Raw genomic sequence first — 57,671 nt, forward strand, 5'->3', positions numbered from 1 at the left:
GGCATCAGATGACAAGACAGCGCGGTTGTGGACGCTCAACGGGCAACTGCTACAAGAATTCAAAGGGTATCAAGGCACAGTCTATAGTGTGAGTTTCAGCCCGGACGGCAAAACCATCGCCACGGTATCTGACAACACTATTAAACTCTGGGATCATCTAGATTTAGACTCTTTAATGAGGCGCAGTTGTGATTCGGTACGCGATTATTTAACCTATAACCCTTTAAAAAATAATCCTGATGTCAGCGAGAATGACAGGCACTTGTGCGACGGTATTGGCACGCAAAAATGAAATCAATTCGCAATGACGCTCGTTCCTCTCTACGAGACGCTGCGCGTAGCTTGCTTCCCTGTAAGGGTACGCTACCGCAACGCTTTCGCAATTCGCAATTAAATTTTTAACGTGCGCCTCTGTTGGAAACTGATATTAACTTAAAGCCAAGTCGTCTGGTGTATTACAGTTAAACAGCATTTCGGGTTCTGCTAAGGGCAAAACTTCTACCGGATATTGCCGAAGCCACTGTTGAAACGATCGCCCACCTTGGTTGATAAACTCTAGGAGTTGTGGCAAACAGCGACGGCGATAGAAACCACACAGAGGTTCCCAGCCTTTAGGATGATCGGCTAAAGCTGCGACCTTATCATCCCCCACGCTATCAAGTCTAGTTACCCAATCTTGCAACACCTCAACCCGCAACCTGGGCAAATCGCAAGCTAGCAACAGCACCCAATCTGTTTGCACTTCGGCTAGCCCTTGGGCAAACCCAACTAAAGGCCCGTGGGCTAGAGATTCTCCAGATAAAGGTACTTCTCGGATAAATTGGCAGCTAGGCAAAAGCAAATCTTGATAGCGTTCTGGCCAGGGAGTGACTACATAAATAACATCAGCACAGCTTTGAGCAATGCTACAAACTCGCTGCAACAAAGGTATCCCTTGAATGGGAATCAAGGCTTTATCTTGACCCATCCGAGAACTCTTACCGCCTGCTAATACAATGGCGGTTAATTTGCGACATGAGTTAATAGTCATTCGTCAAAAAAATAGAGAGTAGAAATATATCTTGCATTTATGCAATCGCTCGCCAACGATTCAAATCGCTGGCTAATAGCTAAAGTGCATTGAAACTGACATCTTGCATCAATCCCAACGACCGCCTCAGAATGAATTCTAAGGCTAATAGCGAAAGTCTTCTAAAGAAGACTAACAAAGAGTTACAGTCCACTTGAATTGAAATGGACTGAAATTCTTGTTTAGTCCTCTTTTAGAGGACTTAAGCTATTAGCCAGGGGTTTATAACCCCTGGCGGTTGAGGATCTCAATGAGAATATTGAGAGTATTTAATCCCTTTAATCCCTTCTTGAGAGCGATTTCACGCCCTCACCTGACTTTTCTCCACTTGCTGCAATAAATGCTCTACACTTTCTGCTGGTGCAAGGCACTTCAAACCTTGGCAAACTAACCCAACGCTTCCCTCTGGTAAATCAGATGTGATGGCAAACGCAGCCACCGGCAAATACTTGGGGATCAAAGCGTTGATTTGCTCGGTTGTACTGCGAATCAAGGTAGAATTACGATACCAATCCAAAGCTGTAAACAAGCTGGGACAAGCTTGAGGAGCGCGATGCATTACACTCTTAAAAGCTTTCAAACCAAGTTCCGCTAAATCTAAATAATCTAGATTATCAGTGAGTAGGGCGAGACGGACAAGATTAGCGATCGCAATTCCATTAGCTGATGGTGTCGCATTATCCGCGTAACTGCGCTCTCTGACAATTAAATATTGACTAGAATCGCTTGACGTGTTATAATAACCACCTAACTCTACGCTCCAAAGAAATTCGTTAAATTCATCTTGGATAGCGATCGCATTTTCTAACCATTGCTTCTGCTCAGGGTTGGAAGCTTGTAAATCCAAAAGAGCTTTAATAAACAAAGCGTAATCTTCAGACTGAGCTAAAACGGTCGCTTCTCCTTGATAGTTAAGTCTCTGGAAACGCCCATCTACAAACTGATTTTCCAAGATAAAATTCGCCGCTCGTGCTGCTAATTCTAGATATAACGGTTGTCGGAACACTCCAGCAGCCCTAGCCAGCCCAGAAATCATCAAGCTATTCCAGGCGACAATCATTTTTGTATCTGTCACTGAGGGAATGCGACCTGGCCAGTTAGTGGTTTTTGCTTCCTGGTTGTTACGAGCTGGGGGAAAGGTTTCTAGAGACTCAGAACTAACGCCATAACGAGCTGTAAACAGCTTGCTCAGTGCCGTTTCCAGCGTTGCACTCAGTTGACCTGCATGGCGTCTTTGTAAAACATTACGTCCTTCAAAGTTGCCGTTAGGGGTCACGGTAAACTGCTGTTGTAATTCCGTTAATTCTTCAGGCGTTAACAGTTGTTCTAAATCACTGTAACTCCAGACATAAAAAGTTCCTTCTTCTGGTTCTACCGCCGTGGGATCAGTGAAGCTGTCGGCATCTTGAGCAGCATAGAAGTAACCTTCAGGCGCGGTCATTTCCCGCTTCAGCCATTGTACAGTACCAGCAACCGCCCTCTCAAACGCTGGCTCTTGTACTCCCGTACTCCACAAAGAAGCTATATACTCGACAATCTGTCCATTGTCGTAGAGCATCTTTTCAAAGTGGGGAACTGTCCAAGTCGGGTCAACAGTATAGCGATGAAAACCACCGGCCACATGGTCATAAATGCCTCCCAGCGCTAAGTCTAGTCCCCGTTGGGTACAAACTTGCTTGCCATCATAGCGAGATTCAAAATTAAATCGAGTTCCCCGCAGTGCTAATTCTGTATAGGGAATCATCGGAAAACTATTACCGGATTGACTAGGGGCAATTACACCCGTACTAGTTTCCCAACCTTGGCGGAGTAATTCATGGTCTTCAACCTCGGTTGTTGTACCATCTTGCAACACCGCAGACGTGAGCAGAGACTCAATAATTAGGGCTTTGCGTTGTTGTAAGTCCGCTTTTTCTGTATCGTAATAACGGCGAAGGGCTTGCAACACCTGTAAAAATCCTGGACGACCATAGCGCGGGTCTACAGGAAAATAAGTACCAGCGTAAAACGGTACTAAATCTTCTGGGGAAAGAAAAATATTTAAAGGCCAACCCCCTTGACCGCTCATCATCTGCAAAGCTTGCATATAGATGCTATCGAGGTCAGGTCTTTCTTCCCTGTCTACTTTGATGGGAAGATAATTGGTATTCATGTAGTTAGCGATCGCAATATCAGAAAAAGCCTCGCCTTCCATAACAGTACACCAGTGGCAACTAGAGTAGCCAATGGAGAGAAAAATCGGTTTATTTTGCGCCCTTGCAGTTGCAAGCGCTTCGTCACACCAAGGCCACCAATCAATGGGGTTTTCGGCGTGTTTGCGGAGATAGAGGCTCTTAGCTTCAGCAAGGCGATTAGTCATGTTCAAATGCAAGTAGTTGCCTTCTTTGCTCAGTCTACCCTGTTCCCAGGAGTGTTAGCCGAGACGGCTCTCTACATAAGCAAGAAACCCTACGCGCAAATTACCTCTTGGGTAGGAAGTAATAGTTCATGTCTTTGATATCGCCTAAGTAAGTTGGTGTAAAAAAATTCCGGGTTTGTAGTCAGCGCTTTAGCGCTAAAGCGCTGATTACAAGGAAATCATCTTCATATAGTTGTTGATGTAGTTGGATTGATTTGCACCGACTTACTTACAACTGTGCAACTTATGAAACATTTTTACTGAAAAGTTCGCAATAGCAAGCTAACAATATTTGGTGGCGTTTCTCGCACAGGTGATGCTGTTTTTGTCTGAATTAAAGTATTTGGGCTAAGTCCTGCTATCAAATGGAGCAAGAAGGTGATGATGGCGGCTTGTACAAGTTTTTCCAGCATGGCACGTCTCTCTCTTAGTGGATAGCATTTCAAGTAGGACTGGTTATTCTAAATACACCTCGTACTATCGATTTACCGAATCTAACAAAAATAACTTGATAATTGCTGAGGGAAATTATAAAAAAATGTTTAAAATGTTACTCGATATTTAATATAATTCCCTAAGCAAGTCGGATTTCGGTTATCGGTCTAATCACACACATCGCCAAGGTTGTGCAGCAAAGGCCGAAACATGAGATGGCGAGAGTTGGAGTTTTTTAATCAGTTCTTCCCTAAAGCGGGATATTCTCTTAGACAGCTTTTAACACTAAAAAGTGCCCTTAAAGGTTGAATCTATTGCAAAATGTGCTTTTGCTCCCTTGTTTGATAAAGCAGAATGGGAAAGATTTGCTTCTATCTAGCTGAGAACAGTAGAGATAAACCCCAGTTTTGTGCTGTCACCGATAAAATGTATTTAAAGTAGCCACAAACACGCTTCCATGATTCCTATCGTTATTGAACAATCGGGTCGAGGTGAACGCGCCTTTGACATCTACTCACGGCTGTTACGTGAGCGCATCATCTTTTTGGGACAACAGGTTGACAACAACATTGCTAACTTGATTGTTGCCCAACTGCTGTATTTGGATGCTGAAGACCCGGAGAAAGACATTTATATGTACATCAATTCTCCCGGTGGTTCGGTGACGGCTGGTATGGGCATTTTTGACACTATGAAACACATTCGCCCTGATGTCTGTACAATTTGTACCGGATTGGCGGCGAGTATGGGCGCTTTCCTCCTCAGTGCAGGTGCTAAGGGTAAACGAATGAGTCTACCCCATTCTCGGATTATGATTCATCAACCTTTAGGGGGTGCTCAAGGACAGGCGACTGATATTGAAATTCAGGCGCGGGAAATTTTGTACCACAAGAAGCGGCTAAACGACTATTTAGCTGAACATACAGGTCAACCAATTGAGCGAATTGCTGAAGATACTGAACGTGACTTTTTTATGTCGCCAGAAGAAGCCAGGGAATATGGCTTAATTGACCAAGTGATTGACCGTCACGCCGCTGGTAGCCGTCCAGCCGTTGCTGCTGTTAATTAATAATCACGATTAAATGGTGATTTACCACTTTTAATTCCCTTAAACCCCAAAAATAACCCCTCTTTATTTATGAAGAGGGGTTATTTTTGAAATGGGTAGTCTACTCAAGTACTTAATACCGATTTGAACAAATGACAAATGACCAATGACAAATGACAAATCAAAATCCCGCTATTGGGTCTGGCTCAGATTGAAGGAATTTGAGGAATCCGTGCAATTCTTCTTCAGTTAGCAAAGTTCGCCCCCGCTTACCGTAAGTTTTAATCAGATGCTCTCGTCCCTGTTCTGGTGTCCAGCCTAAACGCTGAAGTTCAACATCTGTTTTAGCAATTACATCCGATAAATCCACGGGTTCAGCTTTCTTCTTTCTCTTTCCTGTTCCTGAAGGGGTAGGGACATCCTCTTGAGGGCTGTAACTCCGGGGTGTAAATGGTGTGACATTATTAGCAGAAATTGCTGGAAAGGTTTGATTTTCCACCTGGTTATCAAAGGTTATTTCCAATTTTTCAACTGGAGGATCAAATTCTAGCTCCCGATTGGGAGTAACAGGAAAGTTTTGATTTAAATCCTGGCTATAGGTATCGCTTGTTAGGGGTGCAGTATTGCTGTACTCGTACTGTTCGTTACTGCTTGTTACTACTTCTGGTTTAATGTTCCGTCCTTTGGAAGGCGGTATAGATATTTCTTTGTCGCTAACCGGTGGCCACTGACTACTAACAAAATCTCCATCTTTTGCAGGAGAATAGGCAGCAGACTCATTCAATCCACCTTTGGGGTTCAAGGGAGGGTTTTGTTGTACCGGGGAAATTGGATTTGAGGTAAATGCCACTGATTCTGGTGACGCATTTGTAATACCCAAAACTATCAGCGCCCTAGTTCTGGCTTGGTCTTCTGCTGCTTCTACTGTTTCTGCCGCTGCCATACCCGTAGCACGGGTTACGCCTTCAATTTGTACGCTTGCCCTGACAATATATTTTCCTTGAAAAATCTGTACTAATTCAGAAATCAAACTGCCCTTGGGATACAAGCTCTGGAATTGAGCCAACATAATACTGCTACCAATCTAAATCTGTTGGGGACTGGGGACTGGGAATTTGGGAATTGGGGACTAGGGATTGGGGATTGGGAAAGAATTATTTTAATCCTAATCCCTAATACCTCATCCCTAATCACCAATCCCTAATCCCCAGTCCCTTTTAAAGTAATATTTTTGCTTTGCCTTGTGTCCCAATTGTAGCAGTAGCTCTTTTTTGACGAAAATTTTGGCTAGTGCTAACTTACCTGGGTAGTCTTGCCTGCAATGCTATACTGATGACCCAACTCATTATCTAGAACTATTTTCTGGAAGTGCGCTCTAAATCTACAATAATGAAGATAAGGTTCGCCCTCACTGCTTATTAAGCTGCTCACCTAATTGTTACCGATTCTACATGTGGGACAATTGGGTTCACCAGCAGTTCCTCCTAGTTAAAAATCAGAGTCTAATGGCGTAAAATTACCTTCACTCTAGACAATCAAACACCTGTAGTTTCCACGCCACTTGACGGCAGTTGCTCCATTTGGGGAGACCCCAAGACCGCACTGCCTCCTCCACTTGGGGAGACCCCAAGACCCTTCGGGTTCGGCAAGTCCCCCAGACGCTCGTTCCGATGCTCGTTCCTCGCTATCGCTAGCGCTAACGACGGAAACCGCCAAAACGGGGGCTGCCTCACCGCAGTGGCTCCCCTGTATAGCGCTTTTGGGTAGTATGGATTCTCTAAACCCAGCTTCTCAAAAACCCGTCGCGTAATTACCTAGCGGGGCTAAATTTGAATCAGGCGTGCAATCTTAAGTTTGGTTAGGTGAAGGGACTTAAACGCAGGCGAATTCTGAGAGCATCGTGCAGTGAGAAGTTCGTAGACGCCCAGAGTTGTCCGTGGGTCGGCTTCCTTTGCTCGGAACTGCGGGAGTAGTTTCCCACTCTTGCTGGGTCGGGCTTCCTTCCCTTGGAACTTAGGAAGCCTTGCCTCTGGGCAATTCGTTTCCAACTTGTTTCTGTAAGCCGTGAGGGTATACAGAAAGGAACTAGATTAAACAAAAAATGATGTTTTGACCAAAGGTCGGTTCACTGCATGGAATTTTCAATCGCTACACTCCTTGCCAATTTCACCGATGATAAATTGGTAGCTCGGAAGGTTTTAGAAAAGAAACTTGGCTGTGAAGATGAAAAAAGCTTACACAAACTTCACATTGCCTTAGATGTTCTTGAAAAAATCGGTATTTTAGTGAAGGAACGGGGCAAGTACCGCCGTATATCAGAAGACGGAATCATTGAGGCAAAACTCCGTTGTTCTAGTAAAGGCTTTTGCTTTGCTATTCAAGATGTGGAAGGAGCTGAGGATATTTACATCCGCGAAAGTCATCTGAGTAATGCTTGGAATGGCGATCGCGTTTTGGTGAGAGTTCTCAAGGAAGGCAGTCGCCGTCGCTCTCCCGAAGGGGAGGTGAAGCTGATTCTCGAACGTTCTAATCACACTTTACTGGCACGAATTAAGCAGGTGGAAACTGGTTTCCGAGCTGTGCCTTTAGATGATCGATTGCTGTTTGAACTCAAGATTCAACCTAATGAGGCAAAGCTGGAAGAAGCGATCGATCACCTGGTTCATGTGGAAGTTTTGCGTTATCCGTTGGCACAATATCCTCCCCTTGGTCGAGTGGTGCAAATTCTCGGCAGCGATGCCGAAGCTGCTGCTGATATAGATTTAGTTACGTGCAAACACGACCTTTCCCGGACTTTTCCAGATAATGTCCTCGAAGCAGCTACCAGGTTACCCAAAAAGCTGCTCAAAGCAGACCTAAAAAATCGGCTAGATTTGCGTAATTTGTTTACTCTCACCATTGAAGGGGTAAATGGCGATACCAAAGTTATAGAAAACGCTTTTAGTTTAGAAAAAAACTTGGCCGGAAATTGGCTGTTGGGCGTTCATATCACTGATGTTTCCCACTATGTCCAACCTGACGAAGCCCTAGATCGAGAAGCTCTCAAACGGGGTAAATCAGTGTATCTGGGAGAATTAGTGCTGCCAATTTTGCCTCCACTGGTGGCAGAACGCTGTTCTTTAGTACCTGGGAGCGATCGCTTAACCATCTCTTTTTTAATTACCATTGATCCCCAATCGGGAGAAGTGCTGGAGTGGGAAATTCAACCCAGTGTGATCAACGTAGAGACTGCACTGACTACAGAACAAGCTCAAGCAATTCTCACAGGTGAAGCTCAAGATAAATCATCACAGGTTTCCCAAATCCTGCAAGACCTCCAAGCCTTGCAAACAGCCGTCAAACAGGTACGGTTGAATCGTGGTAGCCTCCAGTTGAATCTGCCGCCTAGCCAAAACGCCTATTATGATGAGGGGATTTTAGGCGCTGTGGTGGTGAATGATTTACCAGTGCGATCGCTACTCACGGAGTTAGTGCTGCTAGTTAACCAACTGTTCGCAACTCACTTAAATGCTCTTGGTGTTCCCGCTATCTGGCGAGTCCAAGGTACACCCGATGTTGAAGATGTTCAGGAAATGCTGAAATTGGCAGTCAATTTAGGCGTTGATCTCACATTAGATGCAGAAGTCGATATTCAACCCTTAGATTATCAACATTTGACTACAGCTTTTGCGGAATCTCCTTCTGAGCAAGTTCTTACTTACTTATTACAAGATACACTTAAGCCGTCTGCGTACAGTACCACCAAAGGATCTCACTTTGGTCTAGCACTACCGCAATATGTCCACTTTAGCGCTCCCTTACGGCGTTACCCAGATTTGCTGATGCAGAGAGTGTATTACACGCTACTCGAAAACGGACGCGATCGCCGCAATACCCGTGTCAGAGAGCGCGTTAACCTGCGTCACTCCTCCAGCCACGAGGAAATTAACTGGAACGTTTTACCCCCAGAATTGCAACAAGAACTGCAAAGCGATTTAACTAGGGTAATTGTCCAAATCAACGACCGAGAAAAAGAAGTCCAAGAAGCTGAAGCCGATTTAGCTGGACTGCAAAAAGCCCAACTGATGAAGCAGCGCATCGGCCAGGTATTTCAAGGCGTAATTACCGGGGTTCAATCCTACGGTTTCTTTGTAGAAATTGAAGTACCAGCCGCCGAGGTAGAATCCAGCAGTAATCCTGGTGTGCCTTTGCGGGTAGAAGGATTGGTACACGTCAGTTCTCTCAAAGATGATTGGTATGAATATCGCGCCAGACAACAGGCACTATTTGGGCGCAAAAATCGCGCTTCTTATCGATTAGGCGATCGCGTCGCTGTGCAAGTTAAGAGTGTCGATTACTACCGTCAGCAAATTGATTTGGTAACAGTCGGCAGTGATGGTGTAGCCAAAGGTTTAACTGGCAATGATTCTCGTGAGGAGCTTTCAGACCTCTACTTACCAAATGACATTGAGCCTGATGACCTAGATCCTTACTCTGAGGATGAGTAAAATCCACTAAAACTTACGTGTCAAATAACACCAAACCTTTAATTTTAGGCGTATCGGGCGCATCTGGTCTGATTTACGCTGTTCGCGCGATCAAATTTTTGCTAGAAGCGGAGTATAGCATTGAATTGGTTGCCTCTAAATCAACTTACATGGTTTGGCAGTCAGAACAGGAAATTCGGATGCCACCAGAGCCAACCGGGCAAGAACAATTTTGGCGAGAGCAAGCTGGAGTTGCACTTTCGGGTAAACTCCGCTGCCATCCTTGGAGTGATGTTGGAGCCGGAATTGCCAGTGGTTCCTTTGCCACTCTGGGGATGATGATCATTCCATGCAGCATGAGTACAGTGGCAAAGCTAGCAGTTGGCTTGAGTTCCGATTTACTAGAACGGGCAGCGGATGTCCAACTCAAAGAAGGGCGAAAGCTGGTCATTGTCCCGCGTGAAACGCCTTTTAGCCTCATCCACCTGCGTAACTTAACCTCTTTAGCAGAAGTTGGAGTTAGAGTTGTTCCCGCTATTCCCGCCTGGTATCACAATCCCCAAACCATCGAAGATTTAGTTGATTTTGTAGTTGCCCGTGCTTTAGATCAACTAGATATTGACTGCATCCCAATTCAGCGGTGGGAAGGTCGTCGCTAACGCCCTCAGTGGACTCATCGGAAATTTCACAATAGTCCTAAAAGGGTAATGATAGAGATGGCTGATAGTGTCAGTAGTCGGTGAACGGTAATTAGTGAAGAGTAATCAGACTGATAACTGACAACTGACCACTGACCACTGACAACTAACCACTGACAACCGACAAAATTACTATGGCTGTAATTCGCTTAATTCTATTGGTGGCAGTACTGGGAGGACTAACACTGTTGTTAGTCCAAAATTTCTCACCTGCCCTATCGCTAGTATTTTTGGGGGTGAAAACTCAACCATTACCACTAGCGATATGGATTTTTTTCAGTACTGCCACTGGTGCTTTCACATCTGTATTGATTGCTACCTTGTTTAAATTATCCAGTTATTTTGTAGGAGGACAACGCCAAACTCCTAACAGAGCAACTGCAACTTCAACGCGTGCAAAGGCAACTCGGAGAGAAGAACCGACATCTCGTCCTGCCAGTCCTCCACCACCAGCTAGTAAAAAAGAAGAGGCTAGCAGTGATGTATTTGATGATTGGGAGACAAATGGTAGAGATGATGATTGGAACTTTGATGAAAAGTCAGAGGAAGCGCCTACCCCCAATTCTCAAGCTCAACAGCCTAGAGATTCTAAAACTTACGAACGTCAATCAGAAGCCAAAAGCAGTTCTCAGTCTGGTTCAGTTTATTCTTACAGCTACCGTGAGCCAAAAAATACAGCTGCGGGAAAAAGTGAATCTGTTTATGATGCTGATTACCGAGTAATCATCCCCCCTTATCAGCCGCCGACTAGCAATCAAGCGAATCAAGCCGATGATGATGATTGGGAATTTTTTGAGGATGATGATGATTTTGAGGATGATGATAAACGCCCCCGTCGGTGAGATGTAGTAGGCTACGTCTCTACTTATTAATGCCACACTGCTCTCTAGACTCCTGCTTGACCTTACCAGTCATGGCAGCTTCCTGCAAAGTCATGAAAGCATTAAAATCTTCTAAGTCATATCGGGTAGTCAACAGTTGTCGTAGTTGATCTTCAGCTTCCACTGTCAAATAGCCAGTAGCTAAAGCTCTTTGTACAACGTCACGAATTCGAGTCATGGTTGACACCTCATTCATACTATATTTATTCATTCAGGCTTATTGGGGTGAAATATGCAGTAGTTTTTGCGTCGAAACTTCAACTTTGCAAGGTTTTTTTTAGCGATCGCAGCAAATAAGTCATCATTTACACCTTTACAAAAAACATTTAATGGAGTGGGGCTTGTTATAACTGAACTTTTAGAATAACGACCCTGTGCTGTTAGAAACACAGTATTGTGTATACTTAAAATTACCTATCAGGGTAAAAATCCTGATTATTTAAATAGACAGATATTGTTTGGATAAAGTTTCAAACAAGCTATATTAATTTTTTCGTTAAGCATAGCGATCGCTATGCAGCAATTACCAAGTTACTTCAGCGAATTTACTACATTCCTGACAAATTCGTAATTTATTACTTGTAGTAATTTCACAGAAGAATCTTTAATTTATTATCTAAGTTACTTTAAATACATTATCAATAATAGATTTGTAGGGGTTTAGCATTGCTAAACCCCTACCCTGACGTTGTGGGCATAGCAATAAGAGTGCAATCAGGTCTAAGGGTAGCGATCATAAAAATAATAGCGTGGGGTAGCATTACCAACCTGACAAGCGATCGCTCGTCTATCGTCAATAAATATAGGGGTTTAGCATTGCTAAACCCCTACGCCGTAATCCCTAGTAGGTCATGATATTACGGGATTACAATGTAATAATACCAACGATGTGACCATCACCAGAAATTCACTTTTATCAAGATAAGTCCTCAAAATAACAGTGTTTTATAATCCACAAATTCACCATCGCCGTTCTATTCGATTAAAAGATTATGATTACACCCAAGAAGGTGCATATTTCATTACCATTTGTACAAAAAACAGACAATGTATCTTTGGTGATATCAAACAAGGAGAAATGAAATTAAATTTGCTAGGGACGATTGCTTGTAACTGCTGGCAAGAAATTCCTCAACATTTTCCACACATACAATTAGATATATTTGTGATTATGCCCAATCATATTCATGGAATATTATGGATTCATAACACAATTACCAGCGAGAATGAGCTAAGGAAGTATGGCAAAATGGTATCTGGTTCAATTCCTTGTGTGATTAGGTCTTATAAAAGTGCCGTTACCAAAAAGATTAATCAAATTTGCAATCTAAAAGGTATATCTTCAGTATGGCAAAGAAATTTTTATGAACATATTAATAGCAATGAAGAATCTTTAGAATCAATTAGAAAATATATTATTAATAATCCTTTAGGATGGGAAAATGATCGTGAAAATCCTGGTGATATTTCCCAGCAGCACGGTTTGCTATTAGATGTACCTTTTTAGTCGTAGATGTGTTGGCGTGTAGGGGTTTAGCATTGCTAAACCCCTACGTTTTGGTTGGGATGGGTGCGTCGCCTTTGTGACTACCCATAGCGCGATCGCTCTTTTGTATATCTGGTTGCGAGATAGATGCAAAACTCCGTATTTTTAAATCTTAGATTGAGTCATTGAGTTTATAATTTTAAACTGTGACTCAGAACTAATAATTGGAGCGAAGCAACTGGTGAGCAGCTTATTACAAGGAGTCAACCTGTACTTAATTGGTATTATGGGCGTTGGTAAGACGACAGTAGGGCACTTACTAGCCAAGGAATTGGGTTATGGGTTTGTAGATACGGATGATGTTATTGCCCAAGCAACAGGTAAATCTATCAATCAGTTATTTGCCCAAGAAGGTGAAGCGGGATTTCGTCAGTTAGAAAGCGATGTACTTTCACAAGTCTGTGCTTTTACAAAGTTGACTATAGCAACTGGTGGGGGCATTGTACTGCGGCGAGAAAATTGGGGTTACTTGCACCACGGGTTGATAGTGTGGCTAGATGCGCCAGTGGAGATAATTTACAACCGTTTAGCTGAGGATACCACAAGACCACTACTGCAAGATGCCGATCCTAAAGCTAAGTTGCGATCGCTCCTCGAACAACGAACACCACTATACTCTCAAGCCGATTTGCACATCACCGAGCGAGAGGGGGATACACCTGAAGACATTGCCAAGCGAGTACTTGAGGGAATTCCCAACATTCTCAAAACACAAGTTTCACATTAGGCGTAAGTTACCAAATTTTGCCCATACGCAGGATAAATCCTGGTAATTCTGGATTGCCACTAACTACTTCGGGATTATCCAAAATTTCAACTTCTCGATTCGGACGGTAAATATAGACTTTTCGATTCTGCCGATCGATTAACCAGCCTAGTAACGCACCGTTATCGATGTACTCCTGCATTTTGTCTTGTAATTTTATTAGGCGATCGCTAGAGGAGCGTAACTCAATCACAAAGCTGGGACAAATTGGTGCAAATGAGGCTTTTTGTGCATCTGTTAAAGCATTCCAGCGCTCCAGTTCAATCCAAGAAGCATCAGGGGAACGCATTGCTCCATTGGGTAGTGTAAAACCTGCACTGGAGTCAAAGCCTATGCCAGTGCCATCTTGTTCAGTCCAATTCCCCAGCTGTGCAGCAATGTTAAAGTTACGGTTGCCCGTATCTGAAAAAGCTGGTGGCATAACGATAACTTCACCATTAGCAGTGCGCTCGATTCGTAAATCTCCATTGGCTTGGCAGAATTCATAGAACTGCTCATTTGTCATCTGCACCAGCGAAGGGAAATTTACCGTTAGGGGTGTGCTTTCAGTTTGAATTAGCAGCGTGGTCATTTTCATTCCCTAGCTTCAGCCGAATAATTCCAATTTTAGAGGTTTGAAGGAGCGATCGCTTGCTTGTTATGTCGGGTAATCTGGCAACAGTGATTTATTTGGTATCAGTTATTCCGAACACTACCATCAGGCATAATGTTGTACTGAAATATTGCTCCTTAAGCAGTTTATTTATAATGTTGGGTTCCGCTAACGCTGCACCTAATCTTGTATCTTAAAAATAAGTTTTTGTAAGTGATACTTATACAAAAAGCTTATTTTGCTCTTGGCAGCCACAAGACATTGTTACAGGTTACAAAGTCTTCTACACTTACTGAAATAGGTTTTAACTCTCAACGGCGGCTCCTCATGACGGACAACGATTCTGAATACATCAGGCAAGCTGAAGCCACTCGTGTACGTGTACTAAGCGAAGCACTACCTTATATTCAACAATTTGCCGGTCGCACTGTTGTTGTCAAATATGGTGGTGCAGCTATGAAAGATAGCGCACTCAAAGACAAAGTTATCCGCGACATTGTATTCTTATCCTGCGTGGGCTTGCGTCCGATTGTAGTACACGGTGGTGGCCCAGAAATTAACAGTTGGTTAGATAAGCTGGGCATCGAACCACAATTTAAGAATGGTTTGCGAGTCACTGATGCTGCCACAATGGATGTGGTGGAAATGGTTTTAGTTGGTCGAGTTAATAAAGAAATTGTCGCGCTGATTAACCAAGCTGGTGGATTGGCTGTAGGACTTTGCGGTAAAGACGGTAATCTATTTACAGCCCGTCCTCAAGGTCAAGAAGGCATCGGCTTTGTGGGGGAAGTTAGCAATGTCAACATCAAGATTTTGGACACCCTCGCTAGCAATGGCTATATTCCGGTAGTTTCCAGCGTCGCCGCAGACGAAACAGGGCAAGCTTATAACATTAACGCTGATACTGTAGCTGGAGAAATCGCTGCTGCACTGGGAGCAGAAAAGTTAATTTTACTGACCGATACCAGTGGAATTTTAAAAGATTACAAAGATCAATCTACTTTGATTCCGAAAGTAGATATCCGCGAAGCCCGCGAGTTGATTGCTAATGGCATAGTCAGCGGTGGGATGATTCCTAAAGTGAGTTGTTGTGTGCGATCGCTTGCTCAAGGAGTCCGTGCAGCACACATCATTGATGGCCGCATTCCCCACGCCCTATTACTGGAAATCTTTACTGATGTTGGGATTGGGACAATGATTCTCGGTTCGCAGTTTACCTCATAGGAGTGAGGAGTGAGGAGTTCTCCTACTGCTCCTCCACTTCCCTAGCGGGGATAGGTAATAATAACCCGCGATCGCCCGCCACTAAATGGTGTACGACGCCATGAATTATTGATAATCACCGGATTAACTATGGTTGAGTCTCGAATTGACGGATTAACCAGAGTTGGATTAATCAGGGTGGAATTTCTCACATTTTGCCTGAATTGAGGATAGGAATAATCGCGGAAATGATTGCGTTGTGGGATTAATCCTGTTGCTGGGTCTACAGGCATAGGTGTAGGAATCGGACTACCATAAATAAAGGAACCGACAGATGGCGATGTCTGACGACAAGCAGCTCCGCAGCTATGCCTAACTCCATAGCCACCATCAATCACGATCACACGCTGGGCGGAAGCTGGAGCAATGGTTACACCCATCACTGCTAAAGTCATACCTGCTAGGAGCCAATTCAGTTGTGAATGCTTGATTTTCAACATATTTTGCTCACCTGCATAAGATACCGGAATTTTTAATCAGAAAATAGTCACAGCTACTTAGTTAAAATTTTAGAAGTTTATCCACTTTCAGATTGCCAGCTTTTGAAAAGATTCCAAAAAGATTGCTGATATTGGCAAAATGAAAACAGTGCTGATTTTTATATAAGACGTGAGTGCAGAAAGTTTAGAAATTGCTAAAACCCACTACCAGACTGGAAAAATTGCCTTTGAAAATGGGCAATACCGCGAAGCTGTAGAAAATTTAGAAAAGGCCAGCGCCCTTTTAGCTCGTAATTCTCGGCTTGGGGGTGAAGTAGAAATTTATCTGGTGACAGCTTATGAAGCAGCTGGACGCACCGATGATGCGATCGCTCTTTGCGAAAGACTCAAACGCCATCCCTATTTTGAAACCAGCAAACAAGCGCGACGGATGCTTTACATTTTAAAAGCACCAAAGCTGAAAAGACCTAGCGAATGGATGACCGAAATCCCTGATTTGGCCGCACTACCCGATAATGAACTCAAAATTTCTGTAGCTGCTAAATCCACTAAATCTTCTGTTCAGCAAAAACCTAAACCTACGGAGCCAGAATTCGTTGATCTCAGTCAGGTCAATACCAGAGATAATCGCTTTATCTGGGTGGCGCTAATTGCCATTGGTTTAACCATCTCGTGTTTGCTTTGGTTGAATTTTTCAGGAACCCCTAGCTAATATCAATTTTGGATTTTGGATTTGAGATTTTAGATTCTTTTGGTTTATATCTCACTCACAAGGGATAAGGCATAAAGCAAAATCCAAAATTTAAAATCTTTGGGCTTCATCCGTTTATCGGTAGGGTCAATCCAAAATCCAAAATTTAAAATCCAAAATCTGTTGACTTTTGGGGAGATTTATAATTATGAATTTTTCAATTTTCGGAAAGATTTTTTTGTGGTTTATCAGACCATTTAGTTTGGTATTGAGAAATATAAAACTAAATGGTCGAAATCGAATGAACCGTGTCTTTCCCATGCGAAGCCCTATTCTGTGGCTAGTATTGTTAACATCCCTGCTACTTTCTGGCTGTGTAAAGTACGATGTGGGGGTTAATTTTGACAATTCAAATAGTGGTGAACTAGTACAGCATATTAAGTTGGGAGAACGATTAACTAGTTTTAGTGGTGATTCTGTATACGAATGGTTAAACAGCATAGAACGCCGCGCCCGTCAACTAGAAGGTAAAACGCAGCGAGTTTCCCAAGAAGAAATTATTGTCACCATTCCTTTTAGCAGTGGTACGGAATTGCAAGAAAAGTTCAACGAATTTTTTAACTCCCATGCAAATCAACCCTCTGAGCCTGTCCAGAGCGAATCTGACTCAGAACTGCCGAAAATTGAATCAAACGTCCTCTTAGAGGAGAACAATTTTTTGCTTTTAGTCAGAAATCGGTTGATTTATGATTTGGATTTGCGATCGCTATCTCTAATTGCCAGCAAAGGTAACGTCTTGACTAATGCTGGTTCAATTCTGGATTTGGAATTTAGCTTGAAGACTCCTTGGGGAGCCAAAAACATTCAACTAACTGAAACTGCCATAGAACCAGAAAAAAATGGCAATCAACTAGTGTGGAAACTCCAACCTGGTGAGCTAAACCACATAGAGGCTGTTTTCTGGCTTCCTAGTCCTCTTGGTATTGGTGCGTTGTTAATTGTCTTGTTTGTCTGGGGAGGATTGTACTTGAGATACAATTTCATGCCAGATCCCAGAATTCAGTTTCCTCCCAAAGCAGCAGCGATCCAGGAACAGTAGACTATATCATCTGTTGAATTTTGTTAGCGAAGCCGATGCATTCTCCATCGGCTTTTTTAATTCACATTCAGACTGTTGTTCGCTACCATACCAACGTTCAGCAAGTGAATTGAGTTGATGAAGCACATCAATTAATTCCTGTCCGCGTTCTGTAAGACCGTAAGTTACTTGGGGTGGGATAGTTGGTTCATACTGGCGATAAATAATTTCTGCTGCCTCAAGCATCCTCAGTCTTTCTGTCAGCATTTTGGTTGAGATACCCTCTACTTGTCGCTTCAATGCACCAAAGCGAGTAGGCCCACTATTACCCAACACCCAGAGTATATACATTGTCCAGGGCCCTGATAATAAAGTCATCAAAATACTTATTGGGCAAGCATCAGGATTTTTAGAAGCAGACATCGATAAATTAGCCAAAATTATCCGGTAGTTACTTTATAGTAACTACTTTACTTTAGTAACTAGTTACTTTTAGTATCTAATGTAATGCTTTGAAATAAAGACTCAAAAAAAGTAAAAGCAGTAAATCCTAGCTAATCAGGAGATATTTGGTGGTAAACATTCTACATATTGATTCCAGCCCCCGTGCTGAACGATCGCACTCAAGAGAACTATCTAAGGAATTTGTCAGTGCTTGGAAAGCCAAGCATCCTAAAGATGCGATCGTCTATCGAGATTTAGGGCATTACCCAGTTCCTCACGTTGATGAAGCTTGGATTGCGGCGGCATTTTCCCCACCAGAAACCCATACCCCAGAATTAACTGAGGCAATTAGGATTTCTGACGAACTGGTTGATGAGTTTTTGGCAGCAGATCGCTACGTCTTTGGAGTGCCAATGTACAACTTCAATATACCTTCCACTTTTAAGGCTTATATCGACCAAATCGTTCGCATTAACCGGACTGTTGCCCTAGATGCTCAAGGTTTTAAAGGGTTAGTCCAGGGTAAAAAGGCAGTTATCATCACAGCTCGCGGCGGTGACTTTAGCCCGACATCTCCTGCTTCTGCATACGACTTCCAAGAACCCTACCTGCGGACGATTTTCGGTTTTATTGGGATTACAGACATTCAATTTATTAACGCTAACAGTTTGAATGAGGGTGATGCCCGTACCCAATCTCTATCAGAAGCACGGGCAGCAATTCAAGATGCGATCGCCCAGTGGTAATGTGATGTGGGGCATTGGGCATTGGGCATTGGGCATGGTGCATGAGTTATTCATTCTTCCCCTCTCTCTGCCTCCCCTGCCTCCCCTGCTCCCCCTACTCCCTACTCCCTACTCCCCACTCCCTCATCCCCTCAAGGAGACAATCGCTCAATATTCCAAGTGCCATTATCTAAACGCCTGTAGAGTAAGCGATCGTGCAGACGGCTAGGGCGTCCTTGCCAAAACTCAATTTCTGTGGGGATCACTCGTAAGCCTCCCCAATGAGGTGGTCGGGGGATTTCCTCATTTTCATATTTGCTATTAAACTCTTGCAAGCGCCGCTCTAAGACTTCTCGGCTTTCTATCACCTCGCTTTGATTAGATACCCACGCACCCAAGCGACTCTTAGCAGGGCGACTTTCAAAATACTGGTCAGACTCGGTTTCGGAAACTTTCTCCACATACCCCACAATTCTGACTTGACGTTCCAGTTCTGCCCACCAGAAGACTAAAGCCGCCTGGGGATTTTCTGCCAGTTCTTGTCCTTTATGACTGTTGTAGTTGGTGAAGAAGGCAAAGCCCCGTTCATCAAAATCCTTAAGTAAAACCATTCTGGCAGAGGGCTTACCATCTGGTGTGGCAGTGGCAATGGTCATGGCATTGGGTTCCGGGAGTTGTGCTGCGATTGCCTGATCGAACCATTTTTTAAATTGGATAAAAGGATTGAGGTCTACTTCGAGTTCGCTCAAACCTTCCAAGGTGTAGTCCTTACGAAGATCAGCTACGGTTTTGTCCATTGTGATTTGTTTCCTTACTATCAGATACGCTTATATATATCTTTGTTAAAAATATCTATCATGATGATCAGTACCATCATGAATTTTACAGAATATCTAAAATAGGTTGCATCAGATGCGCCGTTCGGCCTCCCTTCAACGCCTGTTAATTTATGGTCTGAGTGGCCCAATTATCGCTCTTAATGTGTGGCTGCTATCTGTGCTTTTTCGCTATTTTCAGCATCCCATTACTGTCTTAAGCATTGCGACGATTCTGGCTTTTCTCCTAAATTACCCGGTTAAGTTCTTTGAACGTGCCCGGATCACTCGCACTCAGGCGGTGATCATAGTTTTACTTGCAACATTAACCCTGTTTGGGATTCTGGGCGTTACCCTAGTGCCGTTGATCATTGACCAAACAATCCAACTGTTAAATAAGATCCCTGATTGGTTAACCGCCAGTCAAGCAAATTTAGAGCAATTTGAGATGGTGGCAAAGCAACGACGCTTGCCAATTGATCTGAGAGTTATAAGCAGCCAAATCAATGCCAACATTCAGAATTTGGTACAACAGCTAGCTTCTGGTGCAGTGGGATTTGCTGGGACATTGCTTTCAGGATTACTTGACATAGTGTTAGTAATTGTGCTTGCCTTTTATATGCTTTTATATGGCGATCGCGTCTGGTATGGTCTGATCAATCTTTTGCCCTCTAATATTGGAGATCCCCTCACTACATCCTTGCGCCTAAATTTCCAGAACTTCTTCCTCAGCCAGTTGTTGCTAGGTCTATTCATGGTGGTAACTCTAACACCAATTTTCTTAGTGATGAAGGTACCCTTTGCCCTGTTGTTTGCCATATTAATCGGTATCTCAGAACTCATTCCCTTTATCGGGGCATTTCTCGGCATTGGTCTGGTGACGATTTTAGTACTGTTGCAAAATTGGTGGTTAGCAGTTGAAGTGGCTGTGGCAGCAATTCTCATGCAGCAGGTTAAAGATAACCTGTTAGCTCCCAGGTTACTCGGCAACTTTATTGGACTGAATCCCATTTGGATTTTTGTGGCTATTTTGATGGGATTTGAGATTGCTGGATTGTTGGGGACGCTTGTTGCTGTTCCCATTGCTGGTACTATTAAAGGCACTTTTGATGCGATCAAGAGCGGTAAGTCGGGTGACTTTGTATCAACTGTCACTATTCCCCATGACTCGCCTCCAGATTAATGTCAAAAGTTGCACATTCTGATCTCACAATTCACAATAGTGATTGATTACAAATTTCAGAAGATACTGACTGCCAGCAGGCAATTCTGATTAAAAGAAGTGCAAGCAAATGTTTGAAGAAGAAGTCAGAATTCAGGAGTCAGAATGAAGACGCTCTCTACGAGACGCTACGCGAACGCGGACTCGCTAACGCTGCGCTATCCACCAGTCGCACAAAATTCATTCTGAATTCTGGCTCCTGACTCCTGAATTCTGTTTCAATAAACTACACGCTTTGCCAATAGTCAATGAGTTTGCTGTTAAATTTAAAGTCTTTTGATTCTCATTAATTAATTTAGAACCTGTTGATGGAAGCTTCCGAGCTATTAAAAACAATCACACTCCTGATTTACCAAGCTGAACAGGGAGAAATTGACCCTTGGGATGTCCAAGTGATTGAGGTGATTGACCGTTACTTAGAACTTATGGCACCGGAGTCAATAGGAAGAGGCTATGAAGCGGACTTGTCTCAATCTGGACAAGCATTTTTGTCAGCATCAATGCTGGTATTATTCAAAGCCAATACCTTGATGCAATTGTCAACAGTAGGAGATATCCAAGATGGTGTAGAAGATGATGCCCTATTGGAAGGTGAGGATGGTTTATCACATCAGGGTCATCGTCTACCATTAGAACGGCAATTGCGTCGTCGTCCATCGGCAATGCCGCCACCAAAGCGCCGGGTGACTCTGCAAGAGCTAATCAAGCAATTGCAGATTATGGCGAACCAGCTAAAACTAGTAGAAAAAGTCCCTAAACCGATCCGTCCCAGACGGCAGCCTAGCGTCCAAAGTATGCGGGAGGCTTTGGAGTTAGCTCACCAGGAAAACCTGACAGAAGTAGCTGGGGAACTGGAGCAGGTGTTGAATTTATCGGCAAGGGAGCTTAATTCAGAACAAAATTGGTTGAATTTAGAACAACTTGTGGATTTGTGGACTAAAACAAAGCTTCTCAAGCAAAATGGGTCTGGACATGAGACTAAACATAGTAATTTAGTTAGCGTTTTTTGGGCGCTACTATTACTTTCGGCTCAATCCAAAGTAGAGCTATTTCAAGAGGAGTTTTACCATGAGATTAAAGTTCGCCTACTTACAGATTCAGCTAAGACCTTTCAGGAGGCAGGAGGCAGGAGGCAGGAGGCAGGAGGAACCCACCTTTAAAAAGTGGGATTTGAACAAGGACTTTTTATACTTTTCTGCAAGCAGTCTCAGTATAATTATTGGTTTGAACGTGGCTCTAGACCCAGCAACTTTAGCTTTAATTGATACTCACCTTTTGAGCAATCTATGAACTAAGAAAATCAAAAATCGCCCTACAGATAATTTACAGATTTTTGATTCAGTTCCAAAATCCGAGTAAATTGAAAAGATAAGCGATCGCTTGTCATCTAAGTATACCGATGGTTGTAATAACCACTAAATTCCTGTTATTCCTATTTTGAAGGATAACTTACAGCAGAAATAAAAACTGATGATTAAGTATCACTCGATGAAAGTAAACTGGCTTGTGGTTGAGGAATAAATTTTATGAAAGCGATGATTCTCGCGGCTGGTAAGGGTACTCGCGTGCGTCCGATTACCTATACAATTCCCAAACCGATGATTCCCATCCTGCAAAAGCCAGTGATGGAGTTCTTGCTGGAACTATTACGCCAACATGGATTTGACCAGATTATGGTCAACGTTAGTCATTTGGCTGAGGAAATAGAAAACTATTTCCGTGACGGCCAGCGGTTTGGGGTACAGATTGCCTATTCCTTTGAAGGGAAAATTGATGACGACGGTAAACTGGAGGGGGAAGCAATTGGTTCAGCGGGAGGGATGCGCCGCATCCAAGACTTCTCACCGTTTTTTGATGATACCTTTGTGGTTTTGTGCGGTGATGCTTTGATTGATTTGGATTTAACTGCGGCAGTTAAATGGCATAAAGAGAAAGGAGCGATCGCTACTATTATCACGAAATCTGTCCCCAAGGAAGAAGTTTCTAGCTACGGTGTGGTTGTGACTGACGAAGATGGTCGTGTTAAAGCTTTCCAAGAAAAACCTTCAACTGAAGAAGCTCTCAGCACCAACATCAACACAGGTATTTATATCTTTGAGCCAGAAGTTTTTAACTATATTCCCTCTGATGTGGAATATGACATTGGTAGCCAATTGTTTCCCAAATTGGTAGAAATCAAAGCTCCCTTCTACGCTATTCCTATGGACTTTGAATGGGTAGATATTGGTAAAGTCCCAGACTATTGGCGGGCGATTCGTGGTGTACTGCTGGGTGAAATCAAAAATGTGCAAATTCCTGGTCATGAAGTCGCCCCCGGCATCTACACTGGCTTAAATGTCGCCGTAAATTGGGACAAAGTGGATATTACAGGCCCCGTTTACATTGGCGGGATGACGAGAATCGAAGACGGAGCTAAAATTGTCGGGCCAGCAATGATTGGCCCCAATTGTTGGATATGTAGTGGCGCAACAGTAGATAACAGCGTGATTTTTGAATGGTCGCGCCTGGGGCCCGGAGTTCGGTTAGTCGATAAGCTGGTATTTGGACGTTATTGCGTGGATAAAACTGGTGCTGCGATTGATGTTCAAGCCGCTGCTTTAGACTGGCTAATTACCGATGCTCGTCAAACACCACCATCACATACCCCTGTTGAACGACAAGCAATAGAGGAATTGTTGGGGACAAATGTAAATTAGGGAACAGGGTATAGGGAATAGGGAACAGTGAATAAAAGGGAAAAGGTTAAAGGGGAAAGGGGAAAGGGATGATGATTGTCGCGCCACTTGCGGGCGTTAGCGCAGCGGGACGAAGTACGGTTTTTACCTTTCCCCCTTCCCCCTTCCCCTTCTTCATAAATCTGTAACCTATACCCTGTAACCTATCCCCTAACTATTTAAGTACGTATATCTTCTGAGACTCTGCTCGTAGGTTTGCAGTAGTCGCTGAGATTCCGCTAGGGTGATGCGTTTTTCTTCTAATGCTTTCTCACAACGCTGGCGAATGTTTTCCACCATATCTTCGGAATCATACTGGACGTAACTTACCACTTCGCTCATGGTGTCACCTTTGACTATGTGTTCAATCTGGTAGCCTTTGGGCGTCAATTGGATGTGAACGGCGTTGGTGTCGCCAAATAGGTTGTGCAAATTGCCCATGATTTCTTGGTAAGCTCCATTCAAGAACATTCCCAAATAATAGGGTTCTCCGGGCTTGTGGGTGTGCAATTCTAAAACCGATTTGACATCGCGCAGGTCAATAAAACGGTCGATTTTACCATCACTGTCGCAGGTTAAGTCTGCTAAAATTCCCCGTCGCGTTGGTTCTTCATCTAAACGGTGGATTGGCATGATCGGGAATAGCTGATCGATCGCCCAGCAATCTGGTGCCGATTGAAACACTGACATATTAACGTAGTAGATGGAAGCCATGATTTTTTCTAGGTCTTCCAGTTCATCGGGTACGTATTCTTGCTGCCTAGTGATGTTAAGAATTTTTTGGCAACACGCCCAGTAAAGGCGTTCGGCTTTGGCTCGTTCTCTGAGGCGCAAAATTCCTAAGTTGAAGCGGCTGATGGCTTCTTCTTTGAATTGTGCGGCGTCATGGTAGAACTCTTGGTAGTTCTCTTTATTGATGGATTGGTAAGTTTCCCACAGGTAATTGATAATCGGGGATTCTCCCTCTTGTGGAGGTTCTGGTGCATCGAGGGGGACATCGCTGGTACTAAGTACATCAAAAATCAATACCGACTGATGGGAAGCGATCGCTCGTCCACTTTCACTAATCAGTGTTGGTACGGGAATTTCCCGTTCAGCACAAGTATCTTTTAACTCTGCCACGATGTCGTTGGCATAGTTCTGCATGTTGTAATTTTTCGATGCATAGAAGTTGGTTTGGGAGCCATCATAATCTACGCCCAAGCCACCACCGACATCAAGGTATTTCATATCTGCTCCCAACATTGCCAATTCCACATAAATGCGGCTGGCTTCTTGGATGGCATCTTTAATCACATTAATGGCAGAGATTTGTGAGCCGATGTGGAAGTGCATCAACTGCAAAGAATCGAGCAGGTTCGCTTCCCGTAACTTGTCAACAGCCTCAATGACTTCAGGCATTGTCAAACCAAATTTAGCGCGATCGCCACTAGAGGTTCCCCAACGTCCCATACCTTGGGTACTGAGTTTAGCGCGAACCCCTAATATTGGCTTAATACCTAACTGGCGATTGGCATCAATCACCAAATCAACCTCTTCAATTTGTTCTAAAACGATGATTGGTGTTTGCCCTAGTCTTTGGGCTAACATTGCCGTTTCGATGTATTCTCGGTCTTTGTAGCCGTTGCAAACTAACAATGCTCCTGGTGTATCCAACACAGCCAGAGCAATCATTAATTCTGGCTTGGAACCAGCTTCTAATCCAAATTGATGGGGTTTGCCAAATTTCACCAAATCCTCAATCAAATGCCGCTCTTGATTGCATTTGACAGGAAACACGCCACGGTAGACGCCAGGGTAATTGTAGCGAGCGATCGCTTTACTAAAACAAGCGTTCAACCGCTCAATCCGGTCTTCCAAAATGTCGGAAAAGCGAATCAACATGGGAAGTCCCAAGTTGCGCTGTTTCATGGAGTTGACCAATTCAAACAAGTCAAGAGATCCCCCGCGATCGCCCTTGGGTGACACGGTAACGTGACCAGCAGCGCTAATGGAAAAATAAGGTTGCCCCCATCCTTCAATGCGGTACAAGGCTTCGCTATCCTCAATTTTCCAGGAGCGAGGTAAATCTCCTGTGGTAGGACTAGGTGGTAACAGTTTTTTGTGCTTATGATTTTTCACTTCTTTTTGTCCATTGGACGGTACTTGTACCACCTCGTCAGATGTAGCAGTTGACTCAACACCCATTTCTTCCTAACCTCTGTTTTTCACCCACGAGTTAACAATTTAGCGCATTCATCTGGGAACGTATATGCACCCAAAGATAATTTCTGAGATAAACTCTGATTGGTCAAGAGTCATTGGTCAAGAGTCATTGGTCATTGGTCATTAGTCATTAGTGCAAAACCTTTAGACAAAGGACAAAGAACAAAGGACAATTGACTAGATAAAAACTTTATTAAGCTTTGGGAGATAGCAATGGAGCGCACATTTTTAGCAATTAAGCCTGATGGAGTCCAACGGGGATTAGTAGGTGAGATTATCCGTCGCTTTGAAACCAAAGGTTTTACCCTGGTTGGTTTAAAGTTACTGAAAGTCAGTCGGGAGTTGGCTGAACAACACTATGGTGTTCATCGAGAACGTCCCTTTTTTGGTGGTCTAGTGGAATTTATCACTTCTAGCCCAGTAGTAGCAATGGTATGGGAAGGTGATGGCGTGATTGCATCTGCTAGAAAAATTATTGGTGCGACAAATCCGTTAACAGCAGAGCCGGGAACGATTCGCGGCGATTTTGGACTGAATATTGGTCGCAACTTAATTCACGGTTCTGATGCTCCAGAAACCGCGCAACAGGAAGTAGCGTTATGGTTTAAGGATGAAGAATTAGTCAGTTGGCAACCACACTTAACGCCTTGGTTGCACGAGTAAGACATTAGGTTACAGGTTACAGGTTACAGGTGACAGGGAATAGGAAATAGGGAATAGGGAATAGGGAATAGGGAATAATCTGTACCTGTACCCTGTACCCTATTCCCTCTCCCCTCTTCTTACTTAGAGACTTCGCTCTTTTCCGGTTCTACTTGGGGTAATTCAGTGCCAACACGCTTGGAAAATCCCCAGCCTAAAATTAGGAAGATGGCAGTAATCATGATCCATTCTGGGGGAACTAAACTATCGTTCACCACTTTCAACAACAGGCGTAAGCCCACGAACGCTACAGTTATATAGCCGGCATCTTCTAGATTTTCATATTCATCTAGCCAACGGATAAACAATCCTGCCATGAATCGCAGCGTAATAATACCAATTGTTGCACCCGTTAGCACTAGCCATTTTTCTTGAGAAACTGCGATCGCAGTTGTCACGCTATCCAAAGAAAATGCCAAATCTGTAAATGCAATCACAGGTATCGCTTGCAACAATGAATTAAACCGCGGCCCGTGATGGTGATCGTCCTTGGATTCTTCCGAGGTAAAGTGTTGGAATACCAACCACAGCAGATAAGCAGCGCCCAATAATTCAAATTGCCAGAATTGTTGTACCCAAGTGGCAGTGAGAATCAGGGTGATCCGCAGCACATAGGCAGCGACTAAACCAAAGTTCAAAGCTCTACGCTCAAGTTCTTTGTCTTCCAGTCCCCTAGCGATCGCAGCCAGAGCGATCGCATTGTCGGCAGATAACAGCGCCTCTAAAAGCACCAAGATCACCAGAACTATAAGGGCTTCAAGGCTGAAATGAAAGTCGAGGTAATCAAAAATTCGGTCTAGCATTCCGGGTTTCTCAAGCAGAAAAAATTAAAATTTGACAAGAACAGAGATTTGTGTATGTTAAAAAGCGCAATAAATTGTCTCTCTAATTCAGCTTAACGTGCTTATGGTGCATTTTGAAGAGGGTTGAATGTGTGCGATCGCAGTGCGAGTGGGGTAATTTACGTATCATTCAATACATTCAAAGTTTTAACATTTGACTTGGTGCGATCGCAATGGACTGCTGTCAGTTCGCATCTAGAATTAGAAGATGAGAACAAAAATATGGTAAGAATTTATGGATAACACGCTTCTACAACGCATCACTCATAATCCAAATATCTGCCACGGGAAACCCTGCATTCGAGGACTTCGTTATCCAGTTGAGTTTATTTTGGAACTGCTCAGTTCTGGCATGACTACTGAAGAAATATTGGCAGATTATGACGATTTAGAATCTAAAGATATTTTGGCTGTTTTGTTATTTGCCGCTCGACTTAGCCAAGTCAAAAGCATTCATCGAATTGCCTCATGAAATTTCTTGTCGATGCTCAGTTACCAGTTCGTCTTGCCCGTTTTCTCAAAACTTCAGGTTATGACACGATCCACACCAGAGACTTACTACGGGAAAATGCTACGCCAGATAATGAGATTAATACCATATCAATTCAACAAAATAGAATTTTAATTACCAAAGATGTGGATTTTGTCAACTCTTTTTTAACTGTTCAGCAACCTTATAAACTACTTTTAATCACGACAGGGAATATCAATAACTCAGAATTGGAATCCCTATTTATAGCTAACTTCCAATCTATAGTTGAATTGTTTAAGCAGCATTCCTATATTGAAATAAATCGAGACACCATGATTGTGCATCAGTAGTCTCTATAAAATTTCTAATATCACACATAGACTCGATGTTGCCGTTCCAGATATTCAATTTCTCTTTTCCACCGCTCAAGCCTGTTTTCTCGCTGTTGTAATTGATCTGCTGTCGGGTTTCTGTAAGGTTTAGTACCTGGATTTGGGTTAATTCCCTTATGTGCAAGCCATTGGCGGCAAAAGAATTGCCAAAGAAATTCATGATCGTGCTTATCGCCACCCAGACAACGAATCCGCTTGACTGAAAGCGTGGATTCACCAAAAAGGATTTGCTCATTTCTGGAATTTTTCGGAAACAGGCGCGTCTCACTACCTCTTCCACGAAAGAATTCGACTACAAACCACTCACCAAAATCGAATATACAAACCTCTGTTGGATCGCTACCATCATCCTCTAATAGATCAACATCACCTTGGATTTGATACCCTATGGCAATTTGTGATGTCTTGGGTAATAAGATACGAAGCCGTTCAAAGCGGTTACTGTAATTAGCCCAAAAATCCCTGCGACTACATAGCCGATTTGACTCGAAGTTTTCTAAATCCAGCTTGTTCAATATGAGATTTACTAACTTTTGGAAATCACCATAATTGATACCTCCAATCCACTCTCGAAGTCTTTGCCTTGCTGGATCTGAAAGTTTATACCAATTTTCACCATTTCTATAGTTATGTCTCAACCAATCAACCAGTAAAGAATGATTGCTTGCTATATCATTGGAAACATTAGTTAGCAAATGATTAACAGCTTTTATTTGCTGACTATCTGACATTTCATCCAAGCAACTTAACAACCATCTTACTTGCTGCTGAGTTGGAGAGCGAATTGTAGTAAAATAGGGGGTTATATCTTCTATGAATCTGCTGAATAATGGAATCCAAATAGGTAAATATCCTTTGATTTTGTTTAGAAGTTCAGTTCGGTTAATACGCTGTTCACAAGCAATTTTTGCTAATTCTCTACCTGCTTGTTTACTGCAAAGCGCCCGAATAATTTGAACTGGTAGCAAGTGACTAACTAAGTCAGAATTAGCAAAGATATCAAAAGATTCAGCTAGAGACTTTGCTAACCCCTGTTCTTGATGACCACTATAATAAAGAGCTAAACGCCACAATAGCTGATGTTGCAACCATAAATTAGAAATTGCTACCTTCCAAATGGCTGCTGATGTTTTCCTGCATCTGTCAATATTTTGCTGATCCCACTGTGCTTTAGCATGGATGCAGTAAATCCAGTCTAACTTACTTACTCGATCAGCTTTACCCTGTTCAATAGCTTCCAATACTTTATCAACACTTGGTATTGATATTGTTGCATCTGGTAAGTTACTTGCAAGTTGAATAAGTTGATTAGGACTACACTGGGGAGTTTCAGGTAGGGAAGGAATGTAAAACTGAGAATTCAATGTTTTAGCTCCTTTAAAGAGAGGTTTTTACAATATCTTTCTTTAACTCATCACTGCGAAACTGAAAGCGGAAAAGTACCTTGCGATCGCCTGGATTATCACGTTTATTGTCAGATTCAATTTCTCCACGACCAGCAGCCAATATTTTCTGGCTTAAAGGTGCTTTGGTAGGGAAATTCATATCATAAAAAATGTAGTTGTAAACTGATGATGATCTCAACAAGCTTAGTTGTAGATTAGTTTTATCGTCTCCATCTGAGCTAGTGTGACCTTCTATAACTACGCGGCTAATTTCCTGCTCAAATTCTGGTTTTGAGAAAATAACCCCACTGTAAACAGGAATAAAGCGGCGTAGGAAGGCTTTACCTTCTGGTTTAAGTTCTGTACTTCCCTTGGCAAAAAGAATTGATTCTTGGATACTGACATCCCCAGTTTCCGGGTTGACTTTGACATTTATATTGTTGCTTTTCATCTGTCCCACAACATTACCAATTACTACCCGTTTTGGTACATCCTTTTCTGCAAGCTGGAGTAGTGCAGTGATAAATAGCAAAGCAAAAAACATTAGTAACCCAGACATCAGATCGCCAATAGACAGATAGATACTAGAGTCATCATCCTCTATAATCTCTGCATCAATTTCACCTCGGATAAAATCATCCATGATTGCTTCCACCATTACCAAATTGGCGGTTATCATGTGCAGCAACTAGAACTTTTGCTGTCTCTAGTAAACCTCCACAAACTCTAGCCATAGAAGTATCTGCTTGTTGGAAAAAGCTTAACTGTGAGTCAACAGTCCTTTGCATAGAAACTTCAAGATGACCCTGCCAAGCCTGAAGGCTATTGTCAAATTTTTCATTCAAATTTCTGTATGAATTGTCAACTATGTTCACTTGCTTGGCAATATCAGTAGTAAGATTTGCTAGTTGTATTAGTCGTTGTGAATCGTTTAATCCAGCCGCAATAACTAATTTGTTAATTTGTTCGACAGATACCTGAATTTTAGTCATACTTTCGTCTACTTCTTGAGTCAATTTACTACGTCTTTCAAATTCCTCTCTAAACACTTGATCAAGATTGTTCACAACCCCAGATAATCCTTCCTGTTGTTTGCCTAGTGTCCCCTCAAGTAAGTTGTTTTGTTCTTGAAAAAACTTCTTTAAATTCTCTTGATATTCTTGCCGGAATTTTGTCAAATCTTCCTCTACTGTTTGGCGGGTGGCTGTGAGTGTTGCGTCGATATTTCCTAAAGTAGCCAGAAGATTATCCTTCGCATCATTCATCAACCCAGAAGCTTGATTACCCACTGTTTGTAGAGTATTAGTTTGCTCATGAAAGGTTCTATTTGCTTGGGTGAGAATTTGGATAATTCCAGTCCGAGTAGCTTGAAGCATCTCCTTTTCCACAGATGCGCGTTCTTGTAGCGCTGTTTGAAGTTCCTCTCGAATTCCCCGGAAGGTAGCAGCAACTTGTACTGCACTGGCTTCAAAAGCACTTCGCTGGGCTGTCATTCCTTCGATACTCTGAAGTACCGCTCGATTAATTTCGTGAGATGTTTGTTGTATAACTCCCGTAGTTTCAGTTTGGAATTGACTCAAAGTTTGCCCCATATTGTTAGCAAATTCTTGAAGCATCTGCTGTTCTACTGTTGCGCGTTCTTGTAGCGCTGTCTGAAGTTCCTCTCGAATTCCTCGGAAGGTAGCAGCCGCTTGCACTGCACTTGCTTCAAAAGCACTTCGCTGGGCTGTCATTCCCTGGATACTTTGGTCTACGGCTTGGTTAATTTCCTGTGCTGTTTGTTGTAAAACATCTTTTGTATCTGTTTGGAATTGATTGAGAGTGTCTCCCAAATTCTTAGCAAATCCTTGAAGTTCTAGCAAAGTCTCTTTTTGAAAGTTCTGAATTGTCAAGATAGAACTTGCCAAACTTTGAGATATACCGCCCAATTCTCTATGCAGACTCAGCACAGCTTCAGAAGCTTGTTGGGTTAACTCTGCACTTTTATCTAGCCGATCTGCAATCGGTTCGAGTACCTGAACTCGCATATCCTTAATGAGTTCTTCTAAAACTCTCTGTCCCTGGTTTTCTTGAAGTTGTCGAAGTTGTTGCTGCTCTTTAAAAATTGCTCGTAGCGCTGGTAGGATAGCAGTCTGCACTTGCTCTCCTACAGCTTGACCTATAGCTTGGGCTGACAACTGATTTAAACCTGCGAATTGTTCTGCAATACTCCTACCTACAGCTTGGCCAATGCCTTCTGCATTTAGCTGCTTTAGTCCGGTCAAGTTTTTTGCTACAAGATTAAGTGCTTCAGCTACTTCACGGTTGTCGTTCTCTGCCGTTTTTAAAGTTGCGATCGCCTTCAATTTCTGACGCAAACTATCGCGCCGTTTCTGCCGTAGCGAATCACACCCAAACAAAACTAGAGTAAACAAGCTACCCGAACCAAGCCCCATTAGGGAAGTGGAAAAGGCTGTTTTCATTCCCACCAGCAACTCTTTACTGGCAGTCATCAGTTCTTTGGTATCTTCTGTAGATAAATTGATTCCTTGGAGTCCCTGTTGTATACCATAAAAGGTTCCTAAAACGCCGATGGCAGTACACAAGGTTGTCACGAAGCGTAGGGAACTACGAGGTATGGCGTGGGCTAAAACAGATGGATATTTTATCAGTATGAAGTTACCATCTTTTTGTCTGAATCTACTGGAGTCATCAGTTCCTAAATGATCTTTTAACCATTGTCGAACTTCGTTTGAAAGCTTTACATTTTTACCATTTTTCAAATTACTCAAAAATTTAATAGAGGCTCCAGTTGTGCCACACTCTGAGCGCCAATACTGAAATAGTGTGCAAAGCTCGACAATAATTGCGGCTATTAAGACAAAAGCAGTTGCCCAATGAAAAGGTTCGTTATCCCAAATAATGTCCCAAACTTTTGCTATTTCCACGCTGCACCTTTCTTGTTTATCTTGGTTATATCTTTTTGAATAGTTCTAATTCTTTATCCGCAAAAACTTCTTGAGCTATCCGCATTGGGAGATGCTCTGCATACAGGCGTTCTCCTATAGGTTCTCGGAGACGTAAGCTGTAAAGTGGTTCACCTTCTGATTCTTTATCCTCAATTAAATAAACCTGTTCTGGTGCATAGCTTCGCAACAAACGCACCTGCAAACAGGTTTTTAAATCCCGTGAAGAAATAGATAGGGGTGAATCTTCTCCAAATAATTCACTAGCAACTTTCCAAGCGTGGTTAACCGCCACAATTTCGTTAACCAATTTTTCCACCGATGGGTAAAGTAGTTTTGCGGTTTCACTAATCAATGCTTTTGACCTACTTGCCTGAGCTTTAATAGGTCTATAATTCCCAAAATAGGAACTTTTATTTAACTTTTATTGGTAAATCTATTTTGATAAAAGTACTTTTTGATACCAAGCCGCTTTTTGGGCGATTGCTTCAGCATTGATACGAAAGTATTTAATCTTTGTAAGAAATGCTTAAACCTTTCTTATAAATGCTTCAACCTGAGTAACAACTGCTTTAACATTTATAAGAAAATATTTAATCTTTGCAAGAAATACTTAAGCCTTTCTTATAAAGACTTTAACGTGAGTAACAATTGTTTGAACATTGGCAATAAAAAATTGAAATTTTGCAATAAATACTTAGGGTATGTGCAATTAAGATACCTCACCTTGATTTGATTATGTAAAATTTGTCTCTCTCCTTAGTAACGCTATGGTGTACATATAAGTCTGAAGTAGTTTACAAATTTGTTTTTTACCCCACCCTAACCCTCCCCTTGCAAAGGGGAGGGAACTGGATTTCCGGCTTCCCCCCTTTACAAGGGGGGATTGAGGGGGGTAGTTTGACTTATGTGTACACCGTAGGCTTAGTAAAGAGAGGGATGTCTGATAGGACAAGGTGAGGTTTTTTACTGTAAAATCAAACAGCGATCGCTAATATTCTGTTTTAGTAGCTCAACATTACCATTGCAAATTCAATACTTTAAGGGCAATTGAATTTACCACTACGTAACTAAAAATATCACAAAATCTCTGCTAACTTTACCACCAGAGTATTTGCTAAATCCAAGAACCTGATATCATTAGTATCAATACTATTTCCTTCACCAGCTAACAAGCTTCTCACAGCAGATAACTTCTCATCTACTTCAGAAATTCTCCAAGATTCTTCTAAGTTTACTGCTAAATCAAATAGCGATCGCTCTCCTAAATGCTCTCTTACCCTAACAGCTACAGCATCACTACTTACCAAAAATTCTTTAATAGTATCTAATTGAAAATTACCTAATATTTCGTCATGTCCCCACGTTTCTAGCCAGTCTCCATCCACATCCTCGACGTAAAAATTGACAAAATCAACCCCGTAAGTTAGCCAGTTCTGTTGCATTTGTCGCGCTGTTTCTAAAGCTTCAGCAAATGTATCTACTTGATTGTTGCAGTGAGTTTCTCTTTTGTTAGCCATAAAAGCCGTAATTAGCACGTAAGTATATAGGCTAGAACACAAACCTTGAGTATCGAATTCCAGAAGTTTCACGAAAATTTTAAATATTTGCCACCAGAAAGGTAATCACTGTTATACAGGGCCACGTTGACTAACTGGTTGACAAAATTAGCGTCCTTGGGATTGTAACTTAAGAACAGTCCTCTCTCTATTTCCCACGATCGCAGTGTATTTTGCCAAGCTTGGTACTTTTGGTAATTAAGTTCTTCAGATACACTAGTTACTTGAATGCACAGTGGTTGATTGTTACGACTACTTACAATTAGGTCTGTTGCCATCGATAGGTCGGCGATATAACGCTGCCAAAAACTACCTTCTCGACTTACAACATCTTGGGCTATTGATTTAATGATATCATCATCAACCTGATTAAATTCACCTGCCATCAATTTTTGTTTCCAAATATAAAACTTGGAGTCACTTGCATTAATCCATCTAGGAAAGAGATAACCATACCAATATCTCTCAATGGGTGTCATTTGCTCTAACTTTGCTTTTTGTTCTTCCAAAGGTAAGGATTTGATGATCAGCCAAATGGTAGAATCCGTAATCACCTCTAAGAGAAAGGCAATGACAAAGGGTTTTGCAGTCAGGGAACCTGGCTTGATATTCTTTACCCAACGATTGATTTCATCTAATTTTTTCGCTAAATTATGATCTATCGAGGAGGCTTGCTCGATAAGGGACTTTAGCTTATCCTTAATCTCTTTTGCTTGCAAACGATGCCCTACTTTCAGAAGATAACGCTTTTTTTACACACTGATAATTAAATCTTAACTTGAAAATGTCCTTAGTTAATTTTCTGATGTCATTAAATATTCTCTGAGTCGATGCCCTGTGTACGTAAAACCTCCCGTAGTCGAGCAATTTCTTGCTCTGCCTGTTGGGCGCGTCTTTCTGCCTGGTCAGCACGTAAACGTTCTTGTTCAGCCAATTCTTCTGATGATAGTATCAATTGATTTTCAGTAGTGAAGAATCTTAATTTACCTTCATAAACTCCCAAATAAAGTTCTAACTGCTGACTCCACAAACGTCCATCAGTGGTTACTTGGATTTCTTGATACTTACCATCAACTAAATGAAATCCCTGAAGTTCCATTGTTACAGGGTCAAACCAGAAATAATCTGGTGTACGGAAGGTATCTTGATAAACTTGTTTTTTTAAACCTTTATCAACGGCTGTTGTTGAACTTGACAAAATTTCCACAATCATGTTGGGATATTTGCCATCTTCTTGCCAAACTACCCAACTCTTACGGTCTTTTTTCTCGGTTCCCAAAACTACAAAAAAATCTGGGCCGCGGAAATGTTCTGATTTTTTCTGGTTAGGACTGTAGTAAATCGTCAAATTGCCAGAAGCATAAAAATCTTGCCTTTCTCGCCACCATAATTTAAGTATGCGAATCAGCAAATCGATTTGGTCACGGTGCAGGTCACTTTCTAAGGGTAGTTCGCTACTCAGTATATCGCCAGGAGGAAAAATAACTTCGTCCTCTGAAATATTATCAGAGATGATTTCTAGGGTAGCAGTTTCAGACATTAGCGATCGCTCCGCAATTTCGGTTCATTTTACTGAAAAGTCGGTAACTTGCAGATGGCTTGGAAAACTTGTAATAACTCTATTGCGTCAGGAGATTCACTCAAATTTAATAATGGCATTAACTCATAAGTTGACTGGTTGTCATGTCTTAGATAAACAAATTGATAAAGCTGTCCATTAGTTACCAAACCCCAAACTGATGGTTGTTGCTGTAAACTCTTAAAAGCATAAGTGAGTAATTGAGGTAAACCCTCAATCACATTGACTGAACTATTTTTTGTTTCAATAACTAAAACCCAAAATGGTGGCGCAATATTACTTTGAGGATTGTTGATTGCTAAAATATCCATCCGCCCGGTGATTTTTCTGTCTTCATCCTCAACTGCGATCGCAATGCTATCTTCCATTGTCAACCGAATCGGCACATCGTAGAATCCTGAGAGCCGCATTAAGGGTGCAATTGTTAAAAATTTAACCAATCCTTCAGAAATTTTCCCTGCGCTTAAATAACGATCAAAGTCGTTTCTGATTCGTAATAAATCCTGCTGTTCAAACTCAGAGAGTGGTTCTAGAGTTAAGAAGTCTGTAAATGAAGCATTTGAAAGCTTTTCTAGTTTAAGAAAGCGATGAACATCGTTGAGAGATAAGCTACTGGCTTCGACGGTAAGCGTCATAATTTCAGCCTTTGTTTGTCAAGACTACTTACAATATTGCAACATTCCTGGTAAATAGGTTGTAAAACGTCTTTAAATTTTTTAATCGCTTGCTTTCGGTAGATGAAAATGAATGTAAACTAAATGACTCGGCAATTTCTACCTAGCTTAACGAAAATCTAAACACCGTCTAGCACAACTAAACTAAAAATAGTTTTCAGTAACAATACCGTTTGTAAATGTAATTATGTCTCAACCAACTATAGAATCAATCCTACAAGAGAACCGCCTCTTTCATCCTGCTCCAGAATTCTCACAAAACGCCCATATCAAAAGCCTGGATGACTATCAGCGCCTCTACGACAAAGCCAAAGCTGATCCGCAGCAATTTTGGGCAGATTTGGCTGGAACAGAATTAGAATGGTTCCAAAAATGGGATACAGTCTTAGACTGGCAGCCACCTTTTGCTAAGTGGTTCGTTGGCGGTAAGATGAATATTTCTTACAACTGTCTTGACAGACATCTCACTACTTGGCGCAAAAATAAAGCAGCATTGATTTGGGAAGGAGAACCAGGGGATTCGCGTACTCTCACATACTCCCAACTGCACCGGGAAGTTTGCCAGTTTGCTAATGTATTGAAGCAACTGGGTGTACAAAAAGGCGATCGCGTCGGTATATATATGCCGATGATTCCCGAAGCTGCGATCGCAATGTTAGCCTGTGCGAGAATTGGCGCACCCCACAGTGTGGTATTTGGTGGTTTTAGTGCCGAAGCTTTGCGCGATCGCTTAATCGATGCTCAAGCTAAACTGGTAATCACCGCTGATGGTGGTTGGCGCAAAGATGCGATCGTTCCTCTCAAGGAACAGGTAGACAAAGCCTTAGCTGATGGTGCTGTTCCCAGTGTCGAAAATGTCCTAGTTGTCAAACGCACTGGACAAGAAACTGATATGCAGTTGGGCGGACGCGATCATTGGTGGCATGATTTGCAAAAAGGAGTATCAGCAGATTGTCCTGCCGAACCAATGGACAGCGAAGATATGCTGTTTGTCCTCTACACTTCTGGCAGCACGGGCAAACCGAAGGGTGTAGTGCATACAACTGCTGGTTATAATCTGTATACCCATATCACCACCAAATGGATATTCGACCTGCAAGACACAGATGTATATTGGTGTACCGCCGATGTAGGTTGGATTACGGGACACAGCTATATAGTCTACGGCCCCCTTTCCAACGGTGCAACCACGGTGATGTATGAAGGTGCGCCCCGTGCTTCTAATCCTGGCTGTTTCTGGGATGTAATTGAAAAATACGGGGTTAATATTTTTTATACTGCACCTACGGCAATTCGGGCATTTATTAAGATGGGTGAACAACATCCGAATGCGCGAAACCTCTCTTCGTTGCGTTTGCTGGGAACCGTCGGCGAACCAATTAACCCAGAAGCTTGGATGTGGTATCACAAAGTAATTGGTGGCGATCGCTGTCCAATCGTTGATACCTGGTGGCAAACTGAAACTGGCGGTATCATGATTACACCATTACCAGGGGCAATTCCCACCAAACCCGGTTCCGCGACTCTTCCCTTCCCTGGAATTATCGCAGATGTCGTGGATTTGGAAGGAAACACCGTACCCAATAACGAAGGCGGTTATCTAGCAGTCCGCCATCCTTGGCCAGGAATGATGCGGACAGTATATGGCGATCCAGAACGCTTCCGCCGCACCTATTGGGAACATATTCCACCCCAAGATGGTAAATATACTTACTTTGCTGGTGATGGCGCAAGACAAGATGAAGACGGCTACTTCTGGGTGATGGGTCGTGTGGATGATGTACTGAATGTCTCAGGACATCGACTCGGTACAATGGAAGTAGAATCCGCGTTAGTTTCGCATCCAGCGGTTGCAGAAGCGGCGGTAGTGGGTAAACCTGATGATCTTAAGGGTGAAGAAGTAGTTGCTTTTGTGACTCTAGAAGGCACTTATCAGGGAAGTGAGGAACTGATTAAAGAACTCAAACTGCACGTTGTTAAAGAAATAGGTGCGATCGCACGTCCGGGAGAAATCCGCTTTACCGATGCTTTGCCCAAAACGCGATCGGGTAAGATTATGCGGCGCTTGCTGCGGAATCTAGCTGCCGGTCAAGAGGTATCTGGAGATACTTCGACATTGGAAGACAGAAGCGTGTTGGATAAATTACGGGAAGGCGCATGAAGAGTTAAAAGGGCGAATAGAATTCGCGTCTACACAAACAAAACCCACCTCCGTGGGTTTCAAACCCTCAATTTTTTCTTAGTCCGCGGAGGCGGACTTTGCCTGTGTAGCCGCGAATTCTATTCGCTCTGGCTCTCATTTATATATGCGACCCTTACCGGTCTGTCTTGTGACGCATTACGCGCTAACACACGCCAATTTATCATAAAGATAAGAACATTATTGAGGCACTCAGGGCCATGAAGGTGAAGCACAAACCCAAATCAGCATTTGTTCAATCTTTTAGCGGCATGATGCTGAGTATCATAACTGTAGTTGGTCTATCACCATTAGTGTTAGCGGTTCCGGGCAAAGTTTCTTTGCATACGCCAGAACAGAATGCACAGAGACAACCACAAAAACTAGCACAGTTTTCCGATACAGGGCCATCAGAGCGATCGCAACTCCTGCAACAAGCCAATGCTTTGTTGAATCAGGGAGACTTGACAGGTGCGGAGGAAAATTTACGCAAATTAATTAAACAATTCCCAAAAGATACCTTTGGACACTTTCAACTAGGAAATGTGCTTTTTCGCCAAAAGAAACCAGAAGAAGCAATTAGCGCCTATCAAGAAGCCATTCGCCTCCAGCCAAAATACGCTCTAGCTCACAATGCGATCGGTATGGTTTATGCAAGCCAAAGTCGCTGGGAAGAAGCCATTGCTGAATATAAAAAAGCTCTAGACATTAATCCTAATTATGCCGAGGGGCTGACTAATTTTGCACTGGCATTGTGGCAAACAAATAAAAAAGATGAGGCACTATCTTCTTTAGAAAAAGCTTTAAATATTTTCAAAGAACAAAATAGAGGTGAAAAAGTTAACCAAGTAGAACGAATTTTGAAAGAGATCAAAACTGCTGATGATCCTGGTATTTCATGAAAATCATATTATTCAGAGTTGCTGTGATCGGCTTTAAGGATGATTTAGAAAAACGGTGTTGGGTACGATTGTGAAATTTTGCTACTGGGTAAGAGGTATCCGGTTTTAATTATTTCGGGGTGGGTTTTCAGCCCACCCTTTTAAAAGCATCGAAATAAAATAATTGTAATGGATGAAATATTTCTGTTAGCCAGAGAAACTGTCAAAGTAATTTTTCACTTGAATGGGGGATATACAAGGTTAATTTGGGAACGTTCGGAAAATACTGTATGGGCTGGCACCGGATGGATTTTTGATATACCAACTCATTTAATACCATACGATTTAAGAGTAATAGGTTCTCGTTTTTTATTGTCTATAGTTAAGTCAAATGTGAATAATTGCGAGGATATAGAAAATATCCGCAATAATCGTAATAGCTTTTTTCATATAGAAAGATTGCCTATTGTTATATAAATAATGGCATCTAACCTAGTAGCCCATCGATTCAAAAATAGCAAAATAGCAGTCTACAATAAGAATCAGACAACCCATTGGTTAAAGCCTATGACTTCGCTATCGGCATTAACTTTACCTGATCACACCCAGTTACCAGACTCAGACGGTACATTCGTGAAAAACTGGCAAGAGCATCCCCAAAGTATCTTACTCACTGACTCGATTAAACTTGTTTTAGAGGAACTTTATCCAGATAGTCAGTATTGTATTGGACAGGATTTAGGCATCTACTGGCGATTAACAGATCCTCCTGAGAAGGGTGCTGAAGCACCAGACTGGTTTTATGTACCCAATGTACCGCCTACTCTTGATGGTAAAACGCGGCGTTCTTATGTGCTGTGGAATGAGTATGTTGCACCTTTAATTGTGATTGAATTTGTCTCTGGGGATGGTTCCGAAGAACGAGATAAAACACCGCCATCTCAAGGGCAAGGTGGAAATGTTGGTAAGTTTTGGGTTTATGAGCAGGCAATTCGAGTGCCTTATTATGGGATTTATGAAGTAGCAAAAGCGCAAGTGGAAGTTTACCACCTAGTCGATAATAGTTATCAACTGATGAAACCCAATGAACGGGGACATTACCCAATTGTTCCTATGGATGTAGAGTTAGGAATCTGGCAAGGATTTTATCAGAATGCAGAGTTACCTTGGTTGCGGTGGTGGGATGCACAAGGAAATTTACTCTTAACTGGTGAGGAACGTGCTGTGGTTGAGCGACAAAAGCGGGAGAGAATTACAGAGAAATTGCGATCGCTTTCTACTGAACAACTCAACGCTTTAGGAATTGACCCAGAAATGTTGGATTAGGAAGCATTCTCGTCTATCAAAGTTACATCTTCATATATTTCTGCGATCGCACAACGAAAATCAACGCTAGCTAAATGCACTTCTTCCCCTTTTTCATAAGGGTAAAGTACCCAATGTCCTTCTTCATTACGGCGGAAGCATTCTACACTCATTCGGTCTGGTGAAATTAGCACATATTCTTGTAGTGATTCTAAGTGCCGGTAACTAGCAAATTTTTTCCCTCTGTCATAGCCTTCTGTTGACTCAGAAAGCACTTCGATAATTAAGCAAGGATAACACTTAAAATATTCAAATTCTTTATCTCGTGTATCGCAAGTCACCATTGCATCGGGATAAAAATAGCGGTTGATGACATCAATTTGTGCTTTCATGTCTAACATATAGACACGGCATCCACTACCCCGGAGATGGTTACGCAGCAGCATAGATACATTTAAGCTAACTGTGACATGAGCATCACTTGCCCCTGCCATTGCGTAGACTTGCCCATCAATATACTCGTGTTTAATTTCGCTAAATTTCTCGCCCTCTAAATATTCTTCTGGGGAAATATAGTACTCACTTGGGCTAGTGACCATTTTAGTACCTTAGTAGCTTTATCAAACATTTTAACCCATAGAACAAATCTAATGAGCGACAGCGCCAGCAGTTGGCTTCACCTTTTTGAAGAATAAAACGGCAATTCCACTAAGCAACAATGCAATGCCAATAAAGTAGAAACAATCGTTAAAAGCCATCACAAACGCTTCTCGGCGGACGATGTTGGATATAGATGCGATCGCTTGACTTTGCGCTGTACTCAAATCTGCTCCTCGACTGATAAAATACTGTGTCATTTGGTCAATTCGCTGTTGAGTTTCTGGGTTATATAAAGATATTCCATCACCCAATCTATTCGAGTGAAATTGTTCTCTATTACTTAATAAAGTTGCTAAAGATGCAATTCCTATAGAACCTCCCATATTCCGCATCATATTAAATAAACCACTTGCCGAACCTGCTTCTTTTGGACTTAATCCAGCAGTGGCGATAGATGTCAGTGGTACCATAATTAGAGGTTGTCCCATTGCACGCACAAATTGCGACCAGCGTAACTGATCTAATCCTGTTTCATTCGTCATTCCAGAGTTCATAAATGCACTGATGGAAAACAATGTTACACCAACGGCTACCATTAAGCGCACATCAATGCGTTGCATCAATTTGGGTATGAGGGGAATAATAAACAATTGGGGAATACCAGCCCAAATTAGTACTTCACCAATTTGCAGCGCATTGTACTTTTGAATTTGGGCGAGATACAGCGGTAAAATATAAATTGAACCATATAATCCTACTCCCAGCGACACATTGACAATACTGGCTAGACCAAAGTTACGCCTAAACAAAAGTCGTAAATTAATAAATGGTTGCTTCCGAGTTAATTCTATAAATAAAAAAATTGCCAAAAAAATTGCCGCAATTACACTTAAGCGCAAAATCAGCGCTGAACTAAACCAATCTTTGCGGCTACCTTCTTCTAAAACAATTTGTAGGGAACCCAACCCAAGAGCCATTGCAATAATTCCCCACCAATCACCTTGTTTCAGTAAACTAATTTGGGGACGTTCTTGCTTAATTCCATACCAAACACCAGCCAGCATTAATGCCCCTGGAATTACATTTATATAAAAGTTGTATTCCCAACCAAAGTTTTCTGTTAACCAACCTCCCAATGTCGGGCCAATTGAGGGTGCAAAAACTGCACTAAATCCAAATGCAGCCAGTCCAACTGATTGCTTAGATTGGGGTAAAGTTGTTAAGACAACTGTCATAGCGGTGGGAATTAATACTCCCCCACTAAAACCTTGTAAGGCGCGAAATAAAATCATGGAATTGAGATTCCACGACCAAGCACAGCATATAGAAAAGAAAATAAATAGTGCAGTATTTACTAATAGATAACGCCGCAGAGAAAACACTCGTGATAACCATCCTGTGAGAGGAATGACCACAATTTCTGCAACAAGATACGCTGTAGATATCCAAGAACCTTCTTCTAGAGTTGCTCCCAAACTTGCTTGAATATCTTGCAGCGAAGCATTAGTTATTTGAATATCTAATACCGCCATAAATGCGCCAAGCATACTGGCTAATACACCAATCCACGTTTTGAGCGGGACACGTTCTGGCGGCGCTTGCTGATAAATTACACCTGTATTAGCCATAATGTTTTTCCTGTTTCAAAGTTAAGTAAATTGCTGTCATTTGTCATTTGTCCTTTGTCATTCGTCATTTGTCATTGGTAATGGTTTTAAGAGGATGTTTGAAAAGTATTTCTCTGTAAATTTAGTCACTTTTGATCCCCCCTAACCCCCCTTAAAAAGGGGGGAACCGGAGTCAAAGTCTCCCTTTTTAAGGGGGATTTAGGGGGATCTAAAACTTTTGATGCCGACAAGAGGACTTTTCAAACAAGCTCTAAGCCGATTTACGTTTCATAACATAATTTGGTTTACTCCCACCAATTTACTTAGCACAAATTCTGATAATTCAATAATATTGAATTTTTCGTCATTATTCGTTTATCTTGTGACAAATTACTAATAACCAATGACAAATTACTAATAACCAATGACAAATGACCTACTTAACTTCCACAGCAACTTCCGCAGACATCCCAGGTGTAATCCGCGATTCGTAACCTTGAATGCTCTTTTGGTCAAAAACTATTTTTACTGGGATGCGCTGCACAACTTTGGTAAAGTTACCTGTAGCGTTATCCGGTGGCAATAAGGCAAACTGAGCGCCGGAAGCTGGCGAAATACTGTCAACACGACCTATAAAGGTATGATGAGGGAAAGCATCTAGCTTGATTTCTACCGGCTCTTGTGGCCGCATCTTTTCTAATTGAGTTTCTTTGAAGTTCGCAATTACCCAATAGCTGTTATCCACGATCGCCATTAATGGTGTTCCCGATTGGACTCGGTTGCCAACTTCCACGTTTTTCCTACCTATGCGTCCGGCACTGGGCGCGGTAATGTTGGCATAAGATAGTTGCAATTGTGCGTCTTTAAGCGATGCTTCTGATTGCGCGATCGCAGCTTTTGCCGCTTCGTATTGACTACGTTTTACTGTTGTATCTTGTCCGCCGGCGGTAGCTTGTTGCAATCCTCCCTTGGATGCTGCCAATTTAGCTTGGGCGCTGACTACATTTTCTTGCGCTTGTGCTAATTGAGATTGGGCTTGGGCTACACCAACTTTGGCGGAGGCTAACTTGGCTTGGGCTTGTTCTACTCCCTGAATGGCGGCGTTTTTTTGTGCGGAAGCGACATCATAATCTGCTTTAGCGGTGTCTAACTGCTGACGAGCGATCGCACCTGTCTTATACAACTCGTTGTAACGATTGTAATCTGTTTGAGCTTTTTCCAAATTCGCATTGGCTTGCGCTACCTGGGCTTGGGCGGCGGGAATCCCTGCTTGGGCTAGTCTGACTTGGGCTTGGGCTGCTGGTATCCCAGCTTGGGCTTCTTGTACTGCTGCTTGGGCTGTGGAAATTGCTGCTACTGCACCGCTGACATCCCCCTGCGCTTGGGTTGTCTTCCCACTAGTGGTTTGTGAAGTTAAAGCAATATTTGCTTGGGCGGCTTGCGCTTGACTTTGAGCATTTTCTAGGGCGGCGGCGGCTTGTTGTACCTTACTTTGATAGTCTCGTGGATCTAACTCCACTAACAATTGTCCCGGTTGCACCAGTTGGTTATCATTCACAAGCACCTGACTTACAGTTCCGGGAATGCGGCTACTAATTTGGTGAATATTTCCCGCAACAGTGGCGTTGTCTGTTTCCTGATGGGTAGAGGCATATTGCCAGTAGTGATAACCAAAAGTACCTGCGGCGATCGCAGCGACACCTAATCCTGCCAAAATTAAAGCAGTCGGTTTTTTCCGCTTCGGTGGAACTTCTTTCCCGATCTCAGGTGCTTCTGTTGTTACAGTCACAACTTCTAAAGTCTCTGAATCAGGAATCATTTCTTTTTCTATAACTGGGATCTTGTTTTGGTTGTGTCCGTTAAAAGTATTCGCGCTCATGATTCTTAACTCGCTTGTTCAATAATTTGATTGATAGTCGTTTATTTAGAATGCGTAATATTTTCTGAAAAAAATCTTTTTTCCTTAGTATGCGTAGTATTATCTCAAAACCAATCCTGACATCACTTCCCCCGGTTGGGTGATTATAGGATGAGCTTTTAGGGACTTCCAGAAATTAAATTATTCAATTTTGGAGCGAAGATGATCATTAGATTCTTCCTCCCCTGCTTCCCCTGCGCCCCCTGCTTCTCCTGCTTGCCAAAGCGATGGGATATTTTTTTAGTTGGAAGTCCCTTAGGAGAGGTTAGCGATCGCCCGATTCAAGATTTGGGAAAACAGTTCTCGGTCAGCAAAAGAAATACCTTCCATCGCTTCATCACGCACGGCTGCGGCGATCGGCGGTAAGACAGCTTCTAGTTCCTTACCTGCATCCGTTAGCCAAATCCGCCAGATCCGGCGATCGTGGGTATCGCGTTCTCGACGCACCAAGCCGCGTTCTTCCATGCGATCTAGTACACCTGTCAAAGTCCCTCCCACTTGTTTGAGTTTGTCCCCAATACTAGAAGTCGGTAAACCATCTTCTTGCCATAAACAGCACAATACTAGCCAGTGAAATGGCGTCAATCCAAATGGTTCTAGCCTCTCAGTAAACTTGCGACTGAGCAATTGCGAGACTAATTTGATTCTGTAACCTAAATTGTATGGTGCCAGATTTTGCTGCCACGACTCTAAAGCTGGGGAGTGATTAGATGTAGAAACCATTTAGCAAAATACTTAGTGTACGTACTATTCTATCTTGGATTAATATTTTTGAGCAACAGTTGCTTTGCATCTATCTTAGGGAAGAACTTGGATAAACTGGTACTCTTTGACTGTATCGATAATACGGTGAGGCCGAGATAATTTAGGGGTCTGGTTAGTATAAATCCAAGCATAGCTTAAAGCGGGTACTTGAGAAATAGAGACAACCGGTTGAGCTTGAATAGGAAGATAGAAATCAAGCATTACTTGGATTTTATCGTCCATTTGCACAAAGTAGATCGGATGAGATTGGAGGATTGAGGCGATCGCAGGTTGTTGTAAAAAAGTTCTAAAAACAGGATTATAATCGCTTAACAGGCCTATGCTACCTATCGCCGCCAAAGCTAGCCAACAGGGAATTAGCCAACCTGCAATCCAGTAACGGGCTGTAAGAAACTTCTTGCCAAAGTGGTAACGACTAATCCACACCCCAGGTAAAATTAGCCAACCCAATCCCATAGCCAAGCCAATAGTTGCATACTTGCGGATATCAGAACCACCCCAACTAATAATCACAATACTCGCCATAATCAGTAAAACACCTAACCCACCAAAGCCATAACTAAGATTCCGGGGAAGATTCTGCTTGGCGAAAAGATTTGATACATTTTTTTTACCTTTTGCAAGAGGTAATTCTGAGGAATTTCTTGTTTGATAAATATTACCTAGCCAGTTTAAACCTACAGATGCAAGCAAAGCTATGAATGGATAAAGGAGAAGACTATAATGAGGGAAACGAGTAGTAAAAAAGCTCAGTTCCAAAAATAATACAAGTGGAAAGCCAACTAATATTAAATTGTAGCGACTAATTGGATGACGGACAGTCAAAAACAAACCTAAAAGTCCGAAGAAAGCCCAAGGAAATGATTTTAAAGGAATATTCCATATATAGAATAGCGGCCCATTATCATAAGGGTCATTAGAACTTAGAAACAAAAGAAAGTTGAGCAATTCTTCAAAACTCTGATTTCCATAGTGCAGCCAACTTAACCACAGCCAAACACAAGTAGGTATTAAACCTACGAAAAATCCTAAATATAAAATTGGGTTAGTAAGATGACGATGACGGCGATGTTCCCAAATTAAATAAGGTAATAAACCTGTGATTGGCAAAAAAATCATAAAGCTTCTGACTAAGAAGCCTAAACCTAAACTTAAACCAGCTAGAAAGCTCCAAAGATAGCGATATTTAGGATGTAATTCCGTTTTAATAAAAGACCAAATAGCTAAAAGAACCAAAAGAACCATAGCTACATCAGGTGTACTTAAGCGAGAGTATTGTAGCCAGAGAAATTCTACACTTAAAATTGCAGCAGCTAGCCAAGCTAATTTTTTGCCTAGCATAATTTTGCCGATTTCATACACAAGCCATAAGCTCAAAATGCCAGCAATCATACTAGGAAGACGCGCAGTAGTATCACTAACACCAAAGAGCTGGTAGAAACTAGCAATTAACCAATAAGGGCCAGGGGTTTTGTGATGTGCCTTTTCCCAAGGAGCTATCCAATTACCAGAATCAAACATCAGACGGGCCCGCGAAGCATAAAGGGCTTCATCGTGTGCCATCAGACTATTGTGCCCAGAAGTAAATAATAATAAGGGGAGTATCCAAACTAACAAACTAAAATAGGGTAATGATCCGACTAGGCGGATTTGACGCCAAATATACTGCAACAATGGTAATTTATATAACATTGAATTGATAAAAATTGAATGCTGCTACTTAGATTCGTTTAAGTGTCCTGCTGTTATCGAAACAGAATTCAGGAGTCAGGAGTCAGAATTCAGAATGAATTCTGTGCGAGTGGCGGATAGCGCAGCGTTAGCGAGTATTCGAGCGTCTTGATTCTGACTCCTGAATTCTGACTTCTGAATTCTTCTTCAATAAAATATCTTACATAGGGATTGTTTAAAAATACCTGAAATTGCCGCAATTGTCGGAAACAGTCTTCCAAAATAGGGATTTATGCAGTTAAAACCGAATCAACGCCTGAAATTAGACGATAAAGACGATAAGCTATTCTATGCCTATCCCCGCTTCGTAACCCATGTGGATGAAGGATTTATTCAACAGTTAACAGATTTATATCGCGATCGCCTGAAACCCAACACCCGTATTTTTGATATGATGAGCAGCTGGGTGTCTCATCTACCAGAAGAGATGGAGTTTGACCATGTGGAGGGACACGGACTCAATGCCGAGGAACTAGCACGAAATTCCCGCTTAAATCATTACTTTGTCCAAAATCTTAACGAAAATCCGCAGTTACCCTTACCAGATGAAGATTTTGATGCTGTTCTAAATTGCGTATCTGTGCAGTATGTGCAATATCCAGAAGCAGTATTTTCCGAAATTTATCGCATCCTGAAACCTGGTGGTGTCGCAATTATCAGCTTTTCTAACCGGATGTTTTTTGAAAAGGCGATTCAAGCTTGGCGAGAGGCTTCAGAAGCACAGCGAGTGGAATTAGTCAAAGCTTACTTCGCGTCAGTTCCAGGATTTACAACCGCAGAAGTTATAGCTCAAAAATCAACATTACCGAATTTCTTGCAGTGGTTGGGCGCACCTGGAGGAGATCCGTTTTATGCTGTTATAGCTTACCGCAGTTAAGCTAAATTATTCCCTAGTGCAAGAAGGCTTGTAGTAAGCACTTTAGTGCTTAGAAAATAAGGACTGAAGTCCTTACTACGAACTTACTTGCCTGCTCAAAAATAAAATACTTTTGTATATACATAATTTCTGTAGATGAATTATTGGTTAATGAAATCAGAACCAGAAGCCTATAGTATTGCTGACTTGCAACAGCAGAACGAGACTATCTGGGACGGTGTTCGCAATTACCAAGCTCGCAACTTTTTGCGCCAAATGGATGAAGGAGACTTAGCTTTTTTCTATCACTCCAGCACTAATCCTCCCGGTATTGCTGGGTTAATGCGTGTAGTGAAAAAAGATATTGCTGACCCGACCCAATTTGATCCAGAAAGTAAATACTACGACCCGAAATCAAGTTTTGAATCCCCTCGCTGGCAAACAGTTGTAGTGGAATTTATCGAGACTTTTTCTAACCCCATATTACTATCAATACTCAAAGAGAAGTTTAGCGCCGAAGAGTTAATGTTGCTGAGACAAGGAAATCGGTTATCTGTAATGCCTGTCCCTGAAGCAATAGCTTTGAAGATTCTGGCGATGAAAACCTCCTAATTAAAATAATTCGTAATTCGTAATGACGCTCCTGCGTCGCTAACGTAATTCGTAATTTGTAAAACATTTTTGAAGTAAGTTGATTAACTGGACATAATGTCGTGATTCGTTCTTGCTTACTTCACGCCCATTGCACAGGATCTAATTGATAGTAACGTTGCAGTTGCTCATAAAGTGCCGGATGCTTGGATAACAATTGGTGCGGTTTCTCAAAGAATGTCTCAGTCGCTACGGCGAAAAATTCTGCGGGATTTGTTGCACCATAGCTATCCATTACTGGACGTTCGCTCATTTTGACCTTGTGAGTGAGAATTATGTCTTACAGGGCTTAAGTTCAAGCTCATAAATGGATTCAGGGATTTTCATCAATAAAAGAATCTGTTTTTGAAGCTGGTTAATAGGGGTAATGAAGACCGTAGAATCAGGGAGGAAGTAAAGAGTTAGGTGACAAAAAGCCTTAAGCATTTGTTCGGCAGAAGGACGAGGAGTTTTTCGTTTGGGATTGCCATCATAAAGACCTTGCAAAGAATCTTCAGCTTGTTGAAGTGCCTGCCTGACAACAAACTCCATAAGGGTAAAAACGCGCAAAGCAATGTTTAATAAAAACATCAAGCCAGTGATTCGGTTTTGATTCTGGAAGTAAATCGGTAAAGCAGGCAAAGAACCCCTTTTAAAGCGATGAAAACCGCGTTCAAGAAGCCATTCGTCTCGGTAATACATTACCGACTCAGATAAAGTTAGCTGTTCGGTAGGTGCATTAGTTACGTACAATCGCCAACCAGCCAAAATTTCTGCTTCAACAATTGCACTATCAATTTTCTCAATTTGGAGTTGAAGCCGTGTCGAAGTAACCTGTTGTTGTAGAGTATTTTTCGAGGGTCGTCCTCGTCTTTGATGGCGAGTTTCTGTTCGTGTTTGTTCTGTAATCGTAGTTGAGAAAAAATCAGTAACGCGATGGCGTTTGAGGATATTCTCAACCTTATAAGTAAGCACATCTAGCTCGGTTCCTGGTTTATTGGCTAATTTCTCCAAGGCAAGTTGAGCTTGATTGATGCGTTTGTTTTGACTATCAATCGCTCCTAGAGCAAGCTTGTGGGAATAAACTACCAAATAGCGTTCGTGCCAACGAACCCATTTATTTGTTTCTGGATTTAACCAAAACTTACCCAACTCAACCTCAAAACCTTTACCAACAGCAGTTTCTTGTTCTTCTTGTTGGGGTAAACGAATATCGATGATTTCTGTTGATGATTGTTTTACCCATTGTTTGAGCAATTGGGGGTTTTGTCCGCTCATTGGCAAGGGAACACAGTAAAATCCTCCATTTAATGCGATGTTGGCACGGGTTGAGATCGAACCAGCCTTACAGTCAGCGATGAAGACAAAATGTTTGTGCCCAATTACTTTTTGTATCTTTTGCCAGGTGGGAAAATATAAAGGGTCATCGGCTCCATTGCCTTCAAGAGTGGCGCTGACTAACGGCATTCCCATCGGGTCGAGCGTTGCTAGTAACTGACGATATTGCAATAAGTCTGGGCGTTTATCTTTGGAGTAGCCATGACGCAATAGATTGTCTTCTAGATGACTTGTGTTTTCATGATTTACACTGAAGCTTGTTGTGTCTGTGCGTGCAATTTTTGTCGGTAATTCGTATGCTCTAATTATCTGCCTTCCTAATTTAATTTCTATTTCTTGTCTAGCAAGTGATTGCTTGCCTAATTCTTCTACTACCCTTCCCAATCTGTCATCACTGACATCTTTGTTTCCTATCGACCACCCCGTTGTCAATTCCAAAATCTTTCGATGTGTTTCTACCCATTCTTCGACTGCACATAACCGATGGTCTGATTGAGTGATTATATACGTTAGTAATAATACACTCAACTGCCCGTAGCTCATTCCTTGGTGGTTTCCGTGCGGCTTCTTCAGTTTTTGGTCGATATGTTTGGCTATCTCTATCTGAGCAAGCCATTCAACTATTAATGGAATATCGTCTATCCGCTCGGAGCTTATTTTTACTTCTGTCTCACTCATCGATGCACCACCACCTGACATCATTCTCTACTCAAACTACCCCCAAATCCACTCTCATCAGGGAGTTGCTTCAAAAATCCTCTTAATCATTACCCCTCAAGGAATTAATTCCTTTGACTGCCTTAAAATCAGCGAACGCACAGCATTACCGTCTTTACACCTTGTAAAACATCATTACAAAGTTGCTGATATGCTTCTGTCATCACCTTCGCCCAAATAGTATAGTCTGAGTTACTTTGCAGTATCGGAACTCCTTCAGCTTTACCATTTTCTTGATCTAATTGATGGGCGAATTCATGAAGCACAACATTACGTCCATCTCTCCAGTTATTCGTGTCTTGTTTCACCTGTTCCCAAGACACTACTAATTGGTCATTCGTCCACGATTCACCCAGTCTTGCTACACGCCTTTCTTCAACAACATAATTTCCGACAGAATTTTTTTCCTGAACAAAATAAGCATTGGGATATACCAGAATTGAACGAAGTTTGGTAAAGTACTGTCCACGTTCATTTAATAGGAGTAAACAGGCGACAGCAGCAATAGTCAGTTTCATTTCCTCCGTCACCTGTAATCCTCTACAGCCAATAAATTGCTTTTCTGCTAAGAAAACTTGAATATGCCCCTGAAGTCGCCTGATTTCATCGGGAGCAAGGCAGAGAAAAATGGGAAGATTATTCTCAATAATGGCATTCCAAAGTGGAGGAAAAGGACGATTTTTCAGACGGTTTCTTCGCTTCTTAACTAGGATAGGATTGACTAAAATTCCAGTGATGATCAGCCCAATAATGAGAAAGACAACTATTGTTTTAATCATTTCCTTTTGAGCAGTTTACATATTTAATTTATCGGTCAACTGAGGCGATGCGGTAAAAATTTATAAAAACTACATTTACTGGTAATATAACTGCTATTGGATCAGAATTATACAAGATTGAACTTTAGTGGCAAGGGTTTTTTGTAGCCCTTGTTCAACTTTGACAATCAGTTTGTCAAAAGCCTCTTGATTTGCTGTCAATTGTTCTTGAAAAACTTTCTCTAACTCCGGCTTGATTTGCTCACACATATCATCAATTTTTTTGTCATTCAAAAAACTCGAACGAATCCAACTAGGAATATCCACATTTGTCTTGATTACTTCTTGAACACTCTTACGATTTAGCTCCATTCCTGCCGCCATAACCGAAGCCCCATATACTAGTGCAATAGGCCAGGTTAAATGCCCAGTTAGTATGAGAGTAATGATGCTAGCCACAGCGCCTCCACCAATTACTACATTGACAATAAACGCTACTGTCTCAGCCAGGATAGCATCTCCAATTCGTAGCTCTGGGTTAACAAAATTTGGATCAATACTATCCTCGAATCTTAAGCTGCTTCTAGGTATCTGAAACTTTCGACATATTGGATCGGTTTGTGCGGCTAAATCGGGTTGGATTTTATTGCTAAACCAAGAAGCACATTGATGATTAATTATCTGCACAGCAATATCGCTTTTGAGCCACTGTTCTGCTTGACTGAATAAAGATGTTTCCAAATCTGCTAAAGTCCGTATTTTGTTTTTTTGCCAATCTTTTAAACCTGGTTTAATTGCGTTGACAATCAAGCCATCTGTCAAAGGCTTAGTTAGTGATTCGATTAACTCCGGGATATGCTTTTCAATCAAGCCTTTAAGCTTATTTGAGGTAAATAGTTTGTTGACTTCTTGTTTAAAAGCAGCAGCACGTAGATCCCATCGTCCTACTCGTGCTAAACCCAGTGCAATGCAGCGTTCCGGTTCTGGATCAGGGCGAAGCAGCGTTTCTGGTTCAGGAAACATTTCCTGACAAAGAACGTGCGTAAACTTCATGCGAGATGCACCGCCAGTCATCAGCAAAAGTTTCGGCACGATTCCAAGTTTTTCTAGCTTTTCTTTCGCCTCGGTTAAAGAGTTGCTAAACGATCGCACCCAACTATTAAGCTCCAGTTCCGGTAAGGGCTGGTTTAAAATTTCCTCCATGATCAATTTATTCACTTGGGGAATAAAATAAATCTGTTCGTTGATCGACTCGAAGCCACGCGCAAAGGATTCAGGATCGCTGTATAGCTGTTCATTAGAAAAGTAATCTTCTTTAGCTTTGCGACAAGCAAGTTCACAACGAGCTTGGTGATGGGGATATTCCTTAAATACTTTTTCGAGTAATGCTTTTTGTTCGTGGTTGGCGAGAGTCCGGGCAAAAATAGCTTTGTCAATTAGGGATGCACCTAAAGTATTACTCCCGAAATCGATGGGTATCTCTTCTAAGCTTTTAACTAGAGTAAAATCTGTGGTTGAAGAACCAATATCGACAATTAGCACCGATGCCAGAAGTTTGTCATACTCCAACTTCCCGGCTTCCTTGGCTTGCATGAAAGCAGCCCGCGATTCAGGTACAACATTTAGTTGGGGAATGCCAGCTTCTTGAAGTAGCTTTTGGTATTCGGTGCGATCGCTAACTGTCCATCCTGAAGGGCAACCAATGTAAAAATAGCTACCTTCACCACCTTCAAGTTGTTTACTTTCTTTCAAAAGGCGGTAGTAGGTTGCCACAAAAGTGCTAATTGTTTCCCGATATTTGGGATCATTATTGGGTTTTTGCTTGAATGAAATTGTCAGTTGGGTAACGCCAGCTTGAATTAATGCTTGTTCGCCGACAAGATAACCGAGTTTGGGATGCCAGCCAAGAGCCGTAATTTGGTTCTTCTTGTTATTAATCTCCAGCATTTGGGGGGGTTCGATGCTTTCCACGATCGCTTTCGCTACAGCCGTTTCACCGTGTCCCAAATCAAAACCGATTGTTTCTAAAATTTCCATACCTTTATTGTCTATTATTCTCTAGCAGAGGAATATGCTGGTTCAATTACCCTACCGCGTCTAATCAAGCGATCGCCTTTTAACAAAGCCGGCGTTAGAGTCACGTGTTCTTTGGTATCGGGGTCGATACTTGGCTCAAAGTCAAAATAATTGCGATCGCTATTTGCTCGGTAAATTTGAGCGTTAATTCCCTGAGACATTAAAATCTGTGGCAGAAGTTTCGCCAGTTCATGAGCCATTTGGGGTTTATCAAGTTTGGATGCGCCCATTAGTCTTTGGAGAAAATTCAATAGCTCTGGCAGTTCTTCTATTGCTAGATCGCCTTCATGTTTATTTGATTCTTCTACTCTAGCCACTGCTAGGTCAATAGTGTTGAGAGCATCGCCAAGATGATCTAGAAATACTTTGCTATCAACCCTAAGAATGGGTTGAGGTAATTCCAATAGTCCTTCAGATATAGAATTATTTTGCTGATTGTTTAATTCGAGTTGAAGTACAATTTCTAATCCTATAAGTAAAGAGGTTAATAAGATAGCCATCCACGCACCTGGGGTAGTTTTCGTTAAGGAAAACAAAGAACCTAAGATGCCTATATAAATTAGTCCCTTTAGCAGTTTCAGAATTAATCTGCTGCTAAACAACTTTGTCCCTGTATTAGTAATTTGCTTTTGTCCTGTTGGAGCAACTTGAAGATAGTTAGCTGCCGCAAGAGTAGCGATAGACTGCCGCAGCGTATCCAGAAAAAAGGAAGCCAGACGAACTTGAGCCAAATTCAGCTTTTCAATGTAAATTCTTTCGAGATTATCGAGTCGGTTTTGAACCAGTTTCACTATTTGCTCAATGCCGATTGTATTATCAATATCTGTCTGAAGTTGGTTGCGTTCTTCGCTAAAAAGTGAAGTAATTGTTTTCATTGCGTTGACTAAGACTTTAAGGTTATTAATTAGGAGTGAAATGAACAATCGTTTTTTCATTTCAACCTGTAATCACATAATTACGAAATAATTCATAATTCCTAATTATGAATTAAGTTGATTGCAAATTACTACTCATCAGAAGGAGTAACAGAATGTTTATCTGCGTCATTGCAGACTACGGTACAGGAGATCCGGCATTTACTGAAGTCACACAACGTCTGCTGATGACTTTTCCCCATGCCCAAATTCATTTGCTTTCGGTTCCAGCATTCAGTACCTTAGCAACGGGATTTTGGATTGCCCAACTCGGACTTAACCCAGGCCCTAGCGATCGCTTAATTTATCACAACTGTGCGCCTCGCCAAGATGATCCTGAAGCCCGTCGAGACAATGAAGGTGAAGGACTAACTTATGCCCTTTTATCCAATGGTGTAAAAGTAGTGGGTGTGAATGCAGGTTACACCCTCTCCTTTATCAAAGACCATACAAAGGAGTTGCGAGTGGTCAACGTTTCTCGTGGTGGTTCGCAGTTTCGCTCACGGGATGTGTTTCCTCCAGCTGCGGCTGCCATTATGAATGAAGATTTTAGCCTTTTGGGAGATAGCTTGAAGAGTGAGCAAATCCCAGACGTTCCACCAGATCGAATTGCCTGGGTTGATGGCTACGGCAACATCAAAACAACTATTGGGGCGCATACACTTAACTTGGAGCCTCAAAGCAAGATCGTGATTCGCATTGGAGATGTGGTCAGCGATGCAGTATATTCTGATGGCAGTTTCAAGGTATCTGAAGGAACTTTAGCTTTTGCTCCTGGTAGTTCCGGTTGGTCAAGAGGCGATTCAGGGGAACCATTGCGCTTTTTAGAACTATTTCTGCGAGGAGGGAGTGCTTGGGAGCGCTTTGGTCGTCCCCGTGTGAATCAGCAAGTAACTAGAATTGCCTAAAATCGATCGCCCCCAGAAATTCTAAAAGAAAACTCTTGAAGAAGAATTCAGAAGTCAGAATGGGCTAAACCTTAGCTATCCGCTAACAGGAGTCAGAATCAATCAGTCGCGGGTCGTACAGAATTCATTCTGAATTCTGACTCCTGACTCCTGAATTCTGTTCGATAAACTACCAAATCAAATCCACTCCCCCACGCCTTACAAATAAACACTATCTATGTTTATCTGTAGGTGTGGGTATTAGTGGTAATAACAATGACAATTGGGGTTTGGATATTAGGCGACCAACTTTGGGTAAAACAAGCAGCTTTACAAAGTTGTTTTGATCAAGAGAACGTGCCTGTAATTTTAATTGAGTCACTGGATCATGTTCAAGTAAGACCTTACCATCAGCAAAAGCTGGTCTTACTTTGGTCGGCAATGAGGCATTTTGCCCAAGAGTTGCGACAACTAAAATATTCAGTCACATACAAAATAGCTGAAGATTTTGAAACACCACTCCAAGAATGGATTAGGGAAAATCAAATTACTCAGTTGCGGGTGATGACACCGAATGATCTACCGTTCACCCAAATGATTCAAAGTTTAGAACTATTTTGCACAATTACCTTGATTCCTAACAATCATTTTTTGTGGAGTACAGAAGAATTCAATAATTGGGCGTCAGGTCGTAAGCGTCTATTAATGGAAGACTTTTATCGGGAAGGAAGGCGACGTTTCCAAATTTTAATGGAGAAAGATAAACCAGTCGGCGGACAGTGGAATTTAGATAAAGAAAATCGTCAACCACCCAAAGGTAAATTAAACACACCACCTGCACAATGGTTTGAACCAGACGAAATTACTCTCGATGTCATTGATCAAGTTAATTCTCTCACTTGCCCAACTTATGGAGAAATAAAACCTTTTCGCTGGGGGATAAATCGTCAACAGGCACTTCTAGTATTAGACTGGTTTATTCAAAACCGTCTACCGAATTTTGGCCCCTATCAAGATGCAATGGTAACGGGAGAAGAAACAATGTGGCACGCGCTACTTTCTCCTTATTTAAATATTGGGTTACTCCAACCAATTGAGGTAATTGAAGCCGTACAACAAGCATACTTCCAACAGCAATTGCCTTTAAATAGTGTGGAAGGTTTCATTCGTCAGCTGTTGGGTTGGCGAGAATATATGCACGGTATTTATCACTATGTAGATGCAGATTACTCAGATAAAAATTGGTTTAACCATACACAACCACTACCAGATTTTTTCTGGACAAGTAGAACCGAAATGAATTGTTTACACCAGATTCTTAGGCAAGTGGAACGCACTGGCTACGCTCATCATATCCAACGGTTAATGGTGTTGAGTAATTTTGCTTTAATTGCCGGACTTTCACCACAATCTGTAGAAAACTGGTTCCATGCAGTGTTTATAGATGCTTATGACTGGGTAATGCAGACAAATGTTATTGGTATGGGTTTATTTGCTGATGGAGGTGTGTTGGCATCTAAACCCTATGCTGCTTCTGCTAACTATATAAATAAAATGAGTGACTATTGTAAAAGTTGTGTTTATAACCATAAGGAACGTGTAGGTAAAAATGCTTGTCCGTTCAACTTCTTCTATTGGGATTTTCTTGACAGACACCGCCAACAACTACAGTCTCAAGGAAGGATGAGTTTTATTTTAAAGAATTTGGATAAAATGTCTGCTGAAGAATTACAGTCTATCCGTCAACAAGCTCAAGATTGGCACGCCCAATTATAGGTATCGTAAAGGTATATCAGAACCAGTCACTTATCAGTACGGTAGAGGTACTTAAATGACAAAAACAACCGAGAACACATTTGGTTCAGGGATGACTAATGAAGATTGGTTTAACTTAGGAAAATCTGATGCTTGGGCTGGAAAAGCTAAATTGGCACCAGAAGAAGATTCTCAAGCTGCTAGTATGTACGACCTGGGTTACTGCGAGGGAAAAATTAAACGGCCGCCAACTGAAATTAGTCAGTCTGCTACAGCCCTTTGATGCCGTCTTCAGCTTGACTAACATCGTAGCCAGCCATTTCCAATCTGCTTTGGCTGTAGCAACTTCTGTCTTCACGTTTGAGTGTTTCGCGCACGCTGTAGCAACTTCCGCCTTAACTGTAGCAACTTCCGCCTTCACGTTTGAGTGTTTCGCGCAGTCTGTAGCAACTTCTGCCTTGGCTGTAGCAATTTCTGCCTTCACGTTTGAGTGTTTCGCGCAGGCTGTAGCAGCTTCCGCCCTGACGTTATCAACAGTAGATGTAAATTACTGAAATTCTAAGTTTATTGATAAAAATCAATAATTTTACGTATGACAACTTTTTAAACAATTGTCCACTATAGAGTTATGTAAATTTAAAAAATGAGTAACAATTATGGCAAGACCAAAACGTAATTCACGTATTCTTGGCAAAGCTGAAACACGTC

56 protein-coding genes and 2 pseudogenes (1 of these 58 running past the window's edge) are annotated in these 57,671 nt (G+C 42.0%); 29 read left to right on the top strand and 29 right to left on the bottom strand.

The features are described from left to right. Nucleotides 1-292 (top strand): WD40 repeat domain-containing protein (locus RRG12_RS17800; protein WP_420760198.1); only part of this gene is annotated, 292 nt, incomplete at its 5' end. A 135-nt stretch (nucleotides 293-427) separates the two neighbouring features. Here RRG12_RS17800 and RRG12_RS17805 read toward each other — a convergent pair. From RRG12_RS17805 to RRG12_RS17815, 3 genes are all read right to left on the bottom strand, one after another. Then, nucleotides 428-1,030, bottom strand: coding sequence for a molybdenum cofactor guanylyltransferase (locus tag RRG12_RS17805; protein WP_420760199.1), 603 nt, complete (start codon nucleotides 1,028-1,030; stop codon nucleotides 428-430). 340 nt (nucleotides 1,031-1,370) lie between these two features. Next, entirely contained in the window at nucleotides 1,371-3,428 is a 2,058-nt protein-coding gene (locus RRG12_RS17810; RefSeq protein ID WP_420760200.1) for a thioredoxin domain-containing protein, read from the bottom strand. A 296-nt stretch (nucleotides 3,429-3,724) separates the two neighbouring features. After that, nucleotides 3,725-3,880 carry a hypothetical protein gene (locus RRG12_RS17815; protein ID WP_420760201.1) on the bottom strand — a complete coding sequence of 52 codons (156 nt, stop codon included), beginning with the start codon at nucleotides 3,878-3,880 and terminating at the stop codon, nucleotides 3,725-3,727. 479 nt (nucleotides 3,881-4,359) lie between these two features. Between RRG12_RS17815 and clpP the strand changes: the two genes are divergently transcribed. After that, a complete protein-coding gene (clpP, locus tag RRG12_RS17820) occupies nucleotides 4,360-4,971 on the top strand; it encodes an ATP-dependent Clp endopeptidase proteolytic subunit ClpP (RefSeq protein ID WP_114084336.1) in 612 nt (203 codons plus the stop codon). 160 nt (nucleotides 4,972-5,131) lie between these two features. Here clpP and RRG12_RS17825 read toward each other — a convergent pair whose 3' ends face one another. Next, a complete protein-coding gene (locus tag RRG12_RS17825) occupies nucleotides 5,132-6,019 on the bottom strand; it encodes a hypothetical protein (RefSeq protein ID WP_420760202.1) in 888 nt (295 codons plus the stop codon). A 1,063-nt stretch (nucleotides 6,020-7,082) separates the two neighbouring features. Between RRG12_RS17825 and RRG12_RS17830 the strand changes: the two genes are divergently transcribed. The 3 genes from RRG12_RS17830 to RRG12_RS17840 all read left to right on the top strand — a co-directional run bounded on the left by RRG12_RS17830 (nucleotide 7,083) and on the right by RRG12_RS17840 (nucleotide 10,956). Then, nucleotides 7,083-9,437: a ribonuclease R family protein gene (locus RRG12_RS17830; protein ID WP_420760203.1), complete on the top strand. Its 2,355-nt coding sequence runs from the start codon at nucleotides 7,083-7,085 to the stop codon at nucleotides 9,435-9,437. A 17-nt stretch (nucleotides 9,438-9,454) separates the two neighbouring features. After that, nucleotides 9,455-10,075 (top strand): flavin prenyltransferase UbiX, encoded by a 621-nt coding sequence (locus RRG12_RS17835; RefSeq protein ID WP_069068586.1) that lies wholly within the window; start codon nucleotides 9,455-9,457, stop codon nucleotides 10,073-10,075. Between the two features lie 173 nt (nucleotides 10,076-10,248). Beyond that, nucleotides 10,249-10,956, top strand: coding sequence for a hypothetical protein (locus RRG12_RS17840; RefSeq protein ID WP_069068585.1), 708 nt, complete (start codon nucleotides 10,249-10,251; stop codon nucleotides 10,954-10,956). Between the two features lie 19 nt (nucleotides 10,957-10,975). On the opposite strand, the gene RRG12_RS17845 is transcribed toward RRG12_RS17840, so the two are convergent. After that, on the bottom strand, nucleotides 10,976-11,173 hold the full coding sequence (locus tag RRG12_RS17845) for a hypothetical protein (RefSeq protein ID WP_069068584.1): 198 nt from the start codon (nucleotides 11,171-11,173) through the stop codon (nucleotides 10,976-10,978). A gap of 762 nt (nucleotides 11,174-11,935) precedes the next feature. On the opposite strand from RRG12_RS17845, the gene RRG12_RS17850 reads away from it, so the two are divergent. Together RRG12_RS17850 and RRG12_RS17855 are read left to right on the top strand one after the other, a co-directional pair. Further along, nucleotides 11,936-12,502, top strand: a complete 567-nt coding sequence (locus tag RRG12_RS17850; protein WP_420760204.1) for a transposase — start codon at nucleotides 11,936-11,938, stop codon at nucleotides 12,500-12,502. Nucleotides 12,503-12,722: 220 nt separating this feature from the next. Beyond that, nucleotides 12,723-13,268: a shikimate kinase gene (locus RRG12_RS17855; protein WP_420760205.1), complete on the top strand. Its 546-nt coding sequence runs from the start codon at nucleotides 12,723-12,725 to the stop codon at nucleotides 13,266-13,268. A gap of 7 nt (nucleotides 13,269-13,275) precedes the next feature. On the opposite strand, the gene RRG12_RS17860 is transcribed toward RRG12_RS17855, so the two are convergent. Next, on the bottom strand, nucleotides 13,276-13,878 hold the full coding sequence (locus RRG12_RS17860) for a Uma2 family endonuclease (protein WP_420760206.1): 603 nt from the start codon (nucleotides 13,876-13,878) through the stop codon (nucleotides 13,276-13,278). A gap of 348 nt (nucleotides 13,879-14,226) precedes the next feature. Between RRG12_RS17860 and argB the strand changes: the two genes are divergently transcribed. Next, nucleotides 14,227-15,123, top strand: coding sequence for an acetylglutamate kinase (gene argB, locus RRG12_RS17865; protein WP_069068581.1), 897 nt, complete (start codon nucleotides 14,227-14,229; stop codon nucleotides 15,121-15,123). 41 nt (nucleotides 15,124-15,164) lie between these two features. On the opposite strand, the gene RRG12_RS17870 is transcribed toward argB, so the two are convergent. Continuing rightward, on the bottom strand, nucleotides 15,165-15,602 hold the full coding sequence (locus RRG12_RS17870) for a hypothetical protein (protein ID WP_420760207.1): 438 nt from the start codon (nucleotides 15,600-15,602) through the stop codon (nucleotides 15,165-15,167). Nucleotides 15,603-15,771: 169 nt separating this feature from the next. Between RRG12_RS17870 and RRG12_RS17875 the strand changes: the two genes are divergently transcribed. Both RRG12_RS17875 and RRG12_RS17880 read left to right on the top strand, forming a co-directional pair. Further along, nucleotides 15,772-16,314, top strand: a complete 543-nt coding sequence (locus RRG12_RS17875; protein WP_069068579.1) for a tetratricopeptide repeat protein — start codon at nucleotides 15,772-15,774, stop codon at nucleotides 16,312-16,314. A 187-nt stretch (nucleotides 16,315-16,501) separates the two neighbouring features. Continuing rightward, on the top strand, nucleotides 16,502-17,392 hold the full coding sequence (locus RRG12_RS17880; protein WP_420760208.1) for a DUF3153 domain-containing protein: 891 nt from the start codon (nucleotides 16,502-16,504) through the stop codon (nucleotides 17,390-17,392). A gap of 6 nt (nucleotides 17,393-17,398) precedes the next feature. Here RRG12_RS17880 and RRG12_RS17885 read toward each other — a convergent pair whose 3' ends face one another. Then, the gene (locus RRG12_RS17885) at nucleotides 17,399-17,794 is read right to left on the bottom strand and encodes a winged helix-turn-helix transcriptional regulator (RefSeq protein ID WP_420760209.1); all 396 of its coding nucleotides are present in this window, start codon (nucleotides 17,792-17,794) and stop codon (nucleotides 17,399-17,401) included. Between the two features lie 149 nt (nucleotides 17,795-17,943). Here RRG12_RS17885 and RRG12_RS17890 point away from each other — a divergent pair, with 149 nt between their 5' ends. Further along, nucleotides 17,944-18,561 carry an FMN-dependent NADH-azoreductase gene (locus RRG12_RS17890; RefSeq protein ID WP_420760210.1) on the top strand — a complete coding sequence of 206 codons (618 nt, stop codon included), beginning with the start codon at nucleotides 17,944-17,946 and terminating at the stop codon, nucleotides 18,559-18,561. A gap of 131 nt (nucleotides 18,562-18,692) precedes the next feature. On the opposite strand, the gene pdxH is transcribed toward RRG12_RS17890, so the two are convergent. After that, on the bottom strand, nucleotides 18,693-19,337 hold the full coding sequence (gene pdxH, locus RRG12_RS17895) for a pyridoxamine 5'-phosphate oxidase (RefSeq protein ID WP_420760211.1): 645 nt from the start codon (nucleotides 19,335-19,337) through the stop codon (nucleotides 18,693-18,695). A gap of 115 nt (nucleotides 19,338-19,452) precedes the next feature. Here pdxH and RRG12_RS17900 point away from each other — a divergent pair, with 115 nt between their 5' ends. The 3 genes from RRG12_RS17900 (at nucleotide 19,453) to RRG12_RS17910 (ending at nucleotide 23,273) form a co-directional block, all read left to right on the top strand. Next, nucleotides 19,453-20,538: an AI-2E family transporter gene (locus RRG12_RS17900; RefSeq protein ID WP_069068575.1), complete on the top strand. Its 1,086-nt coding sequence runs from the start codon at nucleotides 19,453-19,455 to the stop codon at nucleotides 20,536-20,538. A 347-nt stretch (nucleotides 20,539-20,885) separates the two neighbouring features. After that, a complete protein-coding gene (locus RRG12_RS17905) occupies nucleotides 20,886-21,737 on the top strand; it encodes a segregation/condensation protein A (protein WP_420760212.1) in 852 nt (283 codons plus the stop codon). 366 nt (nucleotides 21,738-22,103) lie between these two features. Beyond that, nucleotides 22,104-23,273: a sugar phosphate nucleotidyltransferase gene (locus RRG12_RS17910; protein ID WP_069068573.1), complete on the top strand. Its 1,170-nt coding sequence runs from the start codon at nucleotides 22,104-22,106 to the stop codon at nucleotides 23,271-23,273. A 189-nt stretch (nucleotides 23,274-23,462) separates the two neighbouring features. Here RRG12_RS17910 and speA read toward each other — a convergent pair whose 3' ends face one another. Continuing rightward, complete coding sequence (gene speA, locus RRG12_RS17915; RefSeq protein ID WP_069068572.1) at nucleotides 23,463-25,478, bottom strand: biosynthetic arginine decarboxylase; 2,016 nt, start codon at nucleotides 25,476-25,478, stop codon at nucleotides 23,463-23,465. 231 nt (nucleotides 25,479-25,709) lie between these two features. On the opposite strand from speA, the gene ndk reads away from it, so the two are divergent. Continuing rightward, nucleotides 25,710-26,159, top strand: a complete 450-nt coding sequence (gene ndk / locus RRG12_RS17920; RefSeq protein WP_104910011.1) for a nucleoside-diphosphate kinase — start codon at nucleotides 25,710-25,712, stop codon at nucleotides 26,157-26,159. A gap of 119 nt (nucleotides 26,160-26,278) precedes the next feature. Here ndk and RRG12_RS17925 read toward each other — a convergent pair whose 3' ends face one another. Next, on the bottom strand, nucleotides 26,279-27,001 hold the full coding sequence (locus tag RRG12_RS17925; protein WP_069068570.1) for a TerC family protein: 723 nt from the start codon (nucleotides 26,999-27,001) through the stop codon (nucleotides 26,279-26,281). Between the two features lie 129 nt (nucleotides 27,002-27,130). Here RRG12_RS17925 and RRG12_RS17930 point away from each other — a divergent pair, with 129 nt between their 5' ends. Genes RRG12_RS17930 through RRG12_RS17940 form a run of 3 tightly spaced genes read left to right on the top strand, consistent with a single transcriptional unit; the run spans nucleotide 27,131 to nucleotide 27,862 of the window. Further along, on the top strand, nucleotides 27,131-27,283 hold the full coding sequence (locus tag RRG12_RS17930; RefSeq protein ID WP_420760213.1) for a hypothetical protein: 153 nt from the start codon (nucleotides 27,131-27,133) through the stop codon (nucleotides 27,281-27,283). Beyond that, nucleotides 27,276-27,512, top strand: a complete 237-nt coding sequence (locus RRG12_RS17935) for a DUF433 domain-containing protein (RefSeq protein WP_069068569.1) — start codon at nucleotides 27,276-27,278, stop codon at nucleotides 27,510-27,512. The genes RRG12_RS17930 and RRG12_RS17935 overlap by 8 nt, the downstream gene beginning before the upstream one ends. Then, on the top strand, nucleotides 27,509-27,862 hold the full coding sequence (locus RRG12_RS17940; protein WP_069068568.1) for a DUF5615 family PIN-like protein: 354 nt from the start codon (nucleotides 27,509-27,511) through the stop codon (nucleotides 27,860-27,862). The genes RRG12_RS17935 and RRG12_RS17940 overlap by 4 nt, the downstream gene beginning before the upstream one ends. A gap of 20 nt (nucleotides 27,863-27,882) precedes the next feature. Here RRG12_RS17940 and RRG12_RS17945 read toward each other — a convergent pair whose 3' ends face one another. The 8 genes from RRG12_RS17945 to RRG12_RS17980 all read right to left on the bottom strand — a co-directional run bounded on the left by RRG12_RS17945 (nucleotide 27,883) and on the right by RRG12_RS17980 (nucleotide 36,007). Further along, nucleotides 27,883-29,268, bottom strand: a complete 1,386-nt coding sequence (locus tag RRG12_RS17945; RefSeq protein ID WP_420760214.1) for an EH signature domain-containing protein — start codon at nucleotides 29,266-29,268, stop codon at nucleotides 27,883-27,885. 13 nt (nucleotides 29,269-29,281) lie between these two features. Continuing rightward, nucleotides 29,282-29,968, bottom strand: coding sequence for an OmpA family protein (locus tag RRG12_RS17950; protein WP_420760215.1), 687 nt, complete (start codon nucleotides 29,966-29,968; stop codon nucleotides 29,282-29,284). After that, nucleotides 29,925-32,216, bottom strand: coding sequence for a hypothetical protein (locus RRG12_RS17955; RefSeq protein WP_420760216.1), 2,292 nt, complete (start codon nucleotides 32,214-32,216; stop codon nucleotides 29,925-29,927). The genes RRG12_RS17950 and RRG12_RS17955 overlap by 44 nt, the downstream gene beginning before the upstream one ends. 25 nt (nucleotides 32,217-32,241) lie before the next feature. Further along, nucleotides 32,242-32,589 carry a hypothetical protein gene (locus tag RRG12_RS17960; protein WP_176726909.1) on the bottom strand — a complete coding sequence of 116 codons (348 nt, stop codon included), beginning with the start codon at nucleotides 32,587-32,589 and terminating at the stop codon, nucleotides 32,242-32,244. A 724-nt stretch (nucleotides 32,590-33,313) separates the two neighbouring features. After that, complete coding sequence (locus RRG12_RS17965; protein ID WP_420760243.1) at nucleotides 33,314-33,754, bottom strand: hypothetical protein; 441 nt, start codon at nucleotides 33,752-33,754, stop codon at nucleotides 33,314-33,316. Between the two features lie 68 nt (nucleotides 33,755-33,822). Beyond that, nucleotides 33,823-34,512 (bottom strand): hypothetical protein, encoded by a 690-nt coding sequence (locus RRG12_RS17970; RefSeq protein WP_420760217.1) that lies wholly within the window; start codon nucleotides 34,510-34,512, stop codon nucleotides 33,823-33,825. A gap of 92 nt (nucleotides 34,513-34,604) precedes the next feature. After that, a complete protein-coding gene (locus tag RRG12_RS17975; RefSeq protein ID WP_420760218.1) occupies nucleotides 34,605-35,333 on the bottom strand; it encodes a Uma2 family endonuclease in 729 nt (242 codons plus the stop codon). A 29-nt stretch (nucleotides 35,334-35,362) separates the two neighbouring features. Beyond that, nucleotides 35,363-36,007 carry a restriction endonuclease subunit R gene (locus RRG12_RS17980; RefSeq protein WP_420760219.1) on the bottom strand — a complete coding sequence of 215 codons (645 nt, stop codon included), beginning with the start codon at nucleotides 36,005-36,007 and terminating at the stop codon, nucleotides 35,363-35,365. A 226-nt stretch (nucleotides 36,008-36,233) separates the two neighbouring features. Here RRG12_RS17980 and acs point away from each other — a divergent pair, with 226 nt between their 5' ends. The 4 genes from acs to RRG12_RS18000 all read left to right on the top strand — a co-directional run bounded on the left by acs (nucleotide 36,234) and on the right by RRG12_RS18000 (nucleotide 40,432). Beyond that, nucleotides 36,234-38,207, top strand: a complete 1,974-nt coding sequence (gene acs / locus RRG12_RS17985) for an acetate--CoA ligase (RefSeq protein ID WP_420760220.1) — start codon at nucleotides 36,234-36,236, stop codon at nucleotides 38,205-38,207. Nucleotides 38,208-38,446: 239 nt separating this feature from the next. Continuing rightward, complete coding sequence (locus RRG12_RS17990) at nucleotides 38,447-39,127, top strand: tetratricopeptide repeat protein (protein WP_069068560.1); 681 nt, start codon at nucleotides 38,447-38,449, stop codon at nucleotides 39,125-39,127. Between the two features lie 168 nt (nucleotides 39,128-39,295). After that, nucleotides 39,296-39,583, top strand: coding sequence for a hypothetical protein (locus tag RRG12_RS17995; protein ID WP_420760221.1), 288 nt, complete (start codon nucleotides 39,296-39,298; stop codon nucleotides 39,581-39,583). A gap of 90 nt (nucleotides 39,584-39,673) precedes the next feature. After that, complete coding sequence (locus RRG12_RS18000) at nucleotides 39,674-40,432, top strand: Uma2 family endonuclease (RefSeq protein WP_420760222.1); 759 nt, start codon at nucleotides 39,674-39,676, stop codon at nucleotides 40,430-40,432. On the opposite strand, the gene RRG12_RS18005 is transcribed toward RRG12_RS18000, so the two are convergent. From RRG12_RS18005 to RRG12_RS18025, 5 genes are all read right to left on the bottom strand, one after another. After that, on the bottom strand, nucleotides 40,429-41,010 hold the full coding sequence (locus RRG12_RS18005) for a Uma2 family endonuclease (RefSeq protein ID WP_420760223.1): 582 nt from the start codon (nucleotides 41,008-41,010) through the stop codon (nucleotides 40,429-40,431). The two genes, RRG12_RS18000 and RRG12_RS18005, sit on opposite strands and share 4 nt — an antisense overlap. Before the next feature lie 48 nt (nucleotides 41,011-41,058). After that, nucleotides 41,059-42,639, bottom strand: a complete 1,581-nt coding sequence (locus RRG12_RS18010; protein ID WP_420760224.1) for a DHA2 family efflux MFS transporter permease subunit — start codon at nucleotides 42,637-42,639, stop codon at nucleotides 41,059-41,061. Between the two features lie 415 nt (nucleotides 42,640-43,054). Then, complete coding sequence (locus RRG12_RS18015; RefSeq protein WP_420760225.1) at nucleotides 43,055-44,497, bottom strand: HlyD family secretion protein; 1,443 nt, start codon at nucleotides 44,495-44,497, stop codon at nucleotides 43,055-43,057. A 294-nt stretch (nucleotides 44,498-44,791) separates the two neighbouring features. Then, complete coding sequence (locus RRG12_RS18020) at nucleotides 44,792-45,259, bottom strand: MarR family winged helix-turn-helix transcriptional regulator (RefSeq protein ID WP_420760226.1); 468 nt, start codon at nucleotides 45,257-45,259, stop codon at nucleotides 44,792-44,794. Nucleotides 45,260-45,334: 75 nt separating this feature from the next. After that, complete coding sequence (locus RRG12_RS18025) at nucleotides 45,335-46,993, bottom strand: ArnT family glycosyltransferase (RefSeq protein ID WP_420760227.1); 1,659 nt, start codon at nucleotides 46,991-46,993, stop codon at nucleotides 45,335-45,337. Nucleotides 46,994-47,264: 271 nt separating this feature from the next. Here RRG12_RS18025 and RRG12_RS18030 point away from each other — a divergent pair, with 271 nt between their 5' ends. Both RRG12_RS18030 and RRG12_RS18035 read left to right on the top strand, forming a co-directional pair. Continuing rightward, a complete protein-coding gene (locus RRG12_RS18030) occupies nucleotides 47,265-47,909 on the top strand; it encodes a class I SAM-dependent methyltransferase (protein WP_420760228.1) in 645 nt (214 codons plus the stop codon). A 135-nt stretch (nucleotides 47,910-48,044) separates the two neighbouring features. Then, nucleotides 48,045-48,500 (top strand): EVE domain-containing protein, encoded by a 456-nt coding sequence (locus RRG12_RS18035; RefSeq protein WP_420760229.1) that lies wholly within the window; start codon nucleotides 48,045-48,047, stop codon nucleotides 48,498-48,500. 121 nt (nucleotides 48,501-48,621) lie between these two features. Here the strand turns inward: RRG12_RS18035 and RRG12_RS18040 are convergent. The 5 genes and pseudogenes from RRG12_RS18040 to RRG12_RS18060 form a co-directional block, all read right to left on the bottom strand. After that, nucleotides 48,622-48,783 (bottom strand): annotated as a pseudogene (locus RRG12_RS18040) (zinc-dependent peptidase); the annotation flags it as partial. A gap of 29 nt (nucleotides 48,784-48,812) precedes the next feature. Further along, nucleotides 48,813-50,555 (bottom strand): IS1634 family transposase, encoded by a 1,743-nt coding sequence (locus tag RRG12_RS18045; protein ID WP_420758750.1) that lies wholly within the window; start codon nucleotides 50,553-50,555, stop codon nucleotides 48,813-48,815. A gap of 122 nt (nucleotides 50,556-50,677) precedes the next feature. Further along, nucleotides 50,678-51,352: pseudogene (locus RRG12_RS18050) on the bottom strand (M90 family metallopeptidase); the annotation flags it as partial. Nucleotides 51,353-51,445: 93 nt separating this feature from the next. Next, entirely contained in the window at nucleotides 51,446-53,368 is a 1,923-nt protein-coding gene (locus RRG12_RS18055) for a hypothetical protein (RefSeq protein WP_420760230.1), read from the bottom strand. 14 nt (nucleotides 53,369-53,382) lie between these two features. Continuing rightward, nucleotides 53,383-54,282, bottom strand: coding sequence for a hypothetical protein (locus RRG12_RS18060; protein ID WP_420760231.1), 900 nt, complete (start codon nucleotides 54,280-54,282; stop codon nucleotides 53,383-53,385). A gap of 155 nt (nucleotides 54,283-54,437) precedes the next feature. On the opposite strand from RRG12_RS18060, the gene RRG12_RS18065 reads away from it, so the two are divergent. The 5 genes from RRG12_RS18065 to RRG12_RS18085 form a co-directional block, all read left to right on the top strand. Further along, the gene (locus RRG12_RS18065) at nucleotides 54,438-55,229 is read left to right on the top strand and encodes an SAM hydrolase/SAM-dependent halogenase family protein (RefSeq protein WP_420760232.1); all 792 of its coding nucleotides are present in this window, start codon (nucleotides 54,438-54,440) and stop codon (nucleotides 55,227-55,229) included. A 255-nt stretch (nucleotides 55,230-55,484) separates the two neighbouring features. Continuing rightward, the gene (locus RRG12_RS18070) at nucleotides 55,485-56,984 is read left to right on the top strand and encodes a cryptochrome/photolyase family protein (RefSeq protein ID WP_420760233.1); all 1,500 of its coding nucleotides are present in this window, start codon (nucleotides 55,485-55,487) and stop codon (nucleotides 56,982-56,984) included. 55 nt (nucleotides 56,985-57,039) lie between these two features. Beyond that, nucleotides 57,040-57,246 carry a hypothetical protein gene (locus tag RRG12_RS18075; RefSeq protein WP_069074228.1) on the top strand — a complete coding sequence of 69 codons (207 nt, stop codon included), beginning with the start codon at nucleotides 57,040-57,042 and terminating at the stop codon, nucleotides 57,244-57,246. Between the two features lie 13 nt (nucleotides 57,247-57,259). Beyond that, the gene (locus RRG12_RS18080) at nucleotides 57,260-57,517 is read left to right on the top strand and encodes a hypothetical protein (RefSeq protein ID WP_176727193.1); all 258 of its coding nucleotides are present in this window, start codon (nucleotides 57,260-57,262) and stop codon (nucleotides 57,515-57,517) included. A gap of 102 nt (nucleotides 57,518-57,619) precedes the next feature. Beyond that, on the top strand, nucleotides 57,620-57,671 hold the 5' end (the start) of the coding sequence (locus RRG12_RS18085; protein WP_420760234.1) for a hypothetical protein. The gene runs 341 nt beyond the window's last position; the window shows 52 of its 393 coding nt (coding positions 1-52); the start codon lies at nucleotides 57,620-57,622; its stop codon lies beyond the right edge, outside the window.

The sequence above is a fragment of the Nostoc sp. CALU 546 genome (genome assembly GCF_048836525.1).

Excerpts from the sequence above, each read along its gene's own strand:
- RRG12_RS17905 (WP_420760212.1), top strand. The coding sequence starts at position 20,886 with ATGGAAGCTTCCGAGCTATTAAAAACAATCACACTCCTGATTTACCAA.
- RRG12_RS18070 (WP_420760233.1), top strand. The coding sequence starts at position 55,485 with ATGACAATTGGGGTTTGGATATTAGGCGACCAACTTTGGGTAAAACAA.
- RRG12_RS17870 (WP_420760207.1), bottom strand. The coding sequence starts at position 15,602 with ATGTTGAAAATCAAGCATTCACAACTGAATTGGCTCCTAGCAGGTATG.
- RRG12_RS17900 (WP_069068575.1), top strand. The coding sequence starts at position 19,453 with ATGCGCCGTTCGGCCTCCCTTCAACGCCTGTTAATTTATGGTCTGAGT.
- RRG12_RS17845 (WP_069068584.1), bottom strand. The coding sequence starts at position 11,173 with ATGACTCGAATTCGTGACGTTGTACAAAGAGCTTTAGCTACTGGCTAT.
- RRG12_RS18055 (WP_420760230.1), bottom strand. The coding sequence starts at position 53,368 with ATGGAAATTTTAGAAACAATCGGTTTTGATTTGGGACACGGTGAAACG.
- RRG12_RS17860 (WP_420760206.1), bottom strand. The coding sequence starts at position 13,878 with ATGACCACGCTGCTAATTCAAACTGAAAGCACACCCCTAACGGTAAAT.
- RRG12_RS17940 (WP_069068568.1), top strand. The coding sequence starts at position 27,509 with ATGAAATTTCTTGTCGATGCTCAGTTACCAGTTCGTCTTGCCCGTTTT.
- RRG12_RS18000 (WP_420760222.1), top strand. The coding sequence starts at position 39,674 with ATGACTTCGCTATCGGCATTAACTTTACCTGATCACACCCAGTTACCA.
- RRG12_RS18060 (WP_420760231.1), bottom strand. The coding sequence starts at position 54,282 with ATGAAAACAATTACTTCACTTTTTAGCGAAGAACGCAACCAACTTCAG.
- pdxH (WP_420760211.1), bottom strand. The coding sequence starts at position 19,337 with ATGGACAAAACCGTAGCTGATCTTCGTAAGGACTACACCTTGGAAGGT.
- RRG12_RS17980 (WP_420760219.1), bottom strand. The coding sequence starts at position 36,007 with ATGACGCTTACCGTCGAAGCCAGTAGCTTATCTCTCAACGATGTTCAT.
- RRG12_RS17885 (WP_420760209.1), bottom strand. The coding sequence starts at position 17,794 with ATGTCTGCTTCTAAAAATCCTGATGCTTGCCCAATAAGTATTTTGATG.
- RRG12_RS17830 (WP_420760203.1), top strand. The coding sequence starts at position 7,083 with ATGGAATTTTCAATCGCTACACTCCTTGCCAATTTCACCGATGATAAA.
- RRG12_RS18035 (WP_420760229.1), top strand. The coding sequence starts at position 48,045 with ATGAATTATTGGTTAATGAAATCAGAACCAGAAGCCTATAGTATTGCT.
- RRG12_RS17935 (WP_069068569.1), top strand. The coding sequence starts at position 27,276 with ATGGATAACACGCTTCTACAACGCATCACTCATAATCCAAATATCTGC.
- ndk (WP_104910011.1), top strand. The coding sequence starts at position 25,710 with ATGGAGCGCACATTTTTAGCAATTAAGCCTGATGGAGTCCAACGGGGA.
- RRG12_RS18010 (WP_420760224.1), bottom strand. The coding sequence starts at position 42,639 with ATGGCTAATACAGGTGTAATTTATCAGCAAGCGCCGCCAGAACGTGTC.
- speA (WP_069068572.1), bottom strand. The coding sequence starts at position 25,478 with ATGGGTGTTGAGTCAACTGCTACATCTGACGAGGTGGTACAAGTACCG.
- RRG12_RS17975 (WP_420760218.1), bottom strand. The coding sequence starts at position 35,333 with ATGTCTGAAACTGCTACCCTAGAAATCATCTCTGATAATATTTCAGAG.
- RRG12_RS17990 (WP_069068560.1), top strand. The coding sequence starts at position 38,447 with ATGAAGGTGAAGCACAAACCCAAATCAGCATTTGTTCAATCTTTTAGC.
- clpP (WP_114084336.1), top strand. The coding sequence starts at position 4,360 with ATGATTCCTATCGTTATTGAACAATCGGGTCGAGGTGAACGCGCCTTT.
- RRG12_RS17805 (WP_420760199.1), bottom strand. The coding sequence starts at position 1,030 with ATGACTATTAACTCATGTCGCAAATTAACCGCCATTGTATTAGCAGGC.
- RRG12_RS18065 (WP_420760232.1), top strand. The coding sequence starts at position 54,438 with ATGTTTATCTGCGTCATTGCAGACTACGGTACAGGAGATCCGGCATTT.
- RRG12_RS17925 (WP_069068570.1), bottom strand. The coding sequence starts at position 27,001 with ATGCTAGACCGAATTTTTGATTACCTCGACTTTCATTTCAGCCTTGAA.
- RRG12_RS18005 (WP_420760223.1), bottom strand. The coding sequence starts at position 41,010 with ATGGTCACTAGCCCAAGTGAGTACTATATTTCCCCAGAAGAATATTTA.
- argB (WP_069068581.1), top strand. The coding sequence starts at position 14,227 with ATGACGGACAACGATTCTGAATACATCAGGCAAGCTGAAGCCACTCGT.
- RRG12_RS18015 (WP_420760225.1), bottom strand. The coding sequence starts at position 44,497 with ATGAGCGCGAATACTTTTAACGGACACAACCAAAACAAGATCCCAGTT.
- RRG12_RS17815 (WP_420760201.1), bottom strand. The coding sequence starts at position 3,880 with ATGCTGGAAAAACTTGTACAAGCCGCCATCATCACCTTCTTGCTCCAT.
- RRG12_RS17810 (WP_420760200.1), bottom strand. The coding sequence starts at position 3,428 with ATGACTAATCGCCTTGCTGAAGCTAAGAGCCTCTATCTCCGCAAACAC.
- RRG12_RS17950 (WP_420760215.1), bottom strand. The coding sequence starts at position 29,968 with ATGATAACCGCCAATTTGGTAATGGTGGAAGCAATCATGGATGATTTT.
- RRG12_RS17910 (WP_069068573.1), top strand. The coding sequence starts at position 22,104 with ATGAAAGCGATGATTCTCGCGGCTGGTAAGGGTACTCGCGTGCGTCCG.
- RRG12_RS18030 (WP_420760228.1), top strand. The coding sequence starts at position 47,265 with ATGCAGTTAAAACCGAATCAACGCCTGAAATTAGACGATAAAGACGAT.
- RRG12_RS17995 (WP_420760221.1), top strand. The coding sequence starts at position 39,296 with ATGGATGAAATATTTCTGTTAGCCAGAGAAACTGTCAAAGTAATTTTT.
- RRG12_RS17840 (WP_069068585.1), top strand. The coding sequence starts at position 10,249 with ATGGCTGTAATTCGCTTAATTCTATTGGTGGCAGTACTGGGAGGACTA.
- RRG12_RS17825 (WP_420760202.1), bottom strand. The coding sequence starts at position 6,019 with ATGTTGGCTCAATTCCAGAGCTTGTATCCCAAGGGCAGTTTGATTTCT.
- RRG12_RS17880 (WP_420760208.1), top strand. The coding sequence starts at position 16,502 with ATGAATTTTTCAATTTTCGGAAAGATTTTTTTGTGGTTTATCAGACCA.
- RRG12_RS17965 (WP_420760243.1), bottom strand. The coding sequence starts at position 33,754 with ATGGCTAACAAAAGAGAAACTCACTGCAACAATCAAGTAGATACATTT.
- RRG12_RS18075 (WP_069074228.1), top strand. The coding sequence starts at position 57,040 with ATGACAAAAACAACCGAGAACACATTTGGTTCAGGGATGACTAATGAA.
- RRG12_RS18045 (WP_420758750.1), bottom strand. The coding sequence starts at position 50,555 with ATGTCAGGTGGTGGTGCATCGATGAGTGAGACAGAAGTAAAAATAAGC.
- RRG12_RS18020 (WP_420760226.1), bottom strand. The coding sequence starts at position 45,259 with ATGGTTTCTACATCTAATCACTCCCCAGCTTTAGAGTCGTGGCAGCAA.
- acs (WP_420760220.1), top strand. The coding sequence starts at position 36,234 with ATGTCTCAACCAACTATAGAATCAATCCTACAAGAGAACCGCCTCTTT.
- RRG12_RS18025 (WP_420760227.1), bottom strand. The coding sequence starts at position 46,993 with ATGTTATATAAATTACCATTGTTGCAGTATATTTGGCGTCAAATCCGC.